At 67.0% G+C, this 56,144-nt stretch carries 55 protein-coding genes (1 of these 55 running past the window's edge); 16 read left to right on the top strand and 39 right to left on the bottom strand.

Annotated elements, in window-relative coordinates; genetic code table 11:
• The 3 genes in view from E5K04_RS09190 to E5K04_RS09180 are tightly spaced (at most 10 nt apart) and all read left to right on the top strand, a layout consistent with a single transcriptional unit that may run on beyond the window.
• Positions 1–2,847 carry the end of a GLUG motif-containing protein gene (locus tag E5K04_RS09190; protein WP_136553284.1) on the top strand. The gene continues 3,534 nt to the left of window position 1, outside the view, so only the last 2,847 of its 6,381 coding nucleotides appear in the window; the start codon falls outside the window, past its left edge; its stop codon occupies positions 2,845–2,847.
• A complete protein-coding gene (locus tag E5K04_RS09185; protein ID WP_136553282.1) occupies positions 2,835–5,027 on the top strand; it encodes a CHASE2 domain-containing protein in 2,193 nt (730 codons plus the stop codon). The genes E5K04_RS09190 and E5K04_RS09185 overlap by 13 nt, the downstream gene beginning before the upstream one ends.
• Before the next feature lie 10 nt (positions 5,028–5,037).
• Positions 5,038–5,619 (top strand): Pycsar system effector family protein, encoded by a 582-nt coding sequence (locus tag E5K04_RS09180; protein ID WP_136553280.1) that lies wholly within the window; start codon positions 5,038–5,040, stop codon positions 5,617–5,619.
• Between the two features lie 3 nt (positions 5,620–5,622).
• On the opposite strand, the gene E5K04_RS09175 is transcribed toward E5K04_RS09180, so the two are convergent.
• Positions 5,623–6,303, bottom strand: coding sequence for a Crp/Fnr family transcriptional regulator (locus E5K04_RS09175; RefSeq protein ID WP_136553278.1), 681 nt, complete (start codon positions 6,301–6,303; stop codon positions 5,623–5,625).
• Positions 6,304–6,343: 40 nt separating this feature from the next.
• The gene (locus E5K04_RS09170) at positions 6,344–8,482 is read right to left on the bottom strand and encodes a SulP family inorganic anion transporter (RefSeq protein ID WP_168929196.1); all 2,139 of its coding nucleotides are present in this window, start codon (positions 8,480–8,482) and stop codon (positions 6,344–6,346) included.
• 171 nt (positions 8,483–8,653) lie between these two features.
• Here E5K04_RS09170 and serB point away from each other — a divergent pair, with 171 nt between their 5' ends.
• The 3 genes from serB (at position 8,654) to E5K04_RS09155 (ending at position 11,554) form a co-directional block, all read left to right on the top strand.
• Positions 8,654–9,499, top strand: coding sequence for a phosphoserine phosphatase SerB (serB, locus tag E5K04_RS09165; protein WP_136553274.1), 846 nt, complete (start codon positions 8,654–8,656; stop codon positions 9,497–9,499).
• Between the two features lie 11 nt (positions 9,500–9,510).
• Complete coding sequence (locus E5K04_RS09160; RefSeq protein ID WP_235844321.1) at positions 9,511–10,005, top strand: PilZ domain-containing protein; 495 nt, start codon at positions 9,511–9,513, stop codon at positions 10,003–10,005.
• 265 nt (positions 10,006–10,270) lie between these two features.
• Positions 10,271–11,554 carry an aromatic amino acid transport family protein gene (locus E5K04_RS09155; protein WP_136553269.1) on the top strand — a complete coding sequence of 428 codons (1,284 nt, stop codon included), beginning with the start codon at positions 10,271–10,273 and terminating at the stop codon, positions 11,552–11,554.
• Between the two features lie 59 nt (positions 11,555–11,613).
• Here E5K04_RS09155 and mpl read toward each other — a convergent pair whose 3' ends face one another.
• From mpl to ndk, 16 genes are all read right to left on the bottom strand, one after another.
• Positions 11,614–12,984, bottom strand: coding sequence for a UDP-N-acetylmuramate:L-alanyl-gamma-D-glutamyl-meso-diaminopimelate ligase (mpl, locus tag E5K04_RS09150; RefSeq protein WP_136553267.1), 1,371 nt, complete (start codon positions 12,982–12,984; stop codon positions 11,614–11,616).
• Positions 12,985–13,048: 64 nt separating this feature from the next.
• The gene (locus tag E5K04_RS09145; protein WP_136553265.1) at positions 13,049–14,344 is read right to left on the bottom strand and encodes an adenylosuccinate synthase; all 1,296 of its coding nucleotides are present in this window, start codon (positions 14,342–14,344) and stop codon (positions 13,049–13,051) included.
• Positions 14,345–14,378: 34 nt separating this feature from the next.
• A complete protein-coding gene (locus E5K04_RS09140) occupies positions 14,379–15,530 on the bottom strand; it encodes an ATP phosphoribosyltransferase regulatory subunit (protein ID WP_136553262.1) in 1,152 nt (383 codons plus the stop codon).
• Between the two features lie 95 nt (positions 15,531–15,625).
• A complete protein-coding gene (gene hflC / locus E5K04_RS09135; protein ID WP_136553260.1) occupies positions 15,626–16,507 on the bottom strand; it encodes a protease modulator HflC in 882 nt (293 codons plus the stop codon).
• Between the two features lie 3 nt (positions 16,508–16,510).
• Entirely contained in the window at positions 16,511–17,734 is a 1,224-nt protein-coding gene (hflK, locus tag E5K04_RS09130; RefSeq protein ID WP_136553257.1) for an FtsH protease activity modulator HflK, read from the bottom strand.
• A complete protein-coding gene (gene hflX, locus E5K04_RS09125) occupies positions 17,721–18,860 on the bottom strand; it encodes a ribosome rescue GTPase HflX (protein ID WP_136553255.1) in 1,140 nt (379 codons plus the stop codon). Before hflX ends, hflK begins: the two co-directional genes overlap by 14 nt.
• A gap of 83 nt (positions 18,861–18,943) precedes the next feature.
• Complete coding sequence (gene hfq / locus E5K04_RS09120) at positions 18,944–19,201, bottom strand: RNA chaperone Hfq (RefSeq protein ID WP_136553253.1); 258 nt, start codon at positions 19,199–19,201, stop codon at positions 18,944–18,946.
• 90 nt (positions 19,202–19,291) lie between these two features.
• Positions 19,292–20,818: a ribosome biogenesis GTPase Der gene (gene der / locus E5K04_RS09115; RefSeq protein WP_136553251.1), complete on the bottom strand. Its 1,527-nt coding sequence runs from the start codon at positions 20,816–20,818 to the stop codon at positions 19,292–19,294.
• 14 nt (positions 20,819–20,832) lie between these two features.
• Positions 20,833–21,969, bottom strand: coding sequence for an outer membrane protein assembly factor BamB (gene bamB / locus E5K04_RS09110; protein WP_136553248.1), 1,137 nt, complete (start codon positions 21,967–21,969; stop codon positions 20,833–20,835).
• 3 nt (positions 21,970–21,972) lie between these two features.
• On the bottom strand, positions 21,973–22,602 hold the full coding sequence (locus E5K04_RS09105; RefSeq protein ID WP_136553246.1) for a YfgM family protein: 630 nt from the start codon (positions 22,600–22,602) through the stop codon (positions 21,973–21,975).
• A 12-nt stretch (positions 22,603–22,614) separates the two neighbouring features.
• Complete coding sequence (gene hisS, locus E5K04_RS09100; RefSeq protein WP_136553244.1) at positions 22,615–23,886, bottom strand: histidine--tRNA ligase; 1,272 nt, start codon at positions 23,884–23,886, stop codon at positions 22,615–22,617.
• A gap of 43 nt (positions 23,887–23,929) precedes the next feature.
• The gene (ispG, locus tag E5K04_RS09095) at positions 23,930–25,207 is read right to left on the bottom strand and encodes a flavodoxin-dependent (E)-4-hydroxy-3-methylbut-2-enyl-diphosphate synthase (RefSeq protein WP_136553242.1); all 1,278 of its coding nucleotides are present in this window, start codon (positions 25,205–25,207) and stop codon (positions 23,930–23,932) included.
• Between the two features lie 7 nt (positions 25,208–25,214).
• The gene (locus E5K04_RS09090; RefSeq protein WP_136553240.1) at positions 25,215–26,090 is read right to left on the bottom strand and encodes a RodZ domain-containing protein; all 876 of its coding nucleotides are present in this window, start codon (positions 26,088–26,090) and stop codon (positions 25,215–25,217) included.
• Positions 26,091–26,094: 4 nt separating this feature from the next.
• Complete coding sequence (pilW, locus tag E5K04_RS09085; protein ID WP_136553238.1) at positions 26,095–26,838, bottom strand: type IV pilus biogenesis/stability protein PilW; 744 nt, start codon at positions 26,836–26,838, stop codon at positions 26,095–26,097.
• Complete coding sequence (rlmN, locus tag E5K04_RS09080; RefSeq protein ID WP_136553236.1) at positions 26,835–27,929, bottom strand: 23S rRNA (adenine(2503)-C(2))-methyltransferase RlmN; 1,095 nt, start codon at positions 27,927–27,929, stop codon at positions 26,835–26,837. The genes pilW and rlmN overlap by 4 nt, the downstream gene beginning before the upstream one ends.
• A gap of 66 nt (positions 27,930–27,995) precedes the next feature.
• Positions 27,996–28,421 carry a nucleoside-diphosphate kinase gene (gene ndk, locus E5K04_RS09075; RefSeq protein ID WP_136553234.1) on the bottom strand — a complete coding sequence of 142 codons (426 nt, stop codon included), beginning with the start codon at positions 28,419–28,421 and terminating at the stop codon, positions 27,996–27,998.
• 199 nt (positions 28,422–28,620) lie between these two features.
• On the opposite strand from ndk, the gene E5K04_RS09070 reads away from it, so the two are divergent.
• Positions 28,621–29,283, top strand: a complete 663-nt coding sequence (locus E5K04_RS09070; RefSeq protein WP_136553232.1) for an SPOR domain-containing protein — start codon at positions 28,621–28,623, stop codon at positions 29,281–29,283.
• 12 nt (positions 29,284–29,295) lie between these two features.
• On the opposite strand, the gene zapE is transcribed toward E5K04_RS09070, so the two are convergent.
• The 10 genes from zapE to cmk form a co-directional block, all read right to left on the bottom strand.
• Positions 29,296–30,447: a cell division protein ZapE gene (gene zapE, locus E5K04_RS09065; protein WP_136553230.1), complete on the bottom strand. Its 1,152-nt coding sequence runs from the start codon at positions 30,445–30,447 to the stop codon at positions 29,296–29,298.
• Between the two features lie 9 nt (positions 30,448–30,456).
• The gene (gene cysM, locus E5K04_RS09060; RefSeq protein WP_136553228.1) at positions 30,457–31,347 is read right to left on the bottom strand and encodes a cysteine synthase CysM; all 891 of its coding nucleotides are present in this window, start codon (positions 31,345–31,347) and stop codon (positions 30,457–30,459) included.
• A gap of 115 nt (positions 31,348–31,462) precedes the next feature.
• Positions 31,463–32,458 (bottom strand): ADP-glyceromanno-heptose 6-epimerase, encoded by a 996-nt coding sequence (rfaD, locus tag E5K04_RS09055; protein WP_136553226.1) that lies wholly within the window; start codon positions 32,456–32,458, stop codon positions 31,463–31,465.
• A 21-nt stretch (positions 32,459–32,479) separates the two neighbouring features.
• Entirely contained in the window at positions 32,480–33,442 is a 963-nt protein-coding gene (gene rfaE1 / locus E5K04_RS09050) for a D-glycero-beta-D-manno-heptose-7-phosphate kinase (protein WP_136553224.1), read from the bottom strand.
• A gap of 1 nt (position 33,443) precedes the next feature.
• A complete protein-coding gene (pyrF, locus tag E5K04_RS09045; RefSeq protein WP_136553481.1) occupies positions 33,444–34,181 on the bottom strand; it encodes an orotidine-5'-phosphate decarboxylase in 738 nt (245 codons plus the stop codon).
• 32 nt (positions 34,182–34,213) lie between these two features.
• A complete protein-coding gene (lapB, locus tag E5K04_RS09040; RefSeq protein WP_136553222.1) occupies positions 34,214–35,374 on the bottom strand; it encodes a lipopolysaccharide assembly protein LapB in 1,161 nt (386 codons plus the stop codon).
• A gap of 29 nt (positions 35,375–35,403) precedes the next feature.
• A complete protein-coding gene (locus E5K04_RS09035; RefSeq protein WP_136553220.1) occupies positions 35,404–35,694 on the bottom strand; it encodes a LapA family protein in 291 nt (96 codons plus the stop codon).
• Positions 35,695–35,816: 122 nt separating this feature from the next.
• Positions 35,817–36,110 (bottom strand): integration host factor subunit beta, encoded by a 294-nt coding sequence (locus E5K04_RS09030; protein WP_136553218.1) that lies wholly within the window; start codon positions 36,108–36,110, stop codon positions 35,817–35,819.
• A gap of 8 nt (positions 36,111–36,118) precedes the next feature.
• Positions 36,119–37,819, bottom strand: a complete 1,701-nt coding sequence (gene rpsA, locus E5K04_RS09025; RefSeq protein WP_136553216.1) for a 30S ribosomal protein S1 — start codon at positions 37,817–37,819, stop codon at positions 36,119–36,121.
• A gap of 90 nt (positions 37,820–37,909) precedes the next feature.
• Positions 37,910–38,578: a (d)CMP kinase gene (gene cmk, locus E5K04_RS09020; protein WP_136553214.1), complete on the bottom strand. Its 669-nt coding sequence runs from the start codon at positions 38,576–38,578 to the stop codon at positions 37,910–37,912.
• Positions 38,579–38,734: 156 nt separating this feature from the next.
• Here cmk and aroA point away from each other — a divergent pair, with 156 nt between their 5' ends.
• The 3 genes from aroA to E5K04_RS09005 all read left to right on the top strand — a co-directional run bounded on the left by aroA (position 38,735) and on the right by E5K04_RS09005 (position 41,070).
• Positions 38,735–40,042: a 3-phosphoshikimate 1-carboxyvinyltransferase gene (gene aroA, locus E5K04_RS09015; RefSeq protein WP_136553212.1), complete on the top strand. Its 1,308-nt coding sequence runs from the start codon at positions 38,735–38,737 to the stop codon at positions 40,040–40,042.
• Positions 40,039–40,455, top strand: coding sequence for a nucleoside triphosphate pyrophosphohydrolase family protein (locus E5K04_RS09010; protein ID WP_136553209.1), 417 nt, complete (start codon positions 40,039–40,041; stop codon positions 40,453–40,455). Before aroA ends, E5K04_RS09010 begins: the two co-directional genes overlap by 4 nt.
• A 63-nt stretch (positions 40,456–40,518) precedes the next feature.
• Positions 40,519–41,070, top strand: coding sequence for a cytochrome b (locus tag E5K04_RS09005; RefSeq protein ID WP_136553206.1), 552 nt, complete (start codon positions 40,519–40,521; stop codon positions 41,068–41,070).
• Here E5K04_RS09005 and E5K04_RS09000 read toward each other — a convergent pair whose 3' ends face one another.
• Positions 41,071–41,955, bottom strand: a complete 885-nt coding sequence (locus E5K04_RS09000) for a prephenate dehydrogenase (protein ID WP_136553204.1) — start codon at positions 41,953–41,955, stop codon at positions 41,071–41,073. It lies immediately after the preceding gene.
• Positions 41,956–42,007: 52 nt separating this feature from the next.
• On the opposite strand from E5K04_RS09000, the gene E5K04_RS08995 reads away from it, so the two are divergent.
• A complete protein-coding gene (locus E5K04_RS08995; protein WP_136553202.1) occupies positions 42,008–42,322 on the top strand; it encodes a DUF4936 family protein in 315 nt (104 codons plus the stop codon).
• On the opposite strand, the gene pabC is transcribed toward E5K04_RS08995, so the two are convergent.
• The 10 genes from pabC to E5K04_RS08945 form a co-directional block, all read right to left on the bottom strand.
• Positions 42,314–43,123, bottom strand: a complete 810-nt coding sequence (gene pabC / locus E5K04_RS08990) for an aminodeoxychorismate lyase (RefSeq protein WP_136553200.1) — start codon at positions 43,121–43,123, stop codon at positions 42,314–42,316. The two genes, E5K04_RS08995 and pabC, sit on opposite strands and share 9 nt — an antisense overlap.
• Positions 43,123–44,418 (bottom strand): aminodeoxychorismate synthase component I, encoded by a 1,296-nt coding sequence (locus tag E5K04_RS08985; protein ID WP_136553198.1) that lies wholly within the window; start codon positions 44,416–44,418, stop codon positions 43,123–43,125. Before E5K04_RS08985 ends, pabC begins: the two co-directional genes overlap by 1 nt.
• 74 nt (positions 44,419–44,492) lie before the next feature.
• Entirely contained in the window at positions 44,493–45,734 is a 1,242-nt protein-coding gene (gene fabF / locus E5K04_RS08980; RefSeq protein ID WP_136553196.1) for a beta-ketoacyl-ACP synthase II, read from the bottom strand.
• Between the two features lie 155 nt (positions 45,735–45,889).
• Positions 45,890–46,129, bottom strand: coding sequence for an acyl carrier protein (gene acpP, locus E5K04_RS08975; protein ID WP_136553194.1), 240 nt, complete (start codon positions 46,127–46,129; stop codon positions 45,890–45,892).
• 104 nt (positions 46,130–46,233) lie between these two features.
• On the bottom strand, positions 46,234–46,971 hold the full coding sequence (gene fabG / locus E5K04_RS08970; RefSeq protein ID WP_136553192.1) for a 3-oxoacyl-ACP reductase FabG: 738 nt from the start codon (positions 46,969–46,971) through the stop codon (positions 46,234–46,236).
• Positions 46,972–46,988: 17 nt separating this feature from the next.
• The gene (gene fabD, locus E5K04_RS08965; protein WP_136553190.1) at positions 46,989–47,918 is read right to left on the bottom strand and encodes an ACP S-malonyltransferase; all 930 of its coding nucleotides are present in this window, start codon (positions 47,916–47,918) and stop codon (positions 46,989–46,991) included.
• A gap of 34 nt (positions 47,919–47,952) precedes the next feature.
• Entirely contained in the window at positions 47,953–48,912 is a 960-nt protein-coding gene (locus tag E5K04_RS08960; RefSeq protein ID WP_136553188.1) for a beta-ketoacyl-ACP synthase III, read from the bottom strand.
• Positions 48,909–49,964, bottom strand: coding sequence for a phosphate acyltransferase PlsX (gene plsX / locus E5K04_RS08955; protein WP_136553186.1), 1,056 nt, complete (start codon positions 49,962–49,964; stop codon positions 48,909–48,911). Before plsX ends, E5K04_RS08960 begins: the two co-directional genes overlap by 4 nt.
• Positions 49,965–50,026: 62 nt before the next feature.
• Positions 50,027–50,206, bottom strand: coding sequence for a 50S ribosomal protein L32 (gene rpmF / locus E5K04_RS08950; RefSeq protein WP_136553184.1), 180 nt, complete (start codon positions 50,204–50,206; stop codon positions 50,027–50,029).
• Positions 50,207–50,228: 22 nt separating this feature from the next.
• Complete coding sequence (locus E5K04_RS08945; RefSeq protein ID WP_136553182.1) at positions 50,229–50,732, bottom strand: YceD family protein; 504 nt, start codon at positions 50,730–50,732, stop codon at positions 50,229–50,231.
• 56 nt (positions 50,733–50,788) lie between these two features.
• Between E5K04_RS08945 and E5K04_RS08940 the strand changes: the two genes are divergently transcribed.
• The 5 genes from E5K04_RS08940 to E5K04_RS08920 all read left to right on the top strand — a co-directional run bounded on the left by E5K04_RS08940 (position 50,789) and on the right by E5K04_RS08920 (position 55,891).
• Positions 50,789–51,373 carry a Maf family protein gene (locus E5K04_RS08940; RefSeq protein ID WP_136553180.1) on the top strand — a complete coding sequence of 195 codons (585 nt, stop codon included), beginning with the start codon at positions 50,789–50,791 and terminating at the stop codon, positions 51,371–51,373.
• Positions 51,373–52,080 (top strand): SAM-dependent methyltransferase, encoded by a 708-nt coding sequence (locus E5K04_RS08935; RefSeq protein WP_136553178.1) that lies wholly within the window; start codon positions 51,373–51,375, stop codon positions 52,078–52,080. Before E5K04_RS08940 ends, E5K04_RS08935 begins: the two co-directional genes overlap by 1 nt.
• A 61-nt stretch (positions 52,081–52,141) precedes the next feature.
• Positions 52,142–52,948, top strand: a complete 807-nt coding sequence (locus tag E5K04_RS08930; RefSeq protein ID WP_136553176.1) for a beta/alpha barrel domain-containing protein — start codon at positions 52,142–52,144, stop codon at positions 52,946–52,948.
• Positions 52,949–53,249: 301 nt separating this feature from the next.
• Positions 53,250–54,260, top strand: a complete 1,011-nt coding sequence (locus E5K04_RS08925) for an IS5 family transposase (RefSeq protein WP_136553174.1) — start codon at positions 53,250–53,252, stop codon at positions 54,258–54,260.
• Between the two features lie 188 nt (positions 54,261–54,448).
• Complete coding sequence (locus E5K04_RS08920; RefSeq protein WP_136553172.1) at positions 54,449–55,891, top strand: integrase; 1,443 nt, start codon at positions 54,449–54,451, stop codon at positions 55,889–55,891.
• Positions 55,892–56,144 lie beyond the last annotated feature (253 nt).

Here is a 56,144-nt window from a genome sequence, read left to right as displayed (position 1 = left end):
ACCGTCAGCGGCAACAAAAATACAGGAGGGCTGGTCGGCTACAACACTGGCAGCATCGCGGGCAGCGCTGCGGGTGGCGACGTAACCGGCCGCAGCCATGTCGGCGGGCTGGTCGGTGCCAGCTGGGCTTACTCCAGCAGCGCCACCCCTACCATCAGCGGCAGCGCGGCTTCCGGCAAGGTCAGCGGCGACGACCAGGTCGGCGGGCTGGTCGGCTATCTGGGCCCGGGCGGCGCGCTGACTGGCAGCCGCTTCGAAGGCTCGCTCAATACCCAGGCGGGGGCCGTGGCCGGCGCTCTGGTCGGCGGCCAGGCCGGCACTGCTACGCTGGCGACCGACAGCCACTACAACGTCGATAAGGTGACGATCAACGGCAACAAGGTGGTGACCGCCGGCGCGCTGTACGACAAGCAGTACACCGACTGGGCGGCCGACGGTGTGCTGGCGGCGGGCGACTATTTCGGGCCGGCCACCGCCGATGGCTACTTCGTGATCGACAGCGTCGACAGGCTCAAGGCCGTGCTCGGCTTCGCCGGCGACACCGGCACCCGCTTCCGCCTCGGTGCCGACCTCGACCTCTCGGCGCTGAAAAACTTCAGCATCCCGCACTTTAATGGCGCCGACTTTGACGGGGCCGGCCATACGCTGGGCAATTTGTCGATCGAGCACGACATCACCCTGTCAACCGGCCTGTTCGGCAGCGTGGGTAGCGGCAGCCGGGTGCACGACCTGCGCCTGGCCAACGTCTCGATCAAGACAAATAACAAGGCAGAGAGCGGCGGCATCGCCGGCGCCAACCGTGGCACGCTGGAGCGGGTCTCGGTCAGCGGCACCCTGTCCGACTCAGGGAACTACTGGCCCTACAGTTACCCGGTGGTCGGCGGCATCGCCGGCTACAACGGCGGCACCATCCGCGAGGCAGGCGCGCTGGTCAGCATCAAGAGTGCCAGCATGCAAGGCGGCATCGCCGGCCACAACGCCACAGGCGGCACACTCATCAATAGCTACAGCCAGGGCAGCCTGGAAAATGGCGCCAGCGCCGGCAACGCCATCAGCGGCGGGCTGGCCGGCTACAACGATGGCACCATCGGCGGCAGCTATTCGACGGCGCGCATCAAGACTGCAGGCGGGTACCAGGGCGCGCTGGTCGGCAGAAACTTCGGCAGCCTGAGCGACAGTTACTGGCACGCGGCGTCTGCCGGGCAGGCGCAGGCGGTCGGCGACACTTTGGGAAGCGCCAGCAGCAACAGCACGATGCTCGCCGACTCCCAGCTGAAGCAGCAGGCGGGGTACGCCGGCTTCGACTTTGCCAATACCTGGGGCATCGTCGACGGCAAGGGCACGCCCTATCTGAAGTGGCAGTTCACCACGGCGCCGCAACTGGTATCGGGCAAGCTCGCCGGCGGCGGCGGGCAGACCGTACAGCTGATCTCGGGCGGGCAGGTGGTCGGCCAGGCGGTGGCCGCGGCCGACGGCAGCTACCTGCTGCAACTGGCGCAGGGCGCCTTCCTGAGCGACGCGCCGCTGCTGACCATCGCCCGCGACGGCAACAATGTGGTGACGGCGGCCGGCTACAGCGTCGCCAACGCAGGCCTCGCCACCGGCTTCGACCTGAGCGCCGGCATGTTCAGCGTGTACGGCAGCGGCTCGGCGGCGACACTCGGCACGCTGTCGGGCGGCGGCGGCCTGTTCAGCGTGTCCGGCAACGACCTGAGCTTCGCGAGCCTGGGCTTCGAGCTGAAGTCGGGTGCGAGCTGGCTGCTCGCCGGCACGCTGAAGACCTCGGCGGCGCAGAACTGGCTGGGCATGCTCACGGTCAGCGGCAACGCCACGCTGGACGCCGGTGGCAACGCCATCGACCTGCCCGGCGGCCTCTACATGAATAGCGGCAGCAGCCTCGCGATCAACGGCGGCGGCCAGCGCGGCGGCGTGTTCGAACTGGGCGGCGGCACGCTGACCTTTGCCGGCGGCAACCAGGCCTTCAACAGCGCCACGACCCTGCAAAACGGCCTCGCCGTGTTCAGCTCGGCCGCCAGCTACAGCGGCACGGCCGCCGTCCGCAACCAGGGCAACGCCCGCTTCGCCGACGGTACCCTTTTCGCGCCGGCCTTCGTCAACGCCGGGCAGACTACGCTGAACGGCAATGTCCGCTTCGACAGCGGCTATATGCAGGAGAGCGGGTTGACCACGCTGGGCAGCAGCGGCGCCGCTGCCACCCTGACGAGCAACGCCAACCTGGCCGGCGGCACGCTCGCCGGTAGCGGTACCGTCACCGGCAACCTGCAAGTCGGCAACGCGACGCTGGCGCCGGGCTTCTCCCCGGGCAGCCTGCGGGTAAACGGCGACCTGACGCTGGGCGCGGGCTCGGTCATCAACAGCGAGGTCATGGGAAACAGCGCAGGCCAGTTCGACACCATCAGCGTCGGCGGCAACGCGGCGCTGGCGGGCACCCACAACATCATCACCGGCAGCTACGCCCCGGCTACCGGCACCACCGACGTCTTTGCGCTGATCAGCGCCGGCAGCCTGAGCGGCGCGTTTGCCAATAGCAGCCTGCCCGGCGGCGCCACCGCTGCCTCCAGCGGCGGCAACTACCAGCTGGCCTGGACGGGAACCACGACACCGCCGGTCACTCCTCCAGTCACGCCGCCGGTTACGCCACCGGTCACACCGCCCGTCAAACCGCCGGGCGAGGGCAGCCAGGCGGGTTCGATCTTGCAGCGCGGCAATACGCAAGAGGTGGTGCAACTGGCGCAGGGCTTCATCCAGCCTACGCAAGAAAGCCGCACCGTCGAGGATGAGGAGTTGCGGCGGCGCGAACAAGGCGTGCAGATTTGCCAGCAATAAGCCCGCTATTACGCCGCCACGCGCGGCGCATCTTCGCAGCGTGGCTGCTGTGCCTGCCGTTTGTACTCGGCGCACTGGGTGTGCTGGCGCTGCCCGGGCTGGCTCGGCTGGAGGGCTGGCTGCACGACAGCCGGCTCGCGCTGACCGCGCCGGGCGGGGTCGACCCGCGGGTGGTGATCGTCGACATCGACGAGGCGAGTCTGGCGCGGCTGGGGCAATGGCCGTGGCCGCGGCAGACGGTGGCGGCGTTGGTCGACACGCTGGCCGGGCATTACCGGGTCAGCGCCATCGGCTTTGACGCGGTGTTTGCCGAACCGGAACACCGCGCGAGCAACGACTGGCTGCCCACACTCGGCGCACGCTTTCCGGCACTGCTGCCCGAATTGCGGCAACTGGCCGCCGGCGACGACCACGACCGGCGCCTCGCCGACAGCGTGCGCCGCGCGCCGGTGGTGCTCGGCTACTACTTCGACACCAGCGACGGCGCGGCGCGCCACGGCGGGCAATTGCCCGAACCGGTGTTCGAGCAGGCGCTCGCCAATGGTGTCGCACCGGTGGCGGCCGGCGGCTTCGGCGCCAACCTGCCGCAGTTGCAACAGGCGGCCGGCCACGCCGGCCACTTCAACGCGCTGGCCGACGCCGACGGCGTCAACCGCCGGCTGCCGGCCCTGCTCGCCTACCGGGGCCAGCTCTACGACAGCCTGTCGCTGGCAATGCTGCGCCGGCTCGCCGGCGACATGCCGCTGCTGCCCGAGTTCGACGCGGGGGGGCGGATGGACGCGGTGTCGATCGGCGACTGGCGGCTGCCGCTGGGTGCCGATGGCAGCCTGCTGATTCCCTACCGCGGCGCGCGCGGCAGCTTTCCTTATATCTCGGCAGAACGGGTGCTCGCGCGCGAGGTGACGCCCGCCGAACTGGCTGGGCGCATCGTGTTGGTCGGCGCCAGCGCGCCGGGGCTGATGGACCTGCGTGCGACGCCGCTATCCGCCGTCTATCCGGGGGTGGAAATCCACGCCAATGTGATCGCGGCGGCACTGGACAAGCGCCTGTACCGCCAGCCGGACAACGCGCCGGCCGAGGCGCTGCTGTTGCTGGTGCTCGGCGGCACGCTGGCGCTGCTGCTGCCGCTACTCTCCCCGCTGAAGGCGGCACTGGCCAGCACGCTGCTGGCCGCCTTGCTGGTGGGCACCAACCTGGCCGCCTGGCAGTACCGGCAACTGGCGCTACCGCTGGCCGCGCCCTTGACGCTGATCGTGCTGCTCTACCTGCTGAATGCGAGCTGGGGCTATTTCAGCGAGGCGCGCAAGCGGCGCGAGCTGTCCGGCGCCTTCGGCAGCTACGTGCCGCCGGCGCTGGTGGCGAAGATGGCCGACGCGCCGCAGCGCTTCCTCGCGCAGATGCAGGGCGAGCACCGGGTGATGAGCGTGCTGTTTTCCGACGTGCGCGACTTCACGCGCATCAGCGAGGGGCTGCCGGCGACCGAACTCTCCGCGCTGATGAACCGCTACCTGTCGGCGCAGACCGCGCATGTGCAGGCGGCGTCCGGCACGGTCGACAAATACATCGGCGACGCGATCATGGCGTTCTGGGGCGCACCGCTGGCCGACGCCGAGCATGCGCGCCACGCGGTCGGGGCGGCGCTGGCGATGGCAGGCGGGATGGCCGCGCTGAACGACGCGTTTGCCGCGCGCGGCTGGCCGCCCCTGGCCATCGGCGTCGGCATCAATTCGGGCGGGATGAACGTCGGCAATATGGGCTCGGACTTTCGCCGCGCCTACACGGTGATGGGCGACGCGGTGAACCTCGCCGCCCGGCTGGAGGGGCTGACCAAGGTGTACGGCGTGCCCATCCTGTGCGGGCCGGACACCCGCGCGGCCTGCCCGGACATGATTTGGCGCGAAGTCGACCGCATGCGGGTCAAGGGCAAGCGCGAGGCGGTCAGCGCGTGGCAGCCGCTGCCCGAGGGCAGCCAGGCCGCCGCCGGGCTAACTGAATGGCAAGCCGCGCTCGAAGCCTACCGCGCGCGCGACTTTGCCGGCGCACAGCAACGCCTGCAGGCACTGGCCGCTGCCGCGCCCGACGACGGCCTCTACCCGTACTATCTGGCGCGCTGCGCGCACTACCTGCACCACCCGCCGGCCGCAGACTGGGACGGCGTCCACGAACACAGCGAAAAATGAAGAACCCCCGATGACGCAGACCCTCAACCGACACCGCCCGCTGTCGGGCGTCCGCCCGCCCGGGCCACCCGCGACCGAGGTGACCCTGCCGCCGCTGGACGCCGCGATGATCGCCATCACGCCGCATGTCGACGGGCGCCACGTGGCGATCGGCTGCGCGCTGCACGCAGTGGGCGACACCCAGAGCACCATCCGCGCGATCGACACCAAGGCACAGATCCTGTGCGGCATCGTCGGCGTGCTGCTGGTCAAGCTGGACGCGCTGCCGGCCACCGGGCCGTGGGCACACGGCTTCGTGCTGCTGGCTATCCTGACCATCATTTGCGCGCTGTCAGTGATTGTGCCGCGCATTCCCCCACCGCAAACCGCCAGCCGCTCCGGCCAGCGCTACTTCGTGCCGCCGCAGGCGAACGCCGCAGAGTGGGCCGCCGCCAGCAGCCAGCTTGATTGGCTGGAAGAACTGTACACGGTACTTGCCCGCCTCTCGGTGATTCGCCAGCGCAAAACCCGCCAACTCAGGCTGACCCTCGCGCTCTTCTTGCTGGCCTTGCTTGCCCTGCTCGCCGGCAGCCTGGCCACGCTATACGCCTGAAGATCAGGCCCCCTGGCTAGCCAGCGCGTGGCGGCGCTTGAGCTTGTCGACCATGTCGTGGCCGATGAACGACTGCAGCGGCGTTTCCAGTTCGGGGTGCCGCTTGATCAGCGCCTCCAGCTTGTCGTGTTCCAGGCTGAGCGTTCGCAAGCTACCGGCAGCCGTCACCGTGGCGGACGCCGGCGCTTCGGTCAGGTAGGCCATTTCTCCCAGCAGCGAGCCTGGCCCCAGCCGGGCTACTTCATGGCCCGCCGCACACACCACGGCGCACCCCTCCTCGATCAGCAGCATCGCGTGGACCGGCTCGCCCTCGCGCAACAAGGTCTCGCCGTCGGCGAACTCGCGCCAGGCCGCCGCACGCAGCAGCCGCACGAAGTCGACCCGCGAGAAATGCGCGGCGAATACCCGCCGGTACAGCGCGGCTTCGACCTCGTTCAGGCGAAAGCCGAAATGGTCGCGCAGATAAAGGGCGATATGCCAGCCGTTGGTCGCGAAGATGATTACGTTGCACACGATGCCCAGCCACAAGGGCTCGCCGGGGTCGGGAAACGCCATGTACAGCGATTCGGCGATCAGCGCGAACATCATCAGCACGCGCAGCAGCAGGAAGCTCTTGACGGCGAACGCCAGGATATACAGCGCGTAGGCCAACAGGCCGATCATCAGGGGCAGGCTCAGGGTCATGTTCTGCTCGAATTCGTATGAAGTGAAGCGCAGCCGGCGCTCAGGCCGTCGCCTGCTGCAGGCTGCGGTTGCTTTCCTGCAGCCGTTCGGCCATCACGGCGGCGACCGTGCGGTGCAGGCGCAGCGCCAGCGGCAGGTTGTCCTGCTCCAGCCTGGCAATCGCGGCAACCGTCAGGTACGAGACCTGCGTGTCTTCGTCGGCGTATACCGTCGCGCTGGCGCTGCCGCCGGTGTAGACGCTGATCTCGCCCAATACGGTGCCGCGGACAAAGCGGCGCAAACGCAAGGAATGTTGCCCGGAGACAAACAGCCTGACCGATACGCTGCCCTCCTTGATGAAGCACAAGCCGGGCGCGCTCCCGTCCTGCCGGATCAGCGCCTCGTTCTGCCGCAATTGCAGGGTCTCAAGGTAGGGGGCCAGTTCAGCCAGCAAGGGCGCAAAGGCACAGGCCCAGTCCCCGTAATTGGCAGCCATGCCGGCGAGCATCCGCCGTTCGGCCTGTTCGACCGCAGAGTCCAGATCCGTGGCCAACACGACCCCAAGCTCGGACAAGGGACGCAGGCGCCGCTCAAGTTGCGGCCGCGCGCTGCTGACCAGCATCAGCCCGCCCACCCCCTGCATGCGCTCGGCCAGCCGTTCAAAGACCGCCAGTGCCGTCGCGTCCATCCCCTGCACATGCTTGAGGTCGAACAGCAGCACTTGCGGCCCGTCTGCGGCGTGCTCCGCCTTGATCCGGTCGTACAGGCGCTGTACGCCGCCGAAGAACAGATAGCCTTCCAGCACGTAGACTGCGAGCCAGTCCGGCCGGTCGTCCAGCAAGGCGCGCTGGGCATGCGGCCGGCTGATGCGGCTGGGCGCGTTGCGGGCGTTGTAGCGCTGGCGCACCACATCCAGCCGGCTGTAGTCGAGCAGGAACAGCACCGCCGTCACGCATACGCCCAGCAACGCCGCCTCCATGATGCCCAGCAGGTTGACCGCCAGCAGCACGGTCACGATGATCGCGCGGTCGCTGCCGTGGCTGGCTGCACGGGCGCGCGACACCGCGTCACCGAGCAGGCTGGCGCCGAAATAGAGCAAGAGTCCGGACAGCAAGAACACCGGCAGCCACGCCATCAGCACGTCACCAACAAACACCCCGGCCAGGCACACCAGCGCCACCACGACGGCGGCGATCCGGTTGGGGCCGGCCAGCTCGATATTGAGCCGGGTGTCGCCGATAAATGGCACCATCGGCAAGGAGCCGAACAGGCCGCCCAGCAGGTTGGCCTGGCCCTGCGCGACCAGTTCCAAGTCGTGTTCGACGTCGTGCTTGAGCGCCTGCTCGAGCGCGCTCAGTTGCAGCAGCATCACCAGCAGGGCAATCAGGGCGACCAGCAGCAGCCCGGGCAGGCTCCCGGACAGCAGCGCCCAATCGACGCTTGCCAGTTGGCCCAGCAAGACCCCGCTTGCGCCGCCGCCACCCACCGGCGGCAGGTACAGCCAGCCGGCCGTCTGCAACTGCGCCAGCGGCCACGGCCCGAGCGCCGCACCCAGCACAAATACGCCGCCGGCCAGCAGCAGAGACAGGGGCAGGAAGAATCGCCCGCCGAAGCGGCCGCCGCCAAACACCAGCCACAGCCCGAGCAGCACCGCGCAAGCGAGCTGTGCGGGCTTCTCCAGCAGGGCAAGCCAGCGCTCGGGCGCAGCGAGGCTGACCCCGTCGACCCCGGCGGCCAACCCAAGTCCGGCCAGCAACAGCAAGAGCCCGGTGCCACCGAGAAAGCCGCTGACCACGGGAGACGGCAGGTAGCGGACCAGCCGGCCCAGATGGAAGCGCCCGACCAGCCAGAACAGCGCGCCCGACAGCAAGCCACTGAGCGCCATCATCAGCGCGACGGTCAGCGCGGACGCTTCGGCGGACAGCGCGGGGTAGGCGGCGAGCTGGCTGCCGACCAGGCTGGCGAGCGCGATGGTGGATGCCTCGTCCGGGCCGGTGACCAGCCCCGCCTGGTGGCTCAGCCGCGCGACCAGGGCCGCGCCGATCGCGGTGCCGACCAGCAGGATGGAAAAGCCGACGCCCGCGTAAGGCGCCGCCTTGCCCTGGAACAGCAGCGACGCGTAGGCGGCGGCGACGGTCAGGGCGATCAGTCCGAGCAACAAGCCGCTAAGCACGGCAAACAGGGGGCGCGGGGCAGGCAATGGAAGCTTCCAGTGCTGTTCAAGATATTCAACGATCATAGTCAAAAGCTGACAGCGACGCTGCAAATCCCGCCCGCGCGGCACTGCCGGCGTTGCAAACACGCACAGGCGCACGTTGCCGGGGTTTACGCATGGCATAATCCGTGCTGTCTACCCGAACCCAAGCTCCGCATGCCCCACCATCTCGTCGTGCAGGCGCCTGCCCTGCCACAAGCCACCCTCGAACAACTGGCCGCCGCCTGCGGCGCCGCAATCACCCAGCGCACCGGCCCTTGCCGCGCGCGGCTGTCACCTTGCCCGGACGCCGTCACCCCGGCGCTCTCTGCGCTGGCCGCCGGCCTTGGCGTCGACATCGCACGCGTCGCCGACGGTGCGCGTTTCGCCGACTACGGACTGATCGTCTCCGACATGGATTCGACGCTGATCACCATCGAATGCATCGACGAGATCGCCGACATGCACGGGCTGAAACCTGAGGTCGCCGCGATCACCGAGCGCTCGATGCAGGGCGAACTCGACTTCGCGCAGTCGCTGGTCGCGCGCGTCGCGCTGCTCGAGGGGCTCAGCGAAGCGGCGCTCGAGCGCGTCTATCTCGAGCGGGTGCGCCTGACGCGCGGCGCCGAGACGCTGCTCGCCGCCTGCCGCGCGCACGGCGTGCGCTTCATGCTGGTCTCCGGCGGCTTCACCTTCTTCACCGAGCGGCTGAAAGCCAGGCTCGGCCTCGACTACGCTTACGCCAACGAGTTGGAAGTCGCGGGCGGCCGGCTGACCGGCCGCGTCAAGGGCGACATCGTCGACGCCGCCGCCAAGCGCCGGCTGCTGATCGACACGCGCGACGCGCTGGGCCTCGCCCCGCAACAGGTAATCGCCATGGGCGACGGCGCCAACGACCTCATGATGCTCGCCGAGGCGGGCCTCGGCGTCGCCTTCGACGCCAAGCCGGTGGTGCGCGCACAGGCCGCCGTGGCGATCAACCATGTCGGCCTCGAGGGCGTGCTCGGCCTGTTCGACGCTTAAAGGAGATGCCCATGCTGCCCCAGCTTGACACCGTCAGCTTCGACGACGCGCTGCCGCTCGCGCTGCTCTCGACCAGCGAGTACGGCCCCAAGCTCGCCCGCGAGACGCGGCTTGCGCTGCGCGTGCTGGCCGCCGCGCCGGCCGGCAGCGACGGCGGCGACCCGCAGTTGTTGCGGCTGGAAGCCAAGCTCGACCTCGCGCTCGAGCTTGCGCTGTTCGGCCGCCACCCGGAAACGCCGGCGTGCCGCGCGTGCCGGCTGGGGCTGGCTGAAATCGTCTGGCTGCAGGACGAGGCGGCGGGCATGGGTGACGCGCTGCTCAGGCTGAGCCCCAACCCCGATTCGGCGCTGACGCTGTTCCTGCCGGTTGCCGTCAGCGCCAGCCAAGAGGACGGCCGCACGCTGGTGCGTGCCCGGCTCGGCGCGTCGTTCGACGATTCGACCCGCGACGCGTGGGAGAAGTGGGTGTTCCGCCGCCACCGCGAGGCGATCCGCCAGCAATCCTGAACGCCTGCGCACCGGCGCCCCCTCACGGGGCGCCATTTTTTTGTCTGCCGCAAGCCCGTATTTCGTCACAAACGAACCTAACTACCGATCCAATCGCGCAGTAATTTTTCGCGAACGAACAATCCGGAAACTTAACGAAACATTTTGCCGCGACCAGAGCGCCTCCTGTTGTTTAGTGCGCCCACGGCGACCGGGCAAAGCCGTTGATTAGAATGCGTATTTCAGAATATTCTTGCATTCCACTCCAACTACGTGAAGCTGCCCGATGAGCGAGACCGCCGCCACGCTGGACCTACCCAACGCACCGACTACCGCCGCCAAACTGCCGTGGACCCGGCAAGACACCACCTGGATGCTCAGCCTGTTCGGCACCGCCGTCGGCGCCGGCATCCTGTTCCTGCCGATCAACGCCGGCATGGGCGGCTTCTGGCCGCTGGTGCTGATGACGCTGCTGATCGGCCCGATGACCTACCTGTCGCACCGCGCGCTGTCGCGCTTCGTGTGCTCGTCCGCGCACAACGACAGCGATATCACCCACGTGGTCGAGGAGCACTTCGGTGCCGGCGCCGGCAAGGCGATCACCCTGCTCTACTTCTTCGCGATCTACCCGATCGTGCTGATCTACGGCGTCGGCATCACCAACACCGTCGACAGCTTCATGGTGCACCAGTTGGGGCTCGCCTCGCTGCCGCGCGTGCTGCTCTCCGGTGTGCTGATCGCGGCGATGATGGCGGTGATGCTCGCCGGCGAAAAATGGATGCTGCGCGTGACCCAGTTCCTGGTGTATCCGCTGGTCGCCATTCTCGCCTTCATGTCGTTCTACCTGATCCCGGACTGGAAGCTCGACGCGGTCGCCGTGATGCCGTCTTCCTTCGACTTCGCCGGTACCGTCTGGCTGACCATCCCGGTGCTGATCTTCGCGTTCAACCATTCGCCGGCGATCTCGCAGTTCGCGCTCGCCCAGCGCCGCGCGCACGGCCCGAGCGCCCGCGCCAAGGCCGACCAGATCCTGCGCCGCACCTCGCTGATGCTGGTCGGCTTCGTGATGCTGTTCGTGTTCTCCTGCGTGCTGTCGCTGAGCCCGGCACAGCTGATGGAAGCCAAGGCGCAGAACCTGTCCATCCTGTCCTACCTTGCCAACACGCACGCGAGTCCGTTCATCTCCTACTTCGGCCCGCTGGTCGCCTTTGTCGCCATCGTGTCGTCGTTCTTCGGCCACTACATGGGCGCGGCCGAAGGGCTGGAGGGCATCGTCAGCCAGCAGTTGAAGGCGCGCCGCATCACCGTCGCCCCACGCAAGGTGCGCACGTTCACGCTCGCCTTCATGGTCGGCACGCTGTGGGCGGTCTCGATCGCCAACCCGAGCATCCTCGGCATGATCGAGGCGCTGGGCGGGCCGATCATCGCGGCCATCCTCTACCTGATGCCGATGTACGCGATCAACAAGGTACCGGCGCTCGCCGCGCACAAGGGCCGGCTCAGCAACGTGTTCGTGGTAATGATGGGCCTGACCGCAATCAGCTCCATCGTGTACGGCTTCATCGGCTAAGCCTCACCGCCCAACAAAAATGGCACCGCGCGCGGTGCCATTTTTTGTGCCCGAGGCTGTTACAGCGCGGCGAGCAGCTTGCCGTGCACGCCGCCGAAGCCGCCGTTGCTCATCACCAGCACATGGTCGCCGGCGCGCGCGTCGCGCACCACGGCTGCCACCAACGCGTCGAGCTCGCCGTGGCACTCGGCCCGTTCGCCCAGGGGCGCGAGCGCGCCGGCGGCGTCCCAGCCCAGGCCGCCGTCGAAGCAGTACACATGGTCGGCGTCCGTGAGCGAATCGGCGAGCGCGTCCTTCATGGTGCCCAGCTTCATGGTGTTCGAGCGCGGCTCGAGCACGGCGAGGATGCGTGCGCCGCCGACGCGGGCGCGCAGGCCGGCGACGGTGGTCGCGATCGCCGTCGGGTGGTGCGCGAAGTCGTCGTACACGGTCACCCCGCCCGCCACGCCCTTCACTTCCATGCGCCGCTTGACATTGGCGAAGCGCGACAGCGCATCGATGGCGGTGGCCGGCGCGACGCCGACGTGGCGCGCGGCGGCGATCGCCGCCAGGGCATTCATCCGGTTGTGCTCGCCCAGCAGGTCCCAGCACACCCGGCCCTGCTTCGCACCGTCCAGCCACACGTCGAAGTGGCCGGCCGCGTCCGCCTCGCCGGCACGCCAGCCGGCGTCGGCGCCGCCAAACCCCTCAACCGGCGTCCAGCAGCCGCGCGCAAGCACGCGCGCAAGCGCCGCCTCGCGCGCATTACTCACCACCAGGCCGGCGCCGGGCACCGTGCGCACCAGATGGTGGAACTGGGTCTCGATCGCCGCCAGGTCGGCGAAGATGTCGGCGTGGTCGAATTCCAGGTTGTTGAGCACGCAGGTGCGCGGCCGGTAGTGGACGAACTTCGAGCGCTTGTCGAAGAAGGCGGTGTCGTACTCGTCGGCCTCGATCACGAAGAAAGGGCTCTGGCCTGCCGGATCCTGCGCGGGCGCGCCCGGCAGGCGGGCCGACACGCCGAAGTTCTCGGGGATGCCGCCAATCAAAAAGCCCGGCGCGAGGCCGGCGTCTTCGAGCAGCCACGCGAGCATCGAGCTAGTGGTGGTCTTGCCGTGAGTACCGGCTACCGCCAGCACCCAGCGCCCCTGCAACACATGCTCGGACAGCCACTGCGGGCCGGACACATAAGGCAGGCCGCGGTCGAGGATTTCCTCCATCAGCGGGTTGCCGCGCGAGACGACGTTACCGATCACGTAGAGGTCGGGCGAGAGCGCTACTTGTGCGGCGTCGAAGCCCTGGATCAGCTCGATGCCCATCGCCTCGAGCTGGGTGCTCATCGGCGGGTAGACGTTGGCGTCGCAACCGGTCACCCGGTGCCCCGCCTCTTTGGCGATCGCGGCGATGCCGCCCATGAAAGTGCCGCAGATGCCGAGGATGTGGATATGCATGGATAGTCGTGCGGAAGTTCGATAAGACAAAGGCCCGCCGACAGGCGGGCCTTGCAGGACAGCCTTACAGGCCGTACGGGTGTTGCAGGACGATGGTTTCTTCGCGGTCCGGGCCGGTCGACACGATGGCCACCGGCGCGCCGCACACTTCGGCGATACGGTTGAGGTAGGCCTTGGCGTTGGCCGGCAGCGCGTCCCAGGTCTTGGTACCGAAGGTCGATTCGGTCCAGCCCGGCATCGTCTCGTACACCGGCACGCACTTCTCGACCGCGTCGGAGCCGAACGGCAGGATGTCGACCTGCTCGCCGTCCAGCATGTAGCCGACGCACAGCTTGATCTCTTCGAGGCCGTCCATCACGTCGAGCTTGGTCACGCACAGACCGGACACGCCGTTGATCTGGATCGAGCGCTTGAGCGCGGCGGCGTCGAACCAGCCGCAGCGGCGCGGACGGCCGGTCACCGAGCCAAACTCGTTGCCACGCTTGGCGAGGAATTCGCCGATCTCGTTTTCCTGCTCGGTCGGGAACGGGCCGGAACCGACGCGGGTGGTGTAGCCCTTCACGATGCCCAGCACGTAGTTGAGCATCTGCGGGGCGACGCCCGCGCCCGGGGACGCCGCACCAGCGACGCAGTTAGATGAGGTGACGAAGGGGTAGGTGCCGTGGTCGATGTCGAGCAGGGTGCCCTGCGCGCCTTCGAACAAGAGCGGCACGCCGGCCTTGTCCATGTCGTACAGCGTGCGCGAGACGTCGGCGACCATCGGGCGGATGCGCTCGGCAAGCTTGACCACCTGCGCGAGGATCTCGTCGTAGCTAACCGGGTCGGCCTTGTGCAGCTGGGTCAGCTGGAAGTTGTAGTAGTCGACGTTCTCGCGCAGCTTGCTCGCGAAGCGCTCCATGTCGAACAGGTCGATCACCTTCAGCGCGCGGCGGGCAACCTTGTCCTCGTAGGCCGGGCCGATGCCACGGCCGGTGGTGCCGATCTTGCCGGCGCCCTTGGACAGTTCGCGTGCTTGGTCGAGCGCCACGTGGTAGGGCAGGATCAGCGGGCAGCCTTCGGCGATCTTCAGGCGGCGCTCGACGTCGACGCCGGCGGCGATCAGCTCGTCGATTTCTTTCAGCAGCGCCTCGGGCGAGAGCACCACGCCGTTGCCGATGAAGCATTCGACGCCTTCGCGCAGGATGCCGGACGGGATCAGGCGCAGGATGGTCTTCTTACCGCCGACCACCAGGGTGTGGCCTGCGTTGTGGCCGCCCTGGAAGCGCACGACCGCGCGCGCGTGGTCGGTCAGCCAGTCGACGATTTTGCCCTTGCCTTCGTCACCCCACTGGGTGCCGATCACGACTACATTCTTGGACATGAGAGGAACCTCTTTTCCCGGTCTAAATCCGGATTCATTGAAACGGGACGACCCGCCACGCGCCGGCTTCGGCGACCAGTTCACGGTCGCAGCCCAGCGCTTCGGCGGATTCGCCCAGGTAATCGAGCACGACGACTTCGCCGCGCCCACGCAAACGTTCGATCTCGCCCTTCGCGTCCGGCAGCAGGCGCTGCGCGACGCGGATGCCGCGTGTGGCCTCGCGCTCGGGCAGGATGCGGATCAGGTCGCGCAAGTCGAGGCTGAAGCCGGTCGCCGGGCGGGCACGCCCGAAGCGGCGGCCGACGTTGTCGTAGCGGCCGCCACGGGCGATCGCGTCCGACCAGCCCGGCGCGTACGCGGTAAACACCAACCCGGTGTGGTAGAACCCGCTGCGCAGTTCGGCAAGATCGAAGCATAGCTCGACCTCGTTGCCCAACGCGCGCGCGATCGCCCCCAGCTGCAGCAGCGCCAGTTCGATTTCCGGCAGCGACGGCAGACGGGTGCGCGCCGCCTCGAGCACACTCGCCGGGCCGTACAGCTCGGGCAAGGCGCTGAACGCCGAGCGGTAGGGCTCGGCGACGTCCGCGCACAGCGCGCGGATGCCCGACGCGTCCTTCGCCTGCAGCGCGTCAAACAGCGCCTGTGCAAGCGATGCATCGAGGCCGGCCGCCTGCACGAGTCCGCGGAAGATGCCGATATGGCCGACGTCCAGCCGCAAGCCTTCGACACCGGCGCCCCTGAGCGAGGCGAGCATCAGGCCGATGATCTCGAGGTCGGCCTCGATGCCGGCGTAGCCGTACAGCTCGGCGCCGACCTGCAGGGGCTCGCGCGAACTCATCAGCCCGGCCGGGCGCGCGTGCACCACGCTGCCGGCGTAGCACAGGCGGGTGACGCCGGTGCGCTCGGCGAGCAGGTGCGCGTCGATGCGCGCGACCTGCGGCGTGATGTCGGCACGCAGGCCCAGTTGGCGGCCGGACAGGTGGTCGTCTAGCTTGAACGTCTTGAGTGCGAGCGCGCTGTCGTCGGTCGAGACCAGCGCCTCGACATACTCGATCAGCGGCGGCGACACCAGCTCGTAGCCGGCGGTACGGAAGCGCTCGAGCATCGCAGCCTTCGCGCTTTCCACCTGACGCGCGGTCGCCGGCAGGATGTCGGCGATGTGTTCGGGTAACAACCAGTTACGCATAGGGTTCACTACACAATAAAAGGCGGGACGCGCATCCCGCCTTGGCTTCGTCAAACCGGCCGCTTGCGCGGCCGGTGCCGTTTCTCCTCTTGCGACTACTTGTTGCCGCCTGCCCCCTGCGGGTTCTTGAAGTACTTGAAGAACGCCGAATCGGGTTGCAGGACGAGCACGTCGCTCTTGTTCTTGAACGAGTCCTTGTACGCCTGCATGCTGCGCCAGAACGAATAGAACTCGGGGTTGCGGCCGAACGCCTCGGCGTACACCGCCGCGGCCTTCGCGTCGCCCTCGCCCTTGATGCGCTGCGCTTCCTTGTACGCCTGCGACAGGATCACTTCCTTCTGGCGGTCGGCGTCGGCGCGGATGCGCTCGGACTCGGCGGCGCCTTCGCTACGCAACTGGTTGGCGACGGTGGCGCGCTCCGAGCGCATGCGCTCGTAGACCGAAGTGCTGATTTTATCCGGAAAATCGACACGCTTTAAGCGCACGTCGACAATTTCAACGCCCATCTTGCGTGCCTCGGCATCGGCGCGCTTCTGCACGATGGCCATCACCTGCTCGCGCTTGCCCGAAATCACGTCGGCGACGTCCTTCTGGCCGAACTCGGCGCGCAGGCCGTCGTTGATGATCTGCTTGAGGCGCGACACCGCGGCCATCTCGTTGCCGCCGACGCTCTTGTAGAACTGCTCGACGTTGACGATGCGCCACTTCACGTAGCTGTCGACCAGCACGTTCTTCTTCTCGCGGGTGTTGAACAGCTCCGGCGCCTCGGCGTCGATGGTCTGCACGCGCCGGTCGTAGTAACGGACGTTCTGCAGGAACGGCACCTTGAACTGGATGCCAGGTTTGGTGATCACGCGGACCACTTCACCGAACTGGAAGACCATCGCGTACTGGCGCTGGTCGACGGTGAACATCGACATCGACAGCAAGAGCAGGGCGACGACCATGGCGACCAGGGTCGGGATCAGCTTGTCCATGGTTTACTCCTGGTTGTTGTTGTCGGAACGGCCGTTGCGGCCGGAAACGTCGCGGCCGCCGCGTACCGAAGCGGCAGGCGCGGCCTCGGTTTCCGGCTGCACACGGGGGCTCTGCGCGGGCGTTGCGGCCGGCGCGGCAGCCGGCGACGCCTGCTGCATCAGCTTGTCCAGCGGCAGGTAGAGCAGGTTGCTGCCGGCCTTCTGGTCGACCATCACCTTGGACGAGCTGTCCATCACCTGCTGCATCATGTCGTAGTACATGCGCTCGCGGGTGACCTTGGGCGCCTTCTGGTACTCGGTGAGCACCGACTTGAAGCGCGCGGCCTCACCTTCGGCGTTGTCGACCACACGCTGGCGGTAGCCCTCGGCCTCTTCGGTCAGGCGCGCGGCGAGACCCTGCGCCTTCGGGATCACGCCGTTGGCGTAGGCACGGCCCTCGTTGCGCAGCTTTTCCTTGTCCTGGCCGGCCTTCACCGCATCGTCGAACGCGGCGCTCACCGCCTCGGGCGGCTGCACGTCGTTGATGTTGACCTTGGCGATGCGGATGCCGAGCTTGTAGCGGTCGACGATCTGCTGGATCAACGACTGGGTCTCGGCGGCGATCTGCGCGCGGCCTTCGTTGAGCACGAAGTCGACCTTGTTGCGGCCGACCACTTCGCGGATCGCGGTCTCGGTCGCCTGCTTGACGATGTCCTTGGCGTCGCGGTCGCTCGCCGCGTTGACGAACAGGAAGTCCTTGGCGTCCTTGATGTCGTACTGCACCGACAGCTGCACGTCGATGATGTTCTGGTCGTCGGTCAGCATCAGCGACTCTTCGAGCACGCGGTTCTTCGCGTTACCGCGGTAGCCGACTTCGATGCTGCGCACTTCGGTCAGGTTGACGATCTCGACCTTCTCGAACGGGTACGGCAGGTGCCAGCCCAGGCCCGGGCCGGTGGTGCGGTCGTAGCTGCCAAGGCGCAGCACCACGCCCTCTTCGCGGGCGTCGACCACATAAAAGCCGCTGGCCAGCCACAGCGCGGCCAGCACACCGACGATGGCAACGGCGCCGCCACGGAACGCGCGCGGTCCCGGAAAGGCCGGGCCGCCGGACTCCGGCGGCGTACCCTGCGGCGGTTTGGCGCCGAGCAATCGGGAGAGCCGCTGGTTCAGTCGGCGGAAAACTTCGTCAAGATCCGGCGGGCCATCGTTGCCCCCACGGCCCCGGTTCGGGTCAAATTGAGTCATCGGGCTCTGTTTCTTCTCTAGAAATTTCGGACGGCGGCGTGGCCGCAACCAATGTGGCAATCGCTTCGCGCAGGAGTTCCAGCCCCTCGCCCTTGAGGGCGGAGATTCTGACCGATACCGGCTGGTCGCTATCATCGTACTCGATTGCCGGCGCCAAGCCACGCAAATCCGTCTTGTTCCATACGATCAGTTGCGGGATGCCGTCCGCGCCGATCTCGGCGAGCACGCCGTTGACCGCCTCGATCTGCTGCTCGCGCATGTCGCTGGCCGAGTCGACCACGTGCAACAGCAGGTCGGCCTGCACCGTCTCTTCCAGCGTCGCGCGGAACGCGGCGACCAGGGTGTGCGGCAGGTCGCGGATGAAGCCCACGGTGTCCGACAGCACGATCGAGCACTCGGTGTTCAGGAAGAGCTTGCGACTGGTGGTGTCCAGCGTCGCGAACAGCTGGTTCGCCGCGTAGGCGCCGGCCTTGGTCATCGCGTTGAAGAGGGTCGATTTGCCGGCGTTGGTGTAGCCGACGATGGACACCGAAGCGAGGCCGGCGCGCACGCGGCCGCGCCTTTGCGTGGTGCGCTGCTTCTGCACCTGCGCGAGGCGGCTCTTCAGGAGTTTCACGCGGTTGCCGAGCAGGCGGCGGTCGGTCTCCAGCTGCGTCTCGCCCGGGCCGCGCAGGCCGATGCCGCCCTTCTGCCGCTCGAGGTGGGTCCAGCCGCGCACCAGCCGCGTCGCCAGGTGCGAGAGCTGCGCGAGCTCGACCTGCAGCTTGCCCTCGTGGCTGCGCGCGCGCTGCGCGAAGATGTCGAGGATCAGGCTTGCGCGGTCGATCACCCGGCACTGGATCGCACGCTCGAGGTTGCGCTCCTGCGCGGGCGAGAGCTGGTGGTTGAAGATCACCACGTCGGCGCCGGCGCCACGCACCATCGCCGCGAGTTCCTCGACCTTGCCCTTGCCCGCGAACAGCGCAGGGTCCGGCCGGCTGCGCTTGCCGCCCAGCACCCCGAGCACGGCCACGCCCGCGCTGGTGACAAGGTCGGTGCATTCCTGCACGCCTTCCTGATAGTCGGCTTCGCCAAAGTCCAGGCACACCAGGATCGCCTGGTCGCCCTGATCGGGACGGTCAAACACGCATTAAAATCCGTCAGACAAAAAAAGAGAGAGGCTGGTGGCCCCGCACGGGGTCGCCAGCCTGCGGATACCCGGCGTTACGCTCAGGCGTCGGACTGCGCCTCGCCCTTGGCCGGCGCCTCGTGCGGGATGCTGACAGCGCGGGCCGGCACCACGGTCGAGATCGCGTGCTTGTACACCATCTGGGTCACGGTGTTCTTCAGCAGCACCACGTACTGGTCGAAGGATTCGATCTGGCCCTGCAGCTTGATGCCGTTCACCAGATAGATCGAGACCGGAACATGTTCCTTGCGCAGGATGTTCAGGAACGGGTCTTGTAGCATTTGCCCTTTGGCGCTCATGTTTTTCTTCTCCAAACTTCGTTAAGTGTCGCCACGCGAGGTGGACGCTCCGGTGCCAAAATACTTTTTAGCAGAAAAAATACCGACGTACTATCTTTTGCCCTTACCGCGCGGCGCCGGCTTGCCGCGCCCGCCCGCGGCGGGCTTACCGCCGGCGGGCTTGGCCGCCGGCTTGACCGGCTTGGGCGTCACGCGGCCATCGGCGACGGCGCGCGCCTTTTCCTTGGCCTCGATGCGCGCCTTGAGCTGCACCTTGCTGGCCGCCCGGTGCTTGAGCAGGCCAGGCTTCGCGCCCTTCTCTTCGCTCTCGAAGGGGTTGGTGCTGGACTTGTATTGTACCCTGAGCGGCGTGCCCTGCAGCTGGAAAGCCTTGCGGAACAGACCTTCGAGGTAGCGGGTGTAGCTATCCGGCACATTTTCCAGCGAATTGCCGTGGATCACGATGATCGGCGGGTTCATGCCGCCCTGGTGCGCGTAGCGCAACTTGGGGCGGGTCAGGCCGACGCGCGGCGGCGCCTGGCGTTCGGTCGCCAGTTGCAGGATGCGGGTCAGCTTGGGCGTGGAGAGCTTGATCATCGCCGCGTGGTACGCCGCGTCGATCGACTTGAACAGCTCGCCCACCCCCTTGCCCTCGAGCGCGGAGATGTAGTGGAAGCGCGCGAAGTCGAGGAAGCCCAGCTTGCGCGCGACATCGCGGTGGATGCGCTCGCGCTGCTCGCCGTCGAGGTGGTCCCACTTGTTGACGGCGACCACCAGCGCGCGACCCGCCTCCAGCGCGAAGCCGGCGATGGTCGCGTCCTGCTCGGAGATGTCCTGCTGCGCGTCGAGCACCAGCACGGCAACGTTGGCGTCCTCGATCGCCTGCATGGTCTTGATCACCGAGAACTTCTCGACCGTCTCGTTGACCTTGCCGCGGCGGCGCACGCCGGCGGTGTCGATGATGGTGTACGCCTTCTCGTCGCGCTCGAAGTCGATGTAGATGCTGTCGCGCGTGGTGCCGGCCTGGTCGAAGGCGATCACGCGTTCCTCGCCGAGGATGGCGTTGACCAGCGTCGACTTGCCGACGTTGGGGCGGCCGATCACCGCGAATTTCGGGTGGCGCTTGCTTTCCTCGTCGGTTTCGTCCGGGAACGGCTCGAGGATGGTCTCGATCAGTTCGCGCACGCCGTCGCCGTGCGAGGCGGATACCGGCCACGGCTCGCCCAGCGCGAGTTCGTGGAACTCGGCGGCGGCCATCCCCGGGCTCATGCCCTCGGCCTTGTTGACCGCGAGGTAGACCGGCTGGCGGCTCTGGCGCAGGCGGTTGGCGATCAGCTTGTCCTGCGGCGTGACGCCGTTGCGCCCGTCGACCAGGAGGACGATCGCGTCGGCCTCGTCGACGGCCTGCAGGGTCTGGCGCGCCATCTCCCACAGGATGCCGTCGTCGACCACCGGCTCGAAACCGCCGGTGTCGATCACCAGGTAAGGCTTGCTGCCGACCCGGCCGTGACCATAGTGACGGTCGCGCGTGAGGCCAGGCTGGTCGGCGACCAGCGCGTCGCGCGAGCGCGTCAGGCGGTTGAACAGGGTCGACTTGCCCACGTTGGGGCGGCCTACCAGAGCGATTGTCGGTTTCATGTTGCCTTAAATCTTCAGTTCAGCGCAGAGAGCTTGCCGTTGCGGCCCTGCACGAAGGCAGCGTCGCCCAGCACCAGCGGCTGGCTGAGGGTTCCTTCGGCCCCGGTGCGCGCGCGGCCGACAATACGGCCGTCTTCGGGTGCCAGCAAATGGGCATACCCTTCGGCGTCGAGCACCAGGATGTCTTTGCCGAGGCGGACCGGTCCGGTCACGCCGCGGTACTTCAGTGCGTCGTTCTTCCACAGGTTGCGGCCGGTCTCGGCGTCGAACGCCCACACCGCGCCGTCGTCGGCGGTCACGAACACCTTGTTGCCGTCCAGGGCGAGGCCGCGGCTACTGCCGACCTCGCGCGCCCAGATCAGGTTACCGCCGCGCGCGTCGAAACAGGCGACGCGGCCCTGATAGGCCACCGCGCACACGCGGCGGCCATCGAACTGGGGCTGGCTGACCACGTCGGTCACCCGCTCGAGCTCGCTCGCACCGCGCGGCGTGGCGACCGTCGCCTGCCACAGCGGCACGCCGCTCTTCAGGTTGTAGACGGCGAGCTTGCCGCCGGCCTCGCCGCTGATCAGCACGTCGTCGCCGACCGCCAGCATCACCGGCGTGGTTGGCTGCACCATCAGCGACGGCGGCGCCTGCCACTGCGTCCACAGCGAACGGCCGTCTTCGGCCGCGTAGGCGGTGATCCGCCCGTCGCTGCTGCGCACGACGACCATGCCGCCGCCCGTAAGCGGTGGCTCGGCCATCAGGCTGGTCAGCCGCTGGCGCCAGCGCACCTTGCCGGCCGCGTCGACGGCCAGCACTTCGCCGGCCGCGTTGCCCGCGTAGTAGCCGCGCGCGTCGGCGCCGACGCCGGCGACCAGGCTTTCGCCCTTCAGGCGGATGCTCTCCAGACGCTTGCCGCTGGCCGCGTCGTAAACCTCGATGGTGTCGCCGTTGCCGGCGACCGCGAGCTTGCCGTCGAGAAAGGCCGGACGGAACAGGCCCTGCCCGGCGGACTCGACGCCCTGCTGCCAGCGCACGTTCAGCGCACGTCTCGCGTCGACGCGTTCAAGCGGCGTCGGTTGGTTGGCGCTCGAACCTTCAAACCAGCTGGCGCAGCCGGTGACGAGGGTGGCGATGGCCGCGGCAATCAGCGTCTGGCGTTTCATGGGTCAGCTCCCGATAGCGTCGATCTTGGCCTGCACGAAGTCGCGCATCGGCTCTTCCGGCGCCAGCTTGGCGAGCGCCGACTTGTAAGCGGCGGCGGCGCCCTTGGCGTCGCCCTTGGCGAACAGGATGTCGCCCTTCATGTCGAGGAAGAAGCCGTCGAAGGCGGCCGGGTGTTCGGCCGACACTTCCTTCAGCGCACCGTCGTACTGCTTCTGGTCGAGCAGCACGGCCGCCTGGCGCAGGCGGGCGACGGCGACCACGTCGGCTTCCTTGGCGTTGGCGATCACCCAGGACAGCTCCTCGCCGGCGAGCTTGTAGTCGTCCTTGTCGAAGGCGACGCGGGCGGTCAGGAGCGCGGCGCGCGGCGCGTAGCTGGTCGACGCATAGTCGCGGCGCAGCTCGGCGCTGATCGCCTTGAGCTGTTTGAGATCGCCGCCCGGCAGCGCGGTTTCCATCCTGGCGAACACCGCCGACGCCTTCTCGGCCTGCTCGGCACGGTACAAGTGCCAGCCCTTCATGCCCAGATAACCGAGGCAGGCGATCACGACCAGCGCCGCGATCCAGCGCCCCCAGCCGCGCCAGAAGCCCTTGAGTTCTTCGATCTGTTCCTGCTCCTGCAAGTCGAACGCCATGCGTCCCCCTCCTTAGTTTTTCAGGCGCTGGACGGCGGCGGGCGCCTCATCCAGCGTGACGGTTGCCTGTGCCTCGTCGGCGCGCAGCGGCTTGACCACCACGGCACCGGCCTGCATCTCGTTCTCGCCGACGATCAGCGCGCACAAGGCGCCGGACGCGTCGGCCTTCTTCATCTGCGACTTGAAGCTGCCCTCGCCCAGGTGCTGGGTCACCGACAGCCCGGCCTCGCGCAGCCGGCTTGCCAGGCGCATCGCGTACAGCGAAGCGCCCTCGCCCTGCTGGACGATGTAAACGTCGCAGCCCGGCGCCGCCGGCAGCAGGTTCTTCGCCTCGAGCAGCAACAGCACGCGCTCCATGCCCATGCCGAAGCCGATGCCCGGTGCGCTCTTGCCGCCCAGTTGCTCGATCAGACCATCGTAACGGCCGCCCGCGCACACCGTGCCTTGCGCGCCCAGCTCGGTGGTCACCCACTCGAACACCGAGTGGTTGTAGTAATCGAGACCGCGCACCAGCCGCGGATTTTCAACGAACTCGACGCCGAGCGCCGCGATCATCGCCTTCCAGCCCTCGTAGTGCGCGCGCGACTCGTCGCCCAGGTAGTCGATCAGGCGGGGCGCCTGGTTCGCCATCTCCTGCAGCGCCGGGTTCTTGGTGTCGAGCACGCGCAGCGGGTTGCTGTACAGCCGGCGGCGGCCGTCCTCGTCGAGGATGTCGACATGCTGCTCAAGGTAGGCGATCAGCGCCTCGCGGTGGGCGGCGCGCTCGGCCGGGTTGCCCAGCGTGTTGATTTCCAGCTTCACGCTGTCGGAGAGACCCAGCCTGCGCCACAAATCGGCCGTCATCACGATGATCTCGGCGTCGATGTCCGGCCCGGCAAAGCCGAGCGCCTCGATGCCGATCTGGTGGAACTGGCGGTAGCGGCCCTTCTGCGGACGCTCGTGGCGGAACATCGCGCCCTGGTACCACAGCTTCTGCGTGGCGTTGTAGAGCAGGTTGTGCTCGACCACCGCGCGCAGGGTGCCGGCGGTGCCTTCCGGGCGCAGCGTCAGGCTGTCACCGTTCAGCGAGTCGGTGAAGGTGTACATCTCCTTCTCGACGATGTCGGTCACCTCGCCGATCGAGCGCACGAACAGCGGGGTCGGCTCGACGATGGGCGTGCGGATGTTGCGGTAGCCGTAATCGGCCAGCAGGCGCTGCATGACGCCCTCGAAGTACGCCCACTGGTGCGACGCCTGCGGCAGCACGTCATTCATGCCGCGGATCGCCTGGATTTTCTGAGACATGGTGCTTTCTTCTTCTGATACGTGTGTGCGCGGGCCTGAGTACTCAGGCCGTGCGGATGGGGATCACCCTGGGCGCGGCTTCGCGCCGCTTGGCGCCACCCTCGCCGTAGCGGCTGGTGACGTAGTCGTCGACCAGCGCCTTGAATTCCTCGGCGATGCGTTCGCCCTTGAGCGTCACCGCGCGCTCGCCGTCCACATACACCGGCGCGACCGGCACCTCGCCGGTGCCCGGCAGCGAAATGCCGATGTCGGCCAGCTTGCTCTCGCCCGGGCCGTTGACCACGCAGCCCATCACCGCGACCTGCATGGACTCGACGCCGGGGTACTGCAGGCGCCATACCGGCATCTGCTCGCGCAGATAGGTCTGGATGCTGTCGGCCAGTTCCTGGAACACCGTGCTGGTGGTACGCCCGCAACCCGGACACGCGGTCACCAGCGGGGTAAAGCTTCTGAGCCCCATCGTCTGCAACAGTTCCTGCCCGACGATCACTTCGCGGGTGCGCGACTCGCCCGGTTGCGGCGTCAGCGAGATGCGCACAGTGTCGCCGATGCCCTCCTGCAGCAGTACCGCCAGCGCAGCGCTCGAGGCGACGATGCCCTTGGAGCCCATGCCCGCTTCGGTCAGCCCCAGGTGCAGCGGGTAGTCGCAACGGCTTGCCAGGTCGCGGTAGACCGCGATCAGGTCCTGCACATGGCTGACCTTGCACGACAGGATGATCTGGTCGGGCGACAGGCCAAGCTCGACCGCCTTGGCCGCGCTCTCCAGCGCGGAGACCACCAGCGCCTCGCGCATCACCGCGTCGGCCGGCCACGGCGCCTCGCGCCGCGCATTTTCGTCCATCAGGCGGTTGGCGAGCGTCTGGTCGAGGCTGCCCCAGTTGACGCCGATGCGCACGGCCTTGCCCAGTTCGGCGGCGGTGCGCACCATGAAGGCGAACTTCTCGTCGCCGCGCGCACCCTTGCCGACGTTGCCCGGGTTGATCCGGTACTTGGCCAGCGCGTGCGCGCAGTCGGGGTAGTCCTTGAGCAGGCGGTCGCCGTTGAAGTGGAAGTCGCCGACCAGCGGCACGTCGCAGCCCATGTCGTCGAGCCGCTGGCGGATCTGGGCGACCGCGGCGGCGGCCTCGGGGCTGTTGACGGTGATGCGCACCACCTCGGAGCCGGCACGGGCGAGCTCGAACACCTGTGCCGCGGTCGCTGCCGCGTCGGCGGTGTCGGTATTGGTCATCGACTGCACGAGCACCGGCCAGTCGGAGCCGACCATCACGTGGCCGATGCGGACTTGGCGGGTCTGCCGGCGGAGAATCGGGGAAATCGACATCGCCACCTCAGTCCAGTGTCAGCGTCGCGGTCGAGCCGCGGATCTTGCCGCTCATGTCGACCGGCTGGCCGTTATGGATGACCTGCACCTTGGACGCGTTGCCGATGCGCACGCGGTAGGGTGGCGTGCCGCTGACCGACTTCTGCTCGCCCGCCTTGAGCGTGCCGAACATCAGTTTCTGGCCCTTGGCGTCGGTCACCGAGATCCACGCGTCCTCGCTGGCGGCGAGACGCAAGGCGCCAGCCACGGCTGCAGCGGGTGCGCTGGCGACAGCCGGCACCGAGGGGACCGCGGCCGTGGCCACCGGCGTGTCGGCGCTGTCGGCCGGCGGCTGCGCGCTCTCGCCTTGCGCGCCGGACGACGCCTGCGCGGCAATGGCGTCCTGCGCCGGCGCGGACGCCATGCTCTCGTCCGGCGACTCGACGATGCCGGACGGCGCGGAGGCGGCCATCGGCGCCAGCGTCTCGTCCGCCGCGTCGTCGGCACCGGACCCGGCGAACCACCACGCGCTGCCGGCGAGCACGCCGACCAGCAAGGCGCCGCCTATCCAGCGGCCGGCGCCGGATCGCGACACGCTTTCCCGGCCAGACTCGGCTTCGCGTACGATCGCGTTCTCGGCCGGTTGCGGCGGGAAGGCCTGGTCAAGCGCGTGCATCAGCGGCGCGGGGTCGAGCTCAAGGAAGCGCGCGTAGTTGCGCACGAAACCGCGCACGAAGGTGGCGCCGGGCAAGGCGGCGAAATCGTCGCGCTCGATCGCCTCGAGCTGGCGCACCGAGAGTTTCAGACGCTCAGCGACGTCGCCGAGCCCCAGTTGCCGCGCCTCGCGCGCCGCGCGCAATTGCGCGCCGACGCCCGGGCCTCCCCCTTTTTCGACTGCGTCCATCTGACTAGCTTCCACTCAGGTATTGTTGGGTTTCGACCGAATCCGGATACGTCGCCAGGAGGCGCTCGCCCAGCCTGCGCACGGTGGCCGTGTCGCCCTGAAGGCGGGCCAGACGCACCCCCAGCCACAAATCGGCGGCGTCCTCGCGGGGCAACTGCGCCGAGAGCCGCTGGTAATAGAAGGCGGCCAGCTTGCCGTTGCCGCGGGTGAGCTGCAGTTCGGTCATCGCGCGCAGGGCCGCCGCGTCCTTGCCGTCGGCGCGCAGCACCTCGAGCAGATCACGGTTGGCACCCTCCGGGTCGCCGGCCTTGCCGCGGCACAGGCCACGGTTGAGCGTCGCCGTCATCGGCTTGTCGTACAGCGGGTCGGACAGCGCGCGCGAGAAGTACTCGAGCGACGCGGCGGCCTGGCCGCGGCTGCACAGAAACCAGCCGTAGTTGTTGTTCACTTCGGGATTGCTGCGGTCGACCGACAGCGCGCGGCGGAACGCCGATTCGGCGTCCTTGTCCATGCCCAGTTGCATCAGCACCAGCGCACGCACCATATGCCCGCTCTGGTAGCCACTGTCGGCGTCGACCGAGGCGTTGGCCGCGTCGAGCGCCGCGCGCATATTGCCGTAGCGCATGTATTCGATCGCCAGCTGCGCCTGCGTCTGCGCGAACTCGCGCGACGACGCGGCCCATGCCGGCAGCGCCAGCATGCCCAGCAGCAGTGTGACGATCAGGCCGCGCGCACGCGCCAGTCTCATTCCTTGCCTTCCTCGACGATTTGCATCCACTTGGCCTGGCGACGCGTCTTGTCCTGCACCTGACCGGCCAGCTGCCCGCACGCGGCGTCGATGTCGTCGCCTCGGGTCTTGCGCACCGTCACCACGAAGCCGGCTTCCTGCAGAAGTTCGCGGAAGGCGCGGATCGCGTTGTTGCTCGACCGCGCGTAGCCCGAATGGGGGAAGGGATTGAACGGGATCAGGTTGAACTTGCAGGGTACGTCGCGCACCAGTTCGATCAACTGCCTTGCATGTTCCGGTCTGTCATTGATGCCGTCAAGCATCACGTACTCGAAGGTCACGAAGTCGCGCGGCGCCTTCTCGAGGTAGCGGCGGCACGCGGCCATCAGTTCGGCGAGCGGATATTTCTTGTTGATCGGCACGATCACGTCGCGGATCGCGTCGTTCGGCGCGTGCAGCGACACGGCCAGCGCGACCGGGCAATCCTCGCGCAGCCTGTCCATCTGCGGCACCAGGCCCGAGGTGGAGACGGTCACCCGGCGGCGGCTCAGGCCGTAGCCGTGGTCGTCGAGCATGATGGACAGCGCCGACACCACGTTGTCGTAGTTGGCCAGCGGCTCGCCCATCCCCATCATCACCACGTTGGAGATCACGCGCTCGTTCTTCGGCGTCACGCCGAGCGCCTTGTTCGCCCACCACAGCTGGCCGATGATTTCGGCGGTGCTGAGGTTGCGGTTGAAACCCTGGCGGCCGGTCGAGCAGAAGGTGCACTCGAGCGCGCAGCCGACCTGGGAAGACACGCACAAGGTGCCGCGATCGTCTTCGGGAATGAAGACGGTCTCGACGCCGTTACCGGTGCCGACGTCGAGCAGCCACTTGCGGGTGCCATCCCCGGATGCCTGCCCCGTCATCAACTCGGGCACGCGCACCTCGGCGGACTCGACCAGCTTGGCGCGCAGGCTCTTGGCGAGGTCGGTCATCGCGTCGAAGTCGTTTTCGCCCATCTGGTGCATCCAGCGCATCACTTGCTTGGCGCGAAACGGCTTTTCGCCCATATCGGCAAAGTGTTGGGTCAGGGCAGGCAGGTTGAAGTCGAGCAGGTTGGTTTTCATCTGGAGCATCTCGCAAAAACGGCAGCTGCCCGCACGAGGGCAGCCGCCGTCCGTTACATCATTCGCTTAGCGCGGGCAGATTTCGGTCGCCGCGAAGAAGTAGGCGATTTCGATCGCTGCGTTCTCCAGGCTGTCCGAACCGTGCACGGCGTTGGCGTCGATCGACTCGGCGAAGTCGGCGCGGATGGTGCCGGCGTCGGCTTTCTTCGGGTCGGTCGCGCCCATCAGTTCGCGGTTCTTCAGGACGGCGTTTTCGCCTTCCAGCGCCTGGATCATCACCGGACCGGAGGTCATGAACGCAACCAGGTCGCCGAAGAACGGACGGTCTTTGTGCACGGCGTAGAAGCCTTCGGCTTCGGCGCGCGACAGGTGCTTCATCTTGGCGGCGATGACCTTCAGGCCGTTCGACTCGAAGCGGTCGTAGATCTTGCCGATCACGTTTTTAGCGACTGCATCGGGCTTGACGATGGACAGAGTACGTTCGATTGCCATATAAATCTCCTAATTACGAATACAGATGCTTAATAGCTGTTGGCCAGCCGGCACCGGTTGCACAGAAAGCGCCTTTCCGAAGAACCCGGTATTTTACCAGCCTTCTCAAGCCTTTGCTGTAGAGATTGACCAGGACACGATGACGAACCAGCCAGACAAGCCGCAAGTTCCCACCCCGCAACACGGCGGGGAACGCAGCATGAAAAAGCGCATCGCGATCGCCGCCGCGCTGGCGCTGGCCGCGCTGGCCAGCATCCCACTGCTCGAACGCAAGCCCGCCGCCCCCGGCGAGGAACAGGCCGCCAGCGGCCGCCTGAGCGGCCCGTTGCCAGTCGCCTCCGAGCCGCTGCCGGCCCCCGAGCTCAGTGCGTCTGCCCCGCTCGTTGCCAGCGCCCCCTCGCCCGGCCTGCCGGTCGGTCCGGCCACCGAGTCGACCCCCGGCCTTGCGTCGACGCCGCCGCTGATGGTCGAGGCCGTCGTGCCGCAGGCCAAGGCAGTGACAAGCCGCGCGACCGAAACGCCGGCACCGGCCGCCACGCCGCGCGCGGTCGCCGCCAGCACCGCACCGCAGCCGGCCAAGGCCGCCACCGTACCGCCGCGCGCCGACGCCAGCTTACAAGGCCAGCCCGCCGCCAGCCGCCCGCAGGGCAGCTCCTTCGGCTACAGCGTGCAGCTTGGCCTGTTCTCCAATATCGGCAACGCCGAGAAGCTGGTCGACGAGCTCAAGGCCAAGGGCATCGCCGCCAAGACCGAGACGCGCATCCAGCTGGGGCCGTTCACGACCCGCACCGAGGCCGAAGACGCGATGGCACGCCTGCGTGCGCTCGGCTACACCCCGCTGTTGATCCCGCTCGGCCAGTAAGGCTGGCCGGTCTCAGGTCTCGACCACGCCGGCGAGCGTCGGCTCGACGACCTGGTGCGCCAGCGCAAGGTAGGTCTGCGACTGCATCTCGGTGAGCCGGCTGGCGGTACGGAAGAATTCGCCCGCCTGCACGCCCTCGGTGTAGATTTCTTCGGCCGGCACCGCCGAGCTTGCAACCAGCTTGACGCGGTGGTCGTACAGCACGTCGACCAGCCAGGTGAAGCGGCGCGCCTCGGATGCCTGCGCGGCAGTCAGCTTGGGGATCTGCGACAGGAACAGCGTGTGGTAGGCCTGCGCAAGCTCGAGGTAGTCGGTCTGCGCGCGCGGCCCGCCGCACAGCGTCGCGAAATCGAACCACACCACCCCCGGCGCGCGGCGCACCGTGCGCACGCGCCGACCCAGGATCTCGACCTGGCGGCCGGCCTCCCCCGCCGAACCCGCGATCCGCTCGAACATCCCGGCCAGGTGCGCGTCGGTCGACGCGTCGTGCGGCACCACGAACAGGGGCTCGCGGGTCAGCTCGCGCAGCCGGTAGTCGTGGCCGCCGTCAACGTTGAGCACCTCGAGCTGCCGCTTGATGAGTTCAATGGTCGGCAGGAAGTTCTGCCGTTGCAGCCCGTTAGGATAGAGGGCGTCAGGCTGGTAGTTTGATGTCATTACGAACACCACCCCGCGCGCGAACAGGGCGTCGAGCAGGCGCCCCAGCATCATCGCGTCGGCGATATCGCTGACGTGGAACTCGTCGAAACACAACAGCCGCGTCGAGCGGGCGATGCGGTCGGCCAGCGCGATCAGCGGGTCCTTCTCGCCGGCGAGCTTCTTGAGCTCGCGGTGCACGTCGGCCATGAAGTGGTGGAAATGCACGCGCTTCTTGCGCCGGTACGGCACGCATTCGTAAAACGCGTCCATCAGGAAGCTCTTGCCGCGGCCGACCCCGCCCCACAGGTAGAGCCCGCGCGGCACCTCGGGCTTGAACAGCGAACGGCCGAGGAAGCGGTTGCGCCGCGACTTGAAGTCGACCAGCTGCTGCCACAGCACGTCGAGCCGCGTGATTGCCGCGGCCTGCGCCGCGTCGCGCATGAAGCCCTTGTGCGTAAGCGCCGCCTCGTACCAGGCAAGCGGCCGCTCGCTGCCGGCCGTCGGGGAAAACTGGTGCTGGGACATGCGCCCTCCTCAGGCAAACAGGCCGGTCGACAGGTAACGGTCGCCACGGTCGCAGACGATGGACACGATCACCGCGTTTTGCAGCGTCTCGTTCAGCCTGAGCGCGACGGCGAGCGCGCCTCCGGACGACGGCCCAGCGAGGATACCCTCCTCGCGTGCGAGGCGGCGGGCCATCGCTTCGGCGTCGGCCTGCGACACCAGTTCGAGGCGGTCGATCTTGCCGTAGTCGCAGATCGCCGGCAGGTAGGCGTCCTCCCACTTGCGGATGCCCGGGATCTGGCTGCCCGCCTGCGGCTGCACGCCAATGACCTCAACCGCCGGGTTTTGTGCCTTGAGGTAAGCGCCGACGCCCATCACGGTGCCGGTGGTCCCCATGCTGGAGACAAAATGGGTGACGGCGCCGTCGGTACCCGCCCAGATCTCGGGGCCGGTGCCCTCGAAGTGCGCGAGCGGGTTGTCCGGGTTGGCGAACTGGTCGAGGATGCGGCCGACGCCGGCCGCCTGCAAACGCCTCGCCTCGTCGATGGCGCCGGGCATCGACGCGTCCTTGGGCGTCAACACCACCTCGGCGCCGTACGCGCGCATCGTCTGCACGCGCTCCGCGCTCGAATTCTCCGGCATCACCAGCACCAGCCGGTAGCCCATCATCGTCGCCGTCATCGCAAGGCCAATGCCGGTATTGCCGCTGGTCGGCTCGATCAGCGTGTCGCCCGGGCGGATGTCGCCGCGCGCCTCGGCGCGGCGGATCATCGACAGGGCGGGACGGTCCTTGACCGAGCCGCCGGGGTTGCTGCCTTCGAGCTTGACCAGCACGACGTTGCTGGTCTCACCCGGCAGCCGTTTGAGGCGCACCAGCGGCGTGTTGCCGACATAGTCTTCGAGGTAATGGTAGGAGGGCACGGGAGAAGCCTTGCGGTCGCAAAGCGCCCATTATACCGGTGTCAAATCGCGCGCGCAGGCATGACAAAGCCCCGACCTAGGGCCGGGGCTTACAGGAGACACCATCCACAGGTGCTCAGCGGCTCATCAGCCAGTCGACGTAGCGCGAGACGCCCTCTTCGACCGTCGCCATCGGCGCGGTGTAGCCGGCGTCGCGCAGGCGGGTGATGTCGGCCTGCGTGAAGCTCTGGTACTTGCCCTTGAGCGCGTCCGGGAAGTCGATGTACTCGAGGATGCCCTGCCCGACCAGTTCGGCGAGCGACAGCGCGTTCTTGCCCTCGTGGCGGCGGCAGGCGTTGACGGTGGCGACCGCGACGTCGTTGAACGGCTGCGCGCGGCCCGAGCCCAGGTTGAAGATGCCGCTCTTGTCCGGGTTGTCGAGGAAATGCATGTTGACAGCAACCACGTCGTCGACCGACACGAAGTCGCGGCTTTGCATGCCGTTCTCCCAGCCGTCGTAGCCGCCGAACAGCTTGACCTTGCCGGTCTCGCGGTACTGGTTGAAGTTGTGGAAGGCCACCGACGCCATCCGCCCCTTGTGCTGTTCGCGCGGGCCGTACACGTTGAAGTAGCGGAAGCCCGCCACCTGCGCAGTCAGCCCCTCCGCCATGCGCTGGCGCAGCACCTGGTCGAACAGGAACTTGGAGTAGCCGTAGACGTTCAGCGGGCCCTCGCAGGCGCGCTCCTCGCGGAACACCGTGCCCTTGCCGTAGGTCGCGGCACTCGACGCGTACAGGAAGGTGATCTCCTCGGACTGGCAGAACTCGAACAACTCCAGCGTGTAGTGGTAGTTGTTCTCCATCATGTACTTGCCGTCGTGGTTCATGGTGTCCGAACACGCGCCCTGGTGCAGCACTGCGTCGACCTCGCCGTCGAAGGCGCCGTCGCCGACCAGCGAGATGAAGTCGCGCTTGTCGAGGTAGTCCTCGATCTCGCAGTCGACCAGGTTCAGGAACTTCTCGCCCTTCTCCAGGTTGTCGACGGCGAGGATGTCGGTGCGTCCACGCGCGTTGAGCGCCTTGACGAGGTTGGAGCCGATAAAGCCGGCTGCGCCGGTGACGACGATAGTCATCTCTGTCTTCCTTGTCGCGCCTTACAGCGCAAAGAGTTCATCCTGCCGGCACACCGCGGTGCCGAGCTTGGCTACGACGATGCCGGCGGCCGCGTTGGCGAGCGTCATCGCCTGCGCCAGCGGCAGCGACGCCGCCAGCGACAGGCCCAGCGTCGCGATCACGGTGTCGCCGGCGCCGGACACATCGTAGACTTCGCGCGCGAGCGTCGCCTGGTTGAGCGCGCCCGCGTCGGTAAACAGCGTCATCCCCTCTTCCGAGCGGGTGACCAGCAGCGCGTCGAGCGCAAGCTGGCCGCGCAGCGCCTCGGCCTTGGCGGTCAGCTCGGCCTCGTCGGCCCAGCGTCCGGCCACCTGGCGGAATTCGCTGCGGTTGGGGGTGAGCAGCGTCGCGCCGGCGTACTTGGCGTAGTCGTCGCCCTTGGGGTCGACCAGCACCGGCTTGCCGGCGGCACGGGCGAGGGTAACCATCGCCGCGACATGGGCGAGGCCGCCCTTGCCGTAGTCGGACAGGATCACCGCGTCGTGCCCGCCCAGCAGCGCGGCGTAGTCGTCCAGCTTGTCGGCGAGGATCTCGCGGCTGGGGGTGTCCTCGAAGTCGAGGCGGATCAGCTGCTGCTGGCGGGCCACCACCCTCAGCTTGATGGTCGTCGCGATCGACGCGTCACGCTTAAGCGAAGTCGCCACGCCCGCCTCGGCCATCAGGCGTTCGAGCGCGCCGGCCGCCTCGTCGTCGCCGACCACCGACAACAGCGTCGCCTTGCCGCCGAGGCTTGCGATATTGCGCGCGACGTTGGCCGCGCCGCCGGCACGCTCTTCCATCCTCTCGATGCGCGCGACCGGCACCGGCGCTTCCGGCGAGATGCGCGTCGCATCGCCGAACCAGTAGCGGTCGAGCATCACGTCGCCGACCACCAGCACGCGCGCACCGACCAGACGCTTGGCGAGCGGCGCCGCCTCCAGGCCCATCGATTCGAGCAGCGCCATGTCAGCCAACCTTCAAAGCGGACAGTTCGGCGTTGATCGCCGTGAGCACGGCGAGCGGGTCGGCCGCGCGGGTGATCGGACGGCCGATCACCAGGTAGTCGGCCCCCGCCTTGACGGCGGCGCTCGGCGTCATCACCCGGCGCTGGTCGTCGGCCGCCGCGTCGGCCAGGCGGATCCCCGGCGTCACCAGCTTGAAACCCTCGCCGAGCGCGGCGCGCAGGCGCGTGGCTTCCTGTGCCGACGACACCACGCCGTCAAGGCCGCTGTCGCGCGCGAGCGTCGCCAGGCGCAGCACCTGCTCGTCCGGCGGGACGGTCACGCCGATTTCGGCGAGATCCGCCGCTTCCATGCTGGTGAGCACGGTCACGCCGATCAACAGCGGGCGCTGGCTATAGGGCGCGATCGCCTCGGCCGCCGCGGCCATCATGCGCCGGCCACCCGAGGCGTGGACGTCGACCATCCACACGCCCAGTTCGGCCGCCATCTTGCACGCGTGGGCGACGGTATTCGGGATGTCGTGGAACTTCAGGTCGAGGAAGACCTGGAAGCCGCGCGCAACCAGCGCCTCGACCAGGCTGCGGCCGGAGGCGGTAAAGAGTTCCTTGCCGACCTTGACCCGGCATTGGGCGGGGTCCAGGCGGGCGGCAAAGGCAAGCGCCGCGTCCGCGCGCTCGAAGTCGAGCGCGACGATCACCGGCGAGGTGGGCACGCCCGAGGACGCGCCGATCAGTGGATTCATCATCAATCTTCCTGGTAGGACTTGGGCCCGGGTCAGCCTTCGCTGCGGTTGGGCGTGAAACTCTCCCACTCGCCGCACGCCGGGCAATGCCAGAAGAACGCGCGCGAGCGGAAATTGCAGCGGCGGCAGCGATGCTGGGTCAGCCGCTGCGCGTACTTGAGCACCAGCGCGCGCACCAGTTCGGCGTCGGAACGGCCTTCCGGCGTCACCAGCTCGCCGATCTGCGCCTCGATCAGGCGGTAGGCGCCGGCGAGGCTGGGGCGGGCGTGCACCGAGTCGCGGGTGACGGAGAGCGCGCGGGCGCTGCCCTCGTAGGTCGCGACCTTCTCGTACAGGATCTCGGAGAGCTCGAGCTGCGGAAAGGCCTGGCTGTAGCCGCGCAACAGCGCGATCCCCTCGGCGGGCTTGCCGAGCTTCTCGTACGCGTCGAACAGGCGCTCGGCCGCCATCGACAGGTACTCGTAATTCTGTTTTTCGATCTGCTGCCACGCGGCAATGGCGGCGGGATAGTTCTCGGCGGCGAACTCGATGTCACCGGCGATCAGGCTCGCGCGCACGCATTTGCGGTTGGCGGCGAACGCCTCGGCCACGTATTCACGCGCCTTGCCAAGCTCGCTGCGGTAGAGCTCGCCCTGCGCGAGCTCGCAGTAGAACTGCGCGACCTCGTGCTGGAACGAATGCGCGTCGCCGCGCAGCTCGCGCGCGGTGTCGATCGCCTTGAGCCAGTCGCGGTCCTGCTGGTAGATGTCAAGCAGCTGGCGGCGCGCCTTGCGCCCCATATTGCCGGCCAGCAGGCCGAGCAGGATCTCTTCGGCGCGGTCGACCAGCCCGGCGCGGTAGAAGTCCTGCGCAAGTTCGAAGCTCACCTGCTCGCGCCCTTCCGGCGTGACATCCGGCGACTCGAGCATGCCCTGGTGCAGGCGGATCGCACGGTCGTTCTCGCCGCGCTTGCGATAGAGCTTGCCCAGCGTCAGCGCAAGCTCGCTCGCCTGCGGCTGCTGGCGGGCCACTTCGGACAACGATTGCGCGGCAACGTCGGTCTTGTCGTCGACCAGCGCGTCCAGCCCCTTGAAGATGCCGGCCGGCAGCGCCTTGGCCTGCTTGAGCACGGTGCCCATGTCGACGCGCGCGGCTAACCAGCCCAGCGCGAAGAACGCCGGGAACAACAACAACCACCAAAGATCGAGTTCCAAGAAAAACCCCGGTCAGTCAAAAAGACGCCTCAGTCCGCCAGCGCGTCGCTGGGGTCGGCGTCGACGCGCCCGACAGGCCGGGTACGCAGCTCTTTTTTCAGCTGCGACAGCTCGCGGCGGACGCGCAGATAGTAGGAAAAGGTCGAAAGCAGGCCGATGGCCGCGCCGGCGACGAAGAAGATCAGCAGGAACAGGATCAGCGGCGCCTGGAACGCGTGTCCGAAGAACAGCTTGAACTCCACAATGGCGCTGTTCTGCACGGTGACGGCAACCAGCACCAACAGCAGGACGACTTCGAGCAGACGGACGATATAGCGCATGATGCCCTCTCGCGACGGTTCAAGGCCCGAAGTTTAAACGAAACGGCGGCGAGCGCCCACGGCGGGCAACAAAAAACGCTGCCCGGATGGACAGCGTCTTGTTTGATAAGCGACCGAACGGCTCAGTCCCCGCTGGGGACAAGGTCGACCCGCTCGCGCAATTCCTTGCCTGCCTTGAAATGAGGCACGTATTTCTCAGGAACGGCGACGCTGGTGCCCGACTTCGGGTTGCGGCCGATCCGCGGCGGTCGGTAGTTCAAGTCGAAACTGCCGAAACCGCGGATTTCGATCCGCTGTCCCTGCGCCAGGCTGCCGGCCATCGCATCCAGAATGGTTTTGACGGCCAGCTCAGCGTCTTTGGCGACCAACTGAGGATAACGTTCGGACAGCTTCGCAATCAGCTCAGACTTGGTCATGGCGCAACTTATTCGTTGTTGCCGCCCGACAGCTTCGCCTTGAGCAGCGCGCCCAGGCTGGTGGTGCCGGCGCTGACGTTGGCGTCGGAAGCGGTGCTCAGGTTGCGCATTGCTGCGGTCTCATCAGCAGCGTCCTTGGCCTTGATCGACAGGCTGATCGAACGGGACTTGCGGTCCACGCCGATGATCAGCGCTTCGACTTCGTCACCTTCCTTCATCACGGTGCGCATGTCTTCGACACGGTCACGCGAGACTTCGGAAGCGCGCAGGTAGCCTTCGACTTCGCTGTCCAGAGCGATCACGGCGCCCTTGGCATCGATGGTCTTGACGGTACCCTTGACCAGGGCGCCCTTGTCGTTCATCGCGACGAAGTTGTTGAACGGATCGCCTTCCAGCTGCTTGATGCCCAGCGAGATGCGTTCCTTCTCAACGTCGATCGACAGGACGACTGCCTCGACCTCGTCACCCTTCTTGAACTTGCGCACAGCTTCTTCGCTGGCTTCGGTCCAGGACAGGTCGGACAGGTGAACCAGACCGTCGATGCCGCCCGGCAGGCCGACAAACACGCCGAAGTCGGTGATCGACTTGATGGCGCCGCTGATCTTGTCGCCCTTCTTGTAGTTCTGCTCGAACTCTTCCCACGGGTTGGCCATGCACTGCTTCATGCCCAGCGAGATGCGGCGGCGGTCTTCGTCGATCTCGAGGATCATGACTTCGACTTCGTCGCCAACCTGAACCACCTTGGACGGGTGAACGTTCTTGTTGGTCCAGTCCATCTCGGACACGTGCACCAGGCCTTCGATACCCTGTTCGATCTCGACGAACGCGCCGTAGTCGGTCAGGTTGGTCACCTTGCCGAACAGACGGGTGCCGGACGGGTAGCGGCGCGACAGGCCCACCCACGGATCTTCGCCCAGCTGCTTGAGGCCCAGCGAGACGCGGTTCTTTTCCTGGTCGAACTTGAGGACCTTGGCTTCGACTTCGTCGCCAACGGCCAGCACCTCGGACGGGTGCTTGACGCGGCGCCATGCCAGGTCGGTGATGTGCAGCAGGCCGTCGATACCGCCCAGGTCAACGAACGCACCGTAGTCGGTGATGTTCTTGACGATGCCCTTGACCACGACGCCTTCGCGCAGGGTCTCCAGCAGCGCCTTGCGCTCTTCGCCCAGGGTCTCTTCCAGCACGGCGCGGCGCGAAACAACGACGTTGTTGCGCTTGCGGTCGAGCTTGATGACCTTGAATTCGACTTGCTTGCCTTCGTACGGGGTGGTGTCCTTGACCGGACGCACGTCGACGAGGGAACCCGGCAGGAAGGCGCGGATGCCGTTGACCATCACGGTCAGACCACCCTTCACCTTGCCGCTGATCACGCCGGACAGGATCTTGCCGGCTTCCAGGGCTTCTTCCAGCTCGATCCAGGCGGCCAGGCGCTTGGCCTTCTCGCGGGACAGCTTGGTTTCGCCGAAACCGTTTTCGATAGCGTCGATCGCGACGGTCACGAAGTCACCGATCTTGACTTCGACTTCGCCGTTATCGTTCTTGAATTCTTCGACCGGAACCAGGGACTCGGACTTGAGGCCGGCGTTCACGGTTACAAAGTTGGAATCAATGCCGACGACTTCAGCAGTGATCACTTCGCCAACGCGCATTTCCTGGAGGGCCAGGGATTCTTCGAACAGTTGGGCAAAGTTCATTTCGAGGGTAGTCATGTAAGAATACTCACACGTGCGTGCCTTGCGGCAAGCGGGGTTAGGGTTGATCAAAAACGCCCGGCAGCGCCGGACGGGTCCTGCAAAAAATCAATGGCCGGAGGCCAAGGCTTCCCGGTACCACGCGAGCACGGATTCGACCGCCGCATCGACAGTCATGTCGCTGGTATCGAGGAGTCGGGCATCCGGCTCCTGCCGCAAGGGCGCCACAGTGCGGGCCGCGTCACGCGCGTCACGCTCGTGGATGTCCTGCAGAATGCGCGGGAGGTTAGCAGAATCTCCCTTGCTTATCAACTGTTTATAGCGACGGTCGGCGCGTACGTCGGCCCCCGCGGTCAGGAACACCTTGAGCGTCGCGTCGGGGAAAACCACCGAACCCATGTCGCGTCCGTCGGTGACCAGACCGGGCGCCTGGCGGTACGCGCGCTGGCGCTCGAGCAGCGCGGCGCGCACCGCGGGCAAGGCGGCGATCGCCGAGGCGCCCATGCCGATCTCTTCGCTGCGGATCTCGGCTTCGACGCACTCGCCGGCCAGGAACACCGCGTCGTCGCGGAACTCGGCCGGCAGCGCGCGTGCGAGCGCGGCGACGGACGCCTCGTCGTCCCAGCCCACGCCGCCGCGCTTCGCGTGCAGCGCGGTCAGCCGGTAGAGCGCGCCCGAATCGAGGTAGGCAAAGCCCAGCAACCGGGCGACGCGGGCGGCGACGGTGCCCTTGCCGGAGGCGGAAGGGCCGTCGATGGTGATGACAGCAATCGTCATGTCGTTTAATTTCTTTCCTGCGGCCGCGCGCGTGCAACGCCCGGCCAGACTTAACCGAAAGCGCGGATTCTAGCCCAGCGCCGCCCCGTAAAGCCACATTTTCCTGATAGCTCAGGCAGTTAAGGTGCCTGGCTGCCCCAACGACCAAGGCCAACCATGGAACAACTCGCCCTGCCCCCCTCGACCCGCGCCAGCGGCAGCCTGACCCTGCCCGGCTCGAAAAGCATCTCCAACCGCACCTTGCTGCTCGCGGCCTTGTCTGCCGGCGACACCCGCGTCTGTGGCCTCCTGGACGCCGACGACGTCAGCCGCATGCTCGAGGCGCTCGACAAGCTCGGGGTGACCGTGCGCCGCGAGGGCGACAGCCGCGACTTCGTGGTGACGGGCTCGGGCGGCCGCTTCCCCGCGCGCGAGGCCGACCTGTTCCTCGGCAACGCCGGCACCGCCTTCCGTCCACTGACGGCGGCGCTCGCGCTGATGGACGGCCACTACCGACTCTCTGGCGTGCCGCGCATGCACGAGCGCCCGATCGGCGACCTCGTCGACGCTCTGGCCGGCGCCGGTGCGGCGATCCGCTACGAGGGCGTGCCGGGCTACCCGCCGCTGTCGATCGCGCCGGCCACCGTCAGGACCGGCGCGGTGATCCCGATCCGCGGCAACGTCTCCAGCCAGTTCCTGACCGCCTTGCTGATGGCGCTGCCCCTGACCAGTCAGGCGGCGACCGTCGAGGTGGTCGGCGAGCTGATCTCCAAGCCGTATATCGAGATCACGCTCAAACTGATGGCGCGTTTCGGCGTGACCGTCAGCCGTGACGGCTGGCAGCGCTTCCATATCGCTGCCGGCCAAGGCTACAGGAGCCCGGGCGTGATCCACGTCGAGGGCGACGCCTCCAGCGCGTCGTACTTCCTTGCCGCCGGCGCGATCGCCGGCGGGCCGGTGCGCGTGGAAGGGGTCGGCCGGGGCAGCATCCAGGGCGACGTGCGCTTTGCCGAAGTGCTCGCAGCGATGGGCGCGACCATCCGCATGGGCGAGAACTGGATCGAGGCCGAGGCGAACGGGCCGCTGACCGCGGTCGACGTCGACCTCAACCATATCCCGGACGCGGCGATGACCATCGCGGTGGCTGCGCTCGCCGCCAAAGGCACGACCACTATCCGCAATATCGAGAGCTGGCGCGTCAAGGAGACCGACCGCTTAAGCGCGATGGCGACCGAACTGCGCAAGGTCGGCGCGACGGTCGAGGAAGGCCGGGACTATCTTCGCGTCACCCCGCCCGCGGCGCTGACGCCGAATGCCCGCATCGACACCTACGACGACCACCGCATGGCGATGTGCTTCTCGCTGGTCTCGCTGATGGGCACGCCGGTCACCATCAACGACCCCGGCTGCGTCGGCAAGACCTTCCCCGGCTACTTCGACTCGCTGGCCAGCCTCACGCACGGGGCCGACGCCCCCGCGCGATGAGCGACTTCTTCGGCAAGCGGCGCGCCCTGATGTGCGAGGCAGGCGACCCGGCGCCGGCGCGCCCCCGGCACGAACCTGCAGCGCTCGCGCAATGGGAAGCCATGCTCGCCGAGGAGCTCGGCGAGTTTTCCCGCGCGCTTGCCGCGTACCGCCAGGCCGACGTCCACGACGCAGACGCGCTCGTGCACGCGCAAGCCGAACTGTGCGCGGAAGGGGTCGACCTGCTCAACGTCGTCTCCGGGCTGCTGATCGCGCAGGGGCTGCCGCTGGAGGCGATGTTCGACGCCATCCACGCGGCCAACCTCGCCAAGTGCGCTTCAGGCCGCGACGCCCACGGCAAGCTCGTCAAGCCCGGGCACTGGCAAGGCGCCGACAAGGCAGGCGTGATCCGCGCCGCACACGCAAAAAGCTGAAACAAAACGGAGGGCGGGCTGCTTTACTGGAAAGGCCAATTGGATAAAACAGGAAAGCTCGCCATGCTCTTCAATAGCCGCCGCAGCTACGGGTCTGTCGCCCGTGCCTTTCACTGGCTGACCTTCGCCGCCCTACTGGTCGTCCTCGCGATGACACAGCTACGCGAACTCTTCGACAAGCAGTCCGAGGCGCGCGTCGAGATCTGGCAGTGGCACATCAGCTTCGGCATCCTGGTCTTCCTGCTGACCGTGCCGCGGCTCGTGTGGCGGCTGGGCAGCCGCGTCCCCGACATCAGCCCGACGCCGACCCGGCTCGACATGCTGCTCGCGCACGTCACCCACTGGACGCTGTACGCGCTGCTGCTGATCACGCCGCTGTTCGGGCTGTGGTCGCTGCAGGCGGGCGACGCGACCGTGCACTTCTTCGGCCTGTCGCTGCCGCAGCTGTTCGGCGTCGACGACGCGCTGTCGCACAACCTCAAGGAAATCCACGGCACGCTGGGCGGCACCGTGTTCTGGCTGGCCGTGCTGCATGTCGCCGCCGCGCTATGGCACCACTGGCGGCTCAAGGACGACACGCTGACCCGCATGGCCGGGCGCGAGCGGCCCGACTGACTACTGGCCGCGCAGGAAACGCTGGTACCAGCGGGTGCGCGCGTCGCGTGCCCGCTCGAAGGTGCGCTGCATCGCCTCGCCGTCTGCCCCGGCCAGCTGGCCGCGCAGGCGGGCGAGCCCCGCCATGTAGTCGTCCAGTTCACCGAGCAGGGCGTCGCGGTTGGCCAGCGCGATGTCGCGCCACATCTCCGGGTGCGAGCCTGCAATGCGTGTGAAATCGCGAAAGCCGGTCGCCGCGAAGTCGAAGCGGCGCTCGGCGTCGCTCCGCGCGGCGATCCGCTCCACGTAGGCGAACGCCAGCAAATGCGGCAGGTGGCTGACGCTGGCGAACACGCTGTCGTGCTCGTGCGCGCCCATCTCGTGCACGTCGGCGCCGCACGCCTGCCACAGCCCGCGCACCGTAGCCACCGCGTCGTCGTCGGATTCCGGCAAGGGGGTGAGCACCACGCGCCGCCCTTCGTACAGGCCGAACTGCGCGGCGGCGGCGCCGGAGAGGTCGGAACCGGCGATCGGGTGCGCCGGCACGCAACGCGCCAGATGCCCCGGCAGGTGCTCGCGCATCAACAGCGCGACGTCGCCCTTGGTACTGCCCGCGTCGGTGACAATGGTATGCTCGGGAAGCCTAGGCGCCATCGCGCCGAACAAGGCCCCCATCTGCCCGACCGGCGTTGCAAGTAGCACCATACCCGCCCGCGCGCAGGCGTCCCCCAGCTCGGTGCTGACCTCGTCGACCACCCCCAGTTCGAGCGCGCGCTGCATGTTGGCAAGCGAGCGGCCGACACCGATCACGTGGCGCACGCGGCCGGCACGCCGCAACGCCAGCGCGAACGATCCGCCAATCAGCCCGACGCCGACCACCACCAGTGTGTCGATGCTTGCCTGCACTGCCACCCTCCCCTTACCCTGAGCCCGGCCCATCCGGCCGGCACGAGGCAACATGATAAGCGAATTACTGGTGCAAGACAGCAAGGCGAGCCTGTACGTCTACTACCGGCCGCCGGCGCCCTCCGCCGCGCTGGCGCGCGAGGTGCGTGCGCTGCAGACGGCGCTCGCCGTGCAATACGGCGTGCGCGGGCAATTGCTCGCGAGGCGCGACGCCAAGGGCGAAACCTGGATGGAAGTGTATGAGGGGCTCGCCGACCCGCGCGCGTTCGACACGGCGCTGGCCGGGGCCCTGGCAGAAGCCTCACTTAGCGCAAGACTGGGCGCGCGCCACCACGAGTGGTTTGCACCCTACCCCGATTCAGATTGAGGCGAGCGCCACCTGCGCGCGGCGGGCGAGCGGGAAGTCCTGCCAGCGCTGCCCGCCCAGAGCCGCGACGGGCCACACGCCGGCCAGCGAATTGACGAGCCACACCTCGTCGGCACCCAGCACGTCTTCGGGGCGCAGCCGCGCCTCCTCCAGCGCCAAGCCTTGCGTGGGCAGCCAGTCGGCGAGCCACGCGCGCAGCGCGCCGCTGACCCCGCACCCATCGAGCAGCGGCGTCAACACCCGCCCGCCCGACACCAGCACCACATTCATCATGGTGCCCTCGACCACCCAGCCTTCGCTGTCGAGCAGCAGCCCCTCGCGGATGGCGGGGTCTGACCACTCCGAACGCGCAAGCACGTTCTCCAGCCGGTTCAGGTGCTTGGCACCGGCCAAGCGCGGCTGGCGCGCGAGCCTGAGCGCGCACCAGCGCGCGTTAACCCCGTCGGTGGCAAGTTCCGCCGGGTAGCCCGCCCACGGCGACGCGGCGACCACCAGCGTCGGCGTGGCGTCCAGCGGCATCGCGTAGCCGCGCGCGCCTGCGCCGCGGGTCAGCGTGAGCTTGGCGACGGCACGCGGCAAGCCTTCCGCCGCGCGCGCGAGTTCGTCCAGCAGCAGGGCCTCGTCAGGCAAGGGCAGCGCAAGTGTCGCGCAATCGGCCATGAAGCGCTGCCAGTGCCAGCGCCACAGCCGCGGCACGCCGTGCAGAAGTTCGACCGTGCGGAAGATGCCGTCACCGTAGGCGAGGCCGCGGTCGGCGACTGGCAGCGTTTCGGCCGCGCGGCCGTTGACGCGCACCGCCATCAGGCGAGCGCCACGCCCAGCGCGCGCAGCAGGCCGCGCGCCTTGTGGCGGGTCTCTTCGAGTTCGCGCGCGGGGTCGGAGTCGGCGACGATGCCGCCCCCCGCCCTGAAGCGCAGGATCTGCCCCTGCTGCATGATGGTGCGGATCAGGATGTTGAAGTCCAGGGTGCCGTCCCGGTTGATGTAGCCGAGGCTGCCGGTGTACGCGCGGCGTGCGTCGCGCTCGAGTTCGCGGATGATCTGCATGGTGCGCACCTTGGGGCAGCCGGTGATGGTGCCGCCCGGGAACAGCGCGCGCAGCACGTCTGCCGGATGGACGCCCGCACGCAGGCGCCCGCGCACGGTCGACTCGATATGGTGGACGTAGGCGTAGCTCGCCACCGCCATCAGTTCGCTCACTTCCACGCTGCCCGGCTCGCACACCCGCCCGAGGTCGTTGCGTTCGAGGTCGACCAGCATCACATGCTCGGCACGCTCCTTGGTGCTCGCGATCAACCTGGCCTTCAGCGCGGCATCCTCCGCCGCGTCCGCCGCGCGCGGATGGGTGCCGGCGATCGGGCGGGTGTTGATCCAGCCGTCCCGCACCTCGACCAGCCGCTCGGGCGAAGAGCTGACGATCTGCGCGTCGCCCAGGTCCATCAGCGCCGAAAAGGGTGCCGGGTTGGCGCGGCGCAGCGCGGCAAACACGTCGACCGGGCGTGCGTCGCCCGCCAGTTCCGCCCGCCAGCCGCGCGAGATATTGACCTGGAACACGTCGCCTTCGCGGATATAGTTTTTGATGCGCGCCACCGCGTCGGTGTAGCGGGTCGGCTCGTCTTCGGCGAGGGTCTCGAGCGCCACCGGCCGCGTGTCGAATACGCCGCCCGCGGCGACCCGTGCGGCGAGCGCGTCCAGCTGCGCGTCGGTCTCGGCGAACAGCCACGCCTCGCCGCTTGCGCGGTTCACTTCGACGGCCGCCGGCACCCGCTCCAGCGCCCCCAGCGGAAAGTCGTCCGGCAACGACGGCCCGACCTTGGGCTCGAACTCGGTAAGCAGCTCGTAGCCCAGGTAGGCGACCCAGCCGCCGCCGAACGGCAGGCCGGCCTCAGGTGCCGGCCCCGTGCATTCAAGCGCGCGCAGGTCGCTGGCAAAGCTTGCGCCGTCAAGCGCGCCGTAGACGCGCCGCGCCTCAGGCAGGGCAAACAGGATGTCCCAGCCCGCGTCGGCGCTCGATTGCAGCAGGGCGGGAAAACGGGCGGGGTCGGACGCATGAAGCGCGATCAGGTCGGGCGCGGCAGGCAGCAGGCGGACGGGCATGGCGGCATGGAAACGGACAAAAGAAAACCGCCGCGAGTGTATCGCAGCGGTTTGTGTCGTCAAGCTTCGCAGGTTCAGACCTTGCGGAACACCAGCGTGCCGTTGGTGCCACCGAAGCCGAAGGAGTTGGAGATCGCGACGTCGATCTTCATCTCGCGCGCGGTATTGGCGACGTAGTCGAGGTCGCAACCGCCTTCGACGTCCTGTTCGAACAGGTTGATGGTCGGCGGCGACACCTGGTGGTGGATCGCCAGCACCGAATACAGCGCCTCGACGCCGCCGGCGCCGCCCAGCAGGTGGCCGGTCATCGACTTGGTCGAGTTGACCGCGAGTTTCCTGGCGTGCTCGCCGAAGGCGATCTTCAGCGCGTTGGTCTCGTTGGCGTCGCCCAGCGGGGTCGAGGTGCCGTGCGCGTTCACGTAGTCAACTTCGTCCGCGTTGATGCGCGCGTCGCGCAGCGCGTTGGTCACGCCGCGCGCCGGGCCCTCGGCGTTCGGCGCGGTGATGTGGTGCGCGTCCGAGCTCATGCCGAAGCCGGCGAGCTCGGCGTAGATGGTCGCGCCGCGCTTGAGCGCGTGTTCGTACTCCTCGAGCACCAGCACGCCGGCGCCCTCGCCCATCACGAAGCCGTCGCGGCCCTTGTCCCACGGACGCGAGGCGGTCGCCGGGTCGTCGTTGCGGGTCGACAGCGCCTTCATCGCGGCAAAGCCGCCGATGCCCAGCCGCGCGATCGCACATTCGGCGCCACCGGCGACCATCACGTCGGCGTCACCGTACTGGATCACCCGTGCCGCATCGCCGATGCAGTGCGCGCCGGTGGTACACGCGGAGACGATGCCGTAGCTCGGCCCCTGGTAACCCTTCATGATCGACACGTGGCCGGCGATCATGTTGATCAGCGAACCCGGGATGAAGAACGGGCCGATCTTGCGCGGGCCGCCTTCCTGCAGCGCGACACCGGTGTCCTCGATCAGCGGCAGGCCGCCGATGCCGGAGCCGATATTGACGCCGACCCGCGTCTTGTCGAGGCTGGCGACGTCGTCCAGCCCCGCGTCGGCGATCGCCTGCAAGGCGGCGACGACGCCGTAGTGGATGAAACTATCCATCCGGCGCGCTTCCTTGGCCGGGATGAACTGCGTCACGTCGAAATCGCGGACTTCGCCGGCGATCTGGCACGCGAGGTCCGACGGGTCGAAACGGGTGATGCGGGAGATGCCGCTCTTGCCGGCCAGGAGATTGGCCCAGCCGCTGGCGACATCGTTGCCGACCGGGGCGACATGCCCGAGGCCGGTGACTACGACTCTGCGTTTTGACACAGGTGTCTCCATGATTCTGAAGGAAGGGGCCGCTCAGCACGCGGCCGGGTTGCCGCCCGGCGGTCAAACACGCGTTTGGACGGCAGAAACTGAAAGACCTCTGCGACACGGACAAGCCGCACCGGCAGAGGCCTCGGTAATCCGGGAAGCGGGGATTACTTGTTCAGGTGGGCGTTGACGTAGTCGATCGCCTGCTGAACGGTGGTGATCTTCTCGGCGTCTTCGTCCGGAATCTCGCACTCGAACTCTTCTTCGAGGGCCATCACCAGTTCCACGGTGTCAAGGGAGTCAGCACCCAGGTCGTCGACAAAGGAAGACTCGGTCTTCACTTCGGCTTCGTTCACGCCCAGCTGCTCAGCGACGATCTTCTTGACGCGCGCTTCGATATTTTCCATTTGTAACCCTTCGCCTTTCTGTTTCGGGATAACCAAACCCGAGCATTCTACAAAAAAAAATTAGAGTAGCCCAACTAAAAATTTTGCCGGCCGTGACAGCGGCATTAGGGCATCAGCATACCACCGTTGACGTTAAGGGTCTGGCCGGTAATATACGCCGCCTTGTCGGACGCCAGGAAGGCAACCGCGTCGGCAATATCCTGCGCCGCACCCAGGCGGCCCAGCGCGATCTGGCCGACCAGCGCATCGCGTTGCGCCTCGGGCAGCGCGCGCGTCATGTCGGTGTCGATGAAGCCCGGCGCCACGCAGTTGACGGTGATGCCGCGGCTGCCGACCTCGCGCGCCATCGACTTGGTGAAGCCGATGATGCCCGCCTTGGCGGCCGCGTAGTTGGCCTGGCCCGCGTTGCCCATCACGCCGACCACCGACGCGATATTGACGATACGGCCGGCACGCGCCTTCATCATGCCGCGCAGCACCGCCTTGGACGCCTTGAACACCGACTTCAGGTTGGTGTCCATGATCGCGTCCCAGTCTTCGTCCTTCATCCGCATCAACAGGCCGTCGCGGGTGATGCCCGCGTTGTTGACGAGGATGGCCAGCGGGCCGTGTTGTTTTTCGATCACCTCGATCAGGTTCTCGATCGCGTTGTCGGCAGTGACGTTCAATTCCATGCCGTAGCCGCCCAGCGGCGCCAGGCGCTCGCTGATCGCGACCGCGCCGGCTTCGCTGGTCGCGGTGCCGATCACCGTCGCGCCTTCGCGCGCCAGGGTGTCGGCGATGGCGGCGCCGATGCCGCGCGAAGCGCCGGTCACCAGCGCAATCTTGCCTTGCAAGCTCATGTCTCTCTCCTGTCGAATCAGACGAGTTCGGCGCGCGCGGCTTCCAGCGCGGCGCGGTCGGTCAGCGCGAGGCAGCGCACCGACGCGTCGATGCGCTTGCCCAGGCCGGCGAGCACCTTGCCCGGGCCGCACTCGGCCATCAGCGGCAGGCCGTCGGCGGCAAGCTTCTGCACCGTCTCGGTCCAGCGCACCGGGCTGAAGAGCTGGCGGGTCAGCGCGTCGCGGATCGCGGCCGGGTCGCTGTACGCGGCGACGTCGGCGTTATGCAGCACCGGGATGGCCGGCGGGTTGATATGCACGGCGTCCAGCGCGGCGGCGAGCTTGTCGGCAGCCGGGCGCATCAGCGCGCAGTGCGAGGGCACCGACACCGGCAGCGGCAGCGCGCGCTTGGCGCCCTTGTCCTTGCACAGCGCCATCGCGCGTTCGACCGCAGCCTGGTTGCCGGCGATCACCACCTGGCCTGGCGAATTGAAGTTGACCGGCTCGACCACCTCGCCGGCGGCCGCCTCCATGCATGCGGCGCGGATGTCCTCGTCGGACAGGCCGAGGATCGCGGCCATCGCGCCGACACCGGCGGGCACCGCGTCCTGCATCGCCTCGGCGCGCACGCGCACCAGGCGGATAGCCTCGGCGAACGGCAAGGCGCCCGCGCACACCAGCGCGGTGTACTCGCCCAGGCTGTGGCCGGCGACCGCGGACGGCTGCACGCCGCCCAGTTCCTGCCACGCAAGGTAGGTGGCGACACCGGCGGCCAGCATGATCGGCTGGGTGTTGACGGTCGCGTTGATCGCGTCGGCGGATTCCGCGCCAAGCATCGCCCACAGGTCGGTGCCCAGCGCCTCGGACGCCTCGTCGAAGGTGTGGCGGACGACCGGCAGGCCGTCGAAGCCGTTCATCATACCCAGGCTCTGCGAGCCCTGGCCGGGAAACACGAATGCAAAAGCCACAGCTATACCCCCTTGATAAAGTCTGCCGCAGGCATCAGAAAGTCAGCAGCACGGCGCCCCACGCGAAGCCGCCGCCGATGCCCTCGAGCATCACGGTCTGGCCGCGCCGGATGCGCCCGTCGCGCACCGCGGTGTCGAGCGCGAGCGGGATCGACGCGGCCGAGGTGTTGCCCTGCTCGGGCAGGGTGATGATCACCCGCTCCAGCGGCAGCTTGAGGTGCTTGGCGGTCGACTCGATGATGCGCAGGTTGGCCTGGTGTGGCACCAGCCAGTCGACCTCACCCTTGTCGACGCCGGCTTCGGCCAGCGTCTGCGTCGCGATGTCGGCCAGCGCCTTCACGGCAAACTTGAACACCGCCGGGCCGTCCATGAACAGGTAGGGAATGCCCTGGATCTTGCCGCCGGAAATCTGCGCCGGCGTGTTCAGGATGTCCTTGTAGCGGCCGTCGGCGGCGAGCTTGGCGTGGCGGATGCCCGGGGTGTCGGACGCGCCGAGCACCACCGCGCCGGCGCCGTCGCCGAACAGCACGCAGGTGCGCCGGTCGTCCCAGTCGAGGATGCGGGTCAGCACCTCGGCGCCGACGACCAGCGCCTTCTTGGCCATGCCGCTGCGGATATACGCGTCGGCGGTGACCAGGCCGTACATGAAGCCCGCGCACACCGCCTGCACGTCGAACGCCGGGCAGCCGTGCACGCCGAGCTTCTCCTGCAGCAGGCAGGCGGTGCTCGGGAACACCATGTCGGGCGTGGTGGTGGCGACGATGATCAGGTCGATCTCGCCGGCCGCGACCCCGGCGTTGTCGAGCGCGGCGCGGGCCGCCTCGAGCGCGAGGTCGCTGGTCTTCTGGTCGGGTGCGGCGACACGACGCTCGCGGATACCGGTGCGGGAGACGATCCATTCGTCGGACGTCTCCACCTGTTCCGCCAGCATCGCATTGGTCAGCACCTTGGACGGCAGGTAGCTGCCGGTGCCGAGAATGCGGGAAAAAGTCATAGGGTTTCGGGCGTCGTGCTCGGTTCGACCGCGGGGCGCTGTATTTTTTCTAGTTGCAGCGCGACCTGGTCGGCGATGTGACCAATCACGTTGGAGCCGACTTCCTCGCAAGCCTGCTCCAGCGCGAAACGGAATCCCAGCGCGTCGGTGCCGCCGTGGCTCTTGACGACGATGCCGCGCAACCCCAACAGGCTTGCGCCGTTGTAGCGGCGGGTGTCGACCCGCGCCTTGAAGTGCCTGAGCACCGGCAGCGCGGCGAGCGCACAGAGGCGGGTCCACCAGGTACGGGTGAACTCCTCGCGCAGGAAGACGGAAACCATGTGCGCCAGCCCCTCGGAAGTCTTGAGCGCCACGTTTCCGGTAAAGCCGTCGCAGACGACGACATCGACGGTGCCCCGGTAGATGTCGTCACCTTCGATATTGCCGTAGAAGTTGAGCGCCGAGCCGCGCAGCAGCTCGCCTGCCTGCTTGACGGTCTCGTTGCCCTTGATGTCCTCGCTGCCGATATTGAGCAGGCCGACCGTCGGGCGTTCACGTCGGGTCAGGCTGCCCACCAGCTCGGCACCCATGATGCCGAACTGCAACAGCTGCTCGGGCGTGCAGTCGACGTTGGCGCCCAGGTCGAGCACGCAGCTCGTCCCTTTCACGGTCGGCATCAGCTTGGCGATCGCCGGCCGGTCGATACCGGGCAGCGTCTTGAGGACGAAACGGGCGGTGGCCATCAGGGCGCCGGTGTTCCCGGCGGAGACGCAGGCTTGCGCCCGGCCTTCCTTGACCTGGTTGATCGCCACCCGCATCGACGAATCCTTCTTGTTCTTGAGGGCCAGCTGCGGCGGCTCGTCCATGCCGACCACCTGGGTCGCATGTACAAGCTCGATGCGCGCGCGCGCGTCGGCACTCAAGGCGGACAGCCTGGCTTCGATGGCCGGCAGGTCCCCTACGAGGATCAGTCTGTGTTCGGGATGGTCTTGAAGAAACCGGATGGACGCGGGAATGGTGACGTCGAGACCGACATCGCCACCCATCGCGTCCACCGCTACGGTGATACTCATCAGCGTCTTCGGTAGTTGGCTACCTTATTGGTATGGCAGGAAGGGAAAGCTTGAACGGACGATTACTCGCCCTTGGCCTTCACAACCTGACGGCCGCGGTAGAAGCCGTTCGGGCTGATGTGGTGACGCAGATGACGCTCGCCGGTGGTCGGCTCGACAGCCAGTGCCGGAGCGGTCAGGAAGTCGTGTGCGCGGTGCATGCCACGCTTGGACGGGGATTTTTTGTTCTGCTGAACGGCCATGATTGACTCCTAAAAAATTCAACTAATCGGGCTTGCGCTGCTTGAGCTGGGCGAGCACGGCAAACGGGTTGGGTTTGTCCGACTTGACCTTCTCCAGCAGTTCACCGCCGCAGGCATCGTGCCTGGGCGACAAAGGCAGGCCCATGATGATCTCGTCTTCGACCATCGCCATCACGTCGAGCATCTCTTCGGCCATCACGGCGTCGAGCGTCTCGTCGGTTTCGCACGCCGCGGCCAGCTTCTCCTCGTTCCAGAAGAAAGTCAGCACGGCGTCGCTGTTCACCTGTAGCGGCATCGGCTCGAGGCAACGCTGGCAGACGACGTTGACCGTCGTTTCCACCGTCAGCCTCAGCGACGGACGGCGCAGGCTATCGACGAAACCCTCGGCCGAGAAACTGACCTCGCCGGAAGCGTCGGCCAGGTTCTCCAGCACGCGTCCGTCAAGCTCGGCGATCGGGCGGCGACCGTTTAACGTCCGGCCTTCGCGGCAGAACGCATTCGGATCGATCAAAATAGGGTTGGACATAAACGCAGGATGATATAATCCCGGCCCCGGATTTGTCAAAGCAATCAAGCGATAACATGCAGCCTGCCATCGTCCTCGCCTCGACCTCGCGCTTTCGCCGCGAAATCGTCGAACGGCTCGGCCTGAACCTGATTTGCGCGGCGCCCGTCTGCGACGAGACGCCGCTTGCAAACGAGCAAGCCGCCGACACCGCGCGCCGCCTCGCGCGCACCAAGGCCGAATCGCTCGGCGCAAGCCACCCACACGCGCTGATCATCGGCGGCGACCAGGTCGCCCTGCTGGATAACCGCCAGCTTGGCAAACCCAGGGACTTCGACGACGCGGTCGCCATGCTGCAATCCACCGCCGGGCGCACGCTGGAATTCCATACCGCGATCGCGCTCTACAACCCGCAAAGCGGCCGCGTGCAGGAATACACCGACCTCACCCGCGTCACCATGCGCAAGCTTGGCGAGGCGGCGATCCGCAATTATCTCGGGCGCGAACCGGACGCACTTTACTGCGCGGGCGCGGCGATGAGCGAGGGCCTGGGCGGCGCGTTGATCGCGCGCATCGAGTCGACCGACCCCAACGCGCTGATCGGCGTGCCGCTCTTCGCGCTCACCGACATGTTGATGAACGAAGGCGTGGAGATCCTCTGATGGCCGGCACCCTCTACCTGATCCCGACCCCGCTGGGCGACGAGAACACCGCGTGGCTGCCCGAGCCCGAGCGCGCGCGCGTCACCCACCTCACCCATTTCGTCGTCGAGGCGGAAAAGACCGCGCGCCGCCACCTGAAGGCGCTGGGCGTGACCACGCCGATCCGCGAACTTACCCTCGCCACGCTCAACGAGCACACCGTGCCCGGCGACGTCGCCGCGCTGCTCGAGCCGCTACTGGCCGGCCACGACGTCGGCCTGGTGTCCGAAGCCGGCACGCCGGCGGTGGCCGACCCCGGCGCCGCGCTGGTCGCGCTCGCGCATGCGCGCGGCGTACGCGTCGAACCGCTGATCGGACCCTCGTCCATCCTGCTCGCGCTGATGGCCTCCGGCGCCAACGGCCAGCGCTTCGCGTTCGCGGGCTACCTGCCGGTGGACGCCACCGAGCGCGGCGCGGCGATCCGCGCGCTCGAGGCTCGCTCGCGCCAGTTCGACGAGACGCAGGTGTTCATCGAGACGCCGTACCGCAACAACGCGCTGCTCGAACAACTGCGCCAGACGCTGTCGCCCGCGACCCGCCTCGCCGTCGCCTGCGACCTCACCCTGCCGACGCAGACCATCGTCAGCCATCCCGTCAAGGACTGGCCGGCCGAAGCGCCCAACCTGCACAAGCGCCCGGCGATCTTCGTCGTCTACGCCAGCGGCTGACCTTGCCGCGCGCGCGGCTGCGGGCGCATAGTGGGGCGCCCGCAACCCCGACCACACGCCGATGCGCCCGCCCATCATCGTTTCGCTGCTCGACACCGACCTCTACAAGTTCACCATGCTGCAGGCGGTGCTGCACCACTTCCCCGCCGCGCACGGCGAGTACGCACTGGTTTGCCGCAGGCCGCCCAGCCGGCCGCTCGCGCAGCTGCAAGATGCGCTCGAGGCCGAACTCGACGCGCTGTGCCAGCTGCGCTTCAGCGCGGACGAGCTCGCCTACCTGCGCACGCTGCGCTACATCAAGCCCGACTTCGTCGACTACCTCGAACTCTTCCACCTGCAGCGCCGCTTCGTGCGGGTCTTCACCGACGGCGACACACTGAAGGTGGAGATCGCCGGGCCGATGATCCAGGCGATGTTCTTCGAGATCTTCGTGCTCGCCATCGTGGGCGAGCTGTATTTCCGCGAGGACGATGGCCCGGCGGTGCGCGCCGAGGGGCGACGCAGGCTTTCTCACAAGGTCGCGCAGTTGCGTACCTTTATTGATGGCGACGGCGTCGAGGACGGCTACCCGCTGCTACTGTCCGACTTCGGCACCCGCCGCCGCTTCGCGCGCGACTGGCAGCACGAGGTGGTAGCCACGCTCGCGCGGCAACTGCCCGAGGCGTTCCGCGGCACCAGCAACGTCGCCCTCGCCCGCGAACTTAACCTGACGCCGATCGGCACCATGGCGCACGAATTCATACGCGCAAGTAGTGGAAAATACACAACAACCGCAAGTTGCGCTGAAATGGACTCTATACTATCGTCATCAAGACGAAGTCTTGGAGTCCTGCATGACCCGTCAAGATTCACACCTGCTCACGCCTGACGCACTCCCCTCGATTTTGCTCGTGGTGGCGTGGTGGGGGCGCGTGTGCTCCGTGCGCCTCCGACACTGCCTTCCATCGGCCTGGCTCCCCGCCAGCTATGGCCACTGCCCCCTCGGGGGTGGCGTGGAGGGGCTTATGCGCTCCGCACGCCGCGGCTACGGCACGCACCACTCAACCTCCCTCGACCGACTACAGGTGTCCGCGTGGGCGCGGTCTCTGCCCTGATATACGGCATCCTGGGAACTTCCAGAAACCTCCCGTTCTGGCATGATCTGAGCATGCACTGACCGAGACGCACCGATGAAGAGTCTGTTCGCCGCCGAAGAACGTGTAAGCAAGCTGTCCAAGCGGGGTGACCCGTTGGAGTCGCTGGGCCGCCATGTCGACTTTGCCGCGCTGGCGGCCAGCGTCGACCGCGCATTGCCGAGGCCGCACCGCTACTTTGGCGGTCGGCCTCCATACCCGACCGAGTTGATGATCCGCCTGCTGGTGATCCAGCAGTTGTTCAACCTGTCCGATGCCCAGCTTGAATTCCAGGTGCTCGACCGCGCTAGCTTCCAGCGTTTCCTCGGCATCCGCGACAGCGGCAAGGTGCCCGACCGCAATACGGTGTGGGCGTTCCGCGAGCGCCTAGTGCAGGCAGGCCTGGGCGCAAGCTTGTTCGATGAAGTGAACCGCCAGCTGCAGGTCGAAGGCTATTTGGCCCGTTGTGGTCAGATCATCGACGCCACCTTGGTGCCGGTGCCGACTCAGCGCAACGGGCGGACCGAGAACGCACAGATCAAGCAGGGTGAAACGCCGGAAGACTGGTCGGCCAAGAAGCTGGCGCACAAGGATGTCGACGCCCCCTGGACCGAGAAGCACGGCAAGCAGACCTTCGGTTACAAGCTGTCGGCATCGACCGACTGCCGCTACAAGCTGATCCGCACCGTGCACATCAGTCCGGCCAACGAAGGCGACCAGATCCATCTGTTGAAAGTGCTCGACCGGAACAATACCAGCCGCGACCTGTACGCCGATCGCGGCTACACCGCACTGGCGGTCCTCGAAGCGGGTGGCTGGCGGCAACACATCCAGCGCCGGGCCAAGCCGAAACAGGCGCTCTCCGCAACGCAGGCCGGTCGTAACCGGCGCATCGCCAGGATTCGGGCACGTGGTGAGCATCCGTTCGCGGGCCTGCGTGCTTTGGGAGGCAAGTTCCTGCGCAGCGTCGGCTTGCCTCGAGCGAACTTGCAACTGCATCTCAAGGTGCTGACCTACAACCTGAAGCGGCTGTGCTGGCTGAAAAACAACGAGGTGGTCGCCTTCTGACGCCCGAAGTGCGTCCGGAGCTCGCAAAATGCGGGCTTCGGAGGCAAAAACAGCAGGTTTAGCGGCGGTGATCGTGCTCAATTGCTGAAAATTTGCTCAGCAAGAGGACTTGATCACTTGGAGGCAGGTTTCTGGAAGTCCCCTCCTGGCGTATGGACTTTGGCGAATCACTCATTAAGAGAAATGCCATGACTGTTGCTCGAAAAATTGTATTGCCTCGCCTAGTTGTCACCGAGGTGTCAACTATCGAAGCACCGGGTTCCCAACGTATTGAATTACCTGGTGGCCAGGATTATTTTGTTCAGCGTATTTTCCAAGAAGAGACTGATAGCCGCATGGACGGCAAACCCCGCTGGATGGGCGCGCGTTTCAATTTGTATCCAGTGGTGCTGGCTGCGGATGGGGCCCCGTGGGCTGAAGCCAATGTTTACATCCTCTCTCGACTCGAAGAATCGCTAGACCCCAGCATGTCCACGTATTTGGGCATTGCAGATGACTTGACCGCGTTCCGCCGCTTTCTGGATGAAGAAGAAATTGACTGGACTAGCTTCCCAACACACAAGCTCCGCCGTCCAACCTACCGCTACAACGGGTACCTGCGCCTAGCGGTTGCCGATAGCAAAGTTGGAGTGACCACGGCTAAGCGTCGAATGAGTAGCGTCATTGGTTTTTACAACTGGCTACAATCCGAAGGGGTGTTAAAACTCGCGAACCCGCCCTGGAAATCACAAGACCAGTTTATCGGCCTCAAGGACACCAAGGGACTGGCCTACTTAAAGAAGATTACGACAACTGATATCGGCATCAACGTCCAGAAACAAAATGACCCGTATGCCGGAACCATTGATGACGGCGGGGCCTTGCGACCGCTAACCATCGAAGAGCAGGGATGGTTGATGGAAGCCCTGCTTGCGCAAGGCAACACGGAAATGACCCTTATTCATCTGTTCGGCCTGGTAACCGGGGCGCGTATCCAAACTGTACTGACGTTTCGAGTTCGACATGCAGTTCTTGAGTTTGACGACCCGAACCTATCGGAGATTCGCTTTCCTGTCGGCCCGGGGACTGGCGTGGACACCAAGAATAACAAACGCATGGTGCTGCATATTCCGCGGTGGTTTTATGAAATGCTACGTACCTACGCTTTGAGCGAACGGGCTCGGCGGCGTCGTTGTCGTGCGGAGGGTGGGGACACTACAGACCAGTACCTATTCCTCAGCGTGCGAGGCGCACCACTTTATCAGAGCAAAGCCGATGCCGCAGATTTCGATGAAGACAATGACCTCCGGCACTCAAAAACGGGGCAAGGAGTTAGGCAATTCATCGCTGAGCGTATTATTCCTTACATCAGGAAGCATTACTGCTCGACGTTCAAGTACAGGTTTCACGACACGCGGGCCTCATTCGGTATGGATTTGACAGACCGACAATTGTCGTTAGTGGCTCAGGGCGAGATAACCCTGCACGAGGCACGCGAGTTCGTGAAGGTACGCATGGGACATGAATCCGCAGGGACGACAGACCGGTATTTGCAATACCGCAGCAACTTGAAGTTGGTGCGGCAGGTTGTGCAGGACTACGCAGCCCATCTTCGTGCCCTATCCGGACAGGCGATGGAGGGCCTGAAATGAAGCCCATGCTTACCCAACGCCCGGTTCAAATCTATGACCTCCCATTAAGCGTTGACTCTCCGGTTTTGCATCCGGAGCAAGCGATATTGCGCTTTATGGGTAGGCATACCATTGACGTCGGAGCGCTTTGCTATTTGGTTCGAAATTTCGCTCCGAAGGGCGGCCGCAGAGGTAGCCTCCCAGTTGAACTGTGAATCGCCCCGGCTTCTCTAGACACTCTTGAGCCGTTGGAAATATTGCTTCTCAAACTCTA

It is taken from the genome of Crenobacter intestini (genome assembly GCF_004919095.1).
In the GTDB taxonomy this organism is placed as follows: Bacteria; Pseudomonadota; Gammaproteobacteria; order Burkholderiales; family Chromobacteriaceae; genus Craterilacuibacter; species Craterilacuibacter intestini.
The sequence above is the reverse complement of the archived record's forward strand: the minus strand, read 5'-3'. Positions and strand labels throughout refer to the sequence as shown.

Excerpts from the sequence above, each read along its gene's own strand:
- aroA (WP_136553212.1), top strand. The coding sequence starts at position 38,735 with ATGGAACAACTCGCCCTGCCCCCCTCGACCCGCGCCAGCGGCAGCCTG.
- rpmF (WP_136553184.1), bottom strand. The coding sequence starts at position 50,206 with ATGGCCGTTCAGCAGAACAAAAAATCCCCGTCCAAGCGTGGCATGCAC.
- fabG (WP_136553192.1), bottom strand. The coding sequence starts at position 46,971 with ATGAGCTTGCAAGGCAAGATTGCGCTGGTGACCGGCGCTTCGCGCGGC.
- acpP (WP_136553194.1), bottom strand. The coding sequence starts at position 46,129 with ATGGAAAATATCGAAGCGCGCGTCAAGAAGATCGTCGCTGAGCAGCTG.
- E5K04_RS08995 (WP_136553202.1), top strand. The coding sequence starts at position 42,008 with ATGATAAGCGAATTACTGGTGCAAGACAGCAAGGCGAGCCTGTACGTC.
- E5K04_RS09090 (WP_136553240.1), bottom strand. The coding sequence starts at position 26,090 with ATGGACGCAGTCGAAAAAGGGGGAGGCCCGGGCGTCGGCGCGCAATTG.
- E5K04_RS09155 (WP_136553269.1), top strand. The coding sequence starts at position 10,271 with ATGAGCGAGACCGCCGCCACGCTGGACCTACCCAACGCACCGACTACC.
- hisS (WP_136553244.1), bottom strand. The coding sequence starts at position 23,886 with ATGTCTCAGAAAATCCAGGCGATCCGCGGCATGAATGACGTGCTGCCG.
- E5K04_RS08920 (WP_136553172.1), top strand. The coding sequence starts at position 54,449 with ATGACTGTTGCTCGAAAAATTGTATTGCCTCGCCTAGTTGTCACCGAG.
- E5K04_RS09070 (WP_136553232.1), top strand. The coding sequence starts at position 28,621 with ATGAAAAAGCGCATCGCGATCGCCGCCGCGCTGGCGCTGGCCGCGCTG.
- E5K04_RS09180 (WP_136553280.1), top strand. The coding sequence starts at position 5,038 with ATGACGCAGACCCTCAACCGACACCGCCCGCTGTCGGGCGTCCGCCCG.
- E5K04_RS09030 (WP_136553218.1), bottom strand. The coding sequence starts at position 36,110 with ATGACCAAGTCTGAGCTGATTGCGAAGCTGTCCGAACGTTATCCTCAG.
- E5K04_RS08925 (WP_136553174.1), top strand. The coding sequence starts at position 53,250 with ATGAAGAGTCTGTTCGCCGCCGAAGAACGTGTAAGCAAGCTGTCCAAG.
- E5K04_RS08985 (WP_136553198.1), bottom strand. The coding sequence starts at position 44,418 with ATGCCCGTCCGCCTGCTGCCTGCCGCGCCCGACCTGATCGCGCTTCAT.
- ispG (WP_136553242.1), bottom strand. The coding sequence starts at position 25,207 with ATGTCGATTTCCCCGATTCTCCGCCGGCAGACCCGCCAAGTCCGCATC.
- rfaD (WP_136553226.1), bottom strand. The coding sequence starts at position 32,458 with ATGACTATCGTCGTCACCGGCGCAGCCGGCTTTATCGGCTCCAACCTC.
- der (WP_136553251.1), bottom strand. The coding sequence starts at position 20,818 with ATGAAACCGACAATCGCTCTGGTAGGCCGCCCCAACGTGGGCAAGTCG.
- E5K04_RS08930 (WP_136553176.1), top strand. The coding sequence starts at position 52,142 with ATGCGCCCGCCCATCATCGTTTCGCTGCTCGACACCGACCTCTACAAG.
- E5K04_RS09175 (WP_136553278.1), bottom strand. The coding sequence starts at position 6,303 with ATGACCCTGAGCCTGCCCCTGATGATCGGCCTGTTGGCCTACGCGCTG.
- hflK (WP_136553257.1), bottom strand. The coding sequence starts at position 17,734 with ATGACTCAATTTGACCCGAACCGGGGCCGTGGGGGCAACGATGGCCCG.
- mpl (WP_136553267.1), bottom strand. The coding sequence starts at position 12,984 with ATGCATATCCACATCCTCGGCATCTGCGGCACTTTCATGGGCGGCATC.
- E5K04_RS09105 (WP_136553246.1), bottom strand. The coding sequence starts at position 22,602 with ATGGCGTTCGACTTGCAGGAGCAGGAACAGATCGAAGAACTCAAGGGC.
- rfaE1 (WP_136553224.1), bottom strand. The coding sequence starts at position 33,442 with ATGGCGCTGCTCGAATCGATGGGCCTGGAGGCGGCGCCGCTCGCCAAG.
- E5K04_RS08960 (WP_136553188.1), bottom strand. The coding sequence starts at position 48,912 with ATGACTTTTTCCCGCATTCTCGGCACCGGCAGCTACCTGCCGTCCAAG.
- zapE (WP_136553230.1), bottom strand. The coding sequence starts at position 30,447 with ATGTCCCAGCACCAGTTTTCCCCGACGGCCGGCAGCGAGCGGCCGCTT.
- rpsA (WP_136553216.1), bottom strand. The coding sequence starts at position 37,819 with ATGACTACCCTCGAAATGAACTTTGCCCAACTGTTCGAAGAATCCCTG.
- E5K04_RS08935 (WP_136553178.1), top strand. The coding sequence starts at position 51,373 with ATGGCCGGCACCCTCTACCTGATCCCGACCCCGCTGGGCGACGAGAAC.
- E5K04_RS09160 (WP_235844321.1), top strand. The coding sequence starts at position 9,511 with ATGCTGCCCCAGCTTGACACCGTCAGCTTCGACGACGCGCTGCCGCTC.
- E5K04_RS09140 (WP_136553262.1), bottom strand. The coding sequence starts at position 15,530 with ATGCGTAACTGGTTGTTACCCGAACACATCGCCGACATCCTGCCGGCG.
- ndk (WP_136553234.1), bottom strand. The coding sequence starts at position 28,421 with ATGGCAATCGAACGTACTCTGTCCATCGTCAAGCCCGATGCAGTCGCT.
- E5K04_RS08945 (WP_136553182.1), bottom strand. The coding sequence starts at position 50,732 with ATGTCCAACCCTATTTTGATCGATCCGAATGCGTTCTGCCGCGAAGGC.
- pabC (WP_136553200.1), bottom strand. The coding sequence starts at position 43,123 with ATGGCGGTGCGCGTCAACGGCCGCGCGGCCGAAACGCTGCCAGTCGCC.
- bamB (WP_136553248.1), bottom strand. The coding sequence starts at position 21,969 with ATGAAACGCCAGACGCTGATTGCCGCGGCCATCGCCACCCTCGTCACC.
- cmk (WP_136553214.1), bottom strand. The coding sequence starts at position 38,578 with ATGACGATTGCTGTCATCACCATCGACGGCCCTTCCGCCTCCGGCAAG.
- E5K04_RS08940 (WP_136553180.1), top strand. The coding sequence starts at position 50,789 with ATGCAGCCTGCCATCGTCCTCGCCTCGACCTCGCGCTTTCGCCGCGAA.
- hflC (WP_136553260.1), bottom strand. The coding sequence starts at position 16,507 with ATGGACAAGCTGATCCCGACCCTGGTCGCCATGGTCGTCGCCCTGCTC.
- E5K04_RS09145 (WP_136553265.1), bottom strand. The coding sequence starts at position 14,344 with ATGTCCAAGAATGTAGTCGTGATCGGCACCCAGTGGGGTGACGAAGGC.
- pilW (WP_136553238.1), bottom strand. The coding sequence starts at position 26,838 with ATGAGACTGGCGCGTGCGCGCGGCCTGATCGTCACACTGCTGCTGGGC.
- E5K04_RS09010 (WP_136553209.1), top strand. The coding sequence starts at position 40,039 with ATGAGCGACTTCTTCGGCAAGCGGCGCGCCCTGATGTGCGAGGCAGGC.
- pyrF (WP_136553481.1), bottom strand. The coding sequence starts at position 34,181 with ATGAATCCACTGATCGGCGCGTCCTCGGGCGTGCCCACCTCGCCGGTG.
- hfq (WP_136553253.1), bottom strand. The coding sequence starts at position 19,201 with ATGAGCGCCAAAGGGCAAATGCTACAAGACCCGTTCCTGAACATCCTG.
- rlmN (WP_136553236.1), bottom strand. The coding sequence starts at position 27,929 with ATGAAAACCAACCTGCTCGACTTCAACCTGCCTGCCCTGACCCAACAC.
- plsX (WP_136553186.1), bottom strand. The coding sequence starts at position 49,964 with ATGAGTATCACCGTAGCGGTGGACGCGATGGGTGGCGATGTCGGTCTC.
- E5K04_RS09005 (WP_136553206.1), top strand. The coding sequence starts at position 40,519 with ATGCTCTTCAATAGCCGCCGCAGCTACGGGTCTGTCGCCCGTGCCTTT.
- serB (WP_136553274.1), top strand. The coding sequence starts at position 8,654 with ATGCCCCACCATCTCGTCGTGCAGGCGCCTGCCCTGCCACAAGCCACC.
- E5K04_RS09035 (WP_136553220.1), bottom strand. The coding sequence starts at position 35,694 with ATGCGCTATATCGTCCGTCTGCTCGAAGTCGTCCTGCTGTTGGTGCTG.